Annotated in this window: 34 protein-coding genes and 1 rRNA gene; 29 read left to right on the forward strand and 6 right to left on the reverse strand. The window is 37.0% G+C overall.

Annotation, left to right across the window (positions count from 1 at the left end; translation table 11 throughout):
• The first annotated feature begins 18 nt into the window (after nt 1-18).
• A 5S ribosomal RNA gene (rrf, locus tag BN986_RS25410) occupies nt 19-134 on the forward strand.
• Nucleotides 135-678: 544 nt separating this feature from the next.
• On the opposite strand, the gene BN986_RS25415 is transcribed toward rrf, so the two are convergent.
• The 3 genes from BN986_RS25415 to BN986_RS25425 all read right to left on the reverse strand — a co-directional run bounded on the left by BN986_RS25415 (nt 679) and on the right by BN986_RS25425 (nt 3,623).
• Complete coding sequence (locus tag BN986_RS25415) at nt 679-1,848, reverse strand: dicarboxylate/amino acid:cation symporter (protein WP_040985591.1); 1,170 nt, start codon at nt 1,846-1,848, stop codon at nt 679-681.
• Nucleotides 1,849-2,039: 191 nt separating this feature from the next.
• Nucleotides 2,040-2,234, reverse strand: coding sequence for a hypothetical protein (locus BN986_RS25420; protein ID WP_040985593.1), 195 nt, complete (start codon nt 2,232-2,234; stop codon nt 2,040-2,042).
• 117 nt (nt 2,235-2,351) lie between these two features.
• Nucleotides 2,352-3,623: a BaiN/RdsA family NAD(P)/FAD-dependent oxidoreductase gene (locus tag BN986_RS25425; RefSeq protein WP_040985595.1), complete on the reverse strand. Its 1,272-nt coding sequence runs from the start codon at nt 3,621-3,623 to the stop codon at nt 2,352-2,354.
• Nucleotides 3,624-3,878: 255 nt separating this feature from the next.
• On the opposite strand from BN986_RS25425, the gene BN986_RS25430 reads away from it, so the two are divergent.
• From BN986_RS25430 to BN986_RS25450, 5 genes are all read left to right on the forward strand, one after another.
• On the forward strand, nt 3,879-5,498 hold the full coding sequence (locus BN986_RS25430; RefSeq protein WP_040985597.1) for a putative polysaccharide biosynthesis protein: 1,620 nt from the start codon (nt 3,879-3,881) through the stop codon (nt 5,496-5,498).
• 18 nt (nt 5,499-5,516) lie between these two features.
• Nucleotides 5,517-6,251, forward strand: a complete 735-nt coding sequence (locus BN986_RS25435; RefSeq protein ID WP_040985599.1) for a pseudouridine synthase — start codon at nt 5,517-5,519, stop codon at nt 6,249-6,251.
• A gap of 2 nt (nt 6,252-6,253) precedes the next feature.
• The gene (gene thpR, locus BN986_RS25440; RefSeq protein ID WP_040985601.1) at nt 6,254-6,829 is read left to right on the forward strand and encodes an RNA 2',3'-cyclic phosphodiesterase; all 576 of its coding nucleotides are present in this window, start codon (nt 6,254-6,256) and stop codon (nt 6,827-6,829) included.
• A 250-nt stretch (nt 6,830-7,079) separates the two neighbouring features.
• Complete coding sequence (locus BN986_RS25445; protein ID WP_040985603.1) at nt 7,080-8,021, forward strand: nuclease-related domain-containing protein; 942 nt, start codon at nt 7,080-7,082, stop codon at nt 8,019-8,021.
• A gap of 6 nt (nt 8,022-8,027) precedes the next feature.
• A complete protein-coding gene (locus BN986_RS25450; RefSeq protein ID WP_040985605.1) occupies nt 8,028-8,939 on the forward strand; it encodes a diacylglycerol/lipid kinase family protein in 912 nt (303 codons plus the stop codon).
• Between the two features lie 123 nt (nt 8,940-9,062).
• Here the strand turns inward: BN986_RS25450 and BN986_RS27285 are convergent, their stop codons facing one another.
• Nucleotides 9,063-9,320 carry a hypothetical protein gene (locus BN986_RS27285; protein ID WP_148417212.1) on the reverse strand — a complete coding sequence of 86 codons (258 nt, stop codon included), beginning with the start codon at nt 9,318-9,320 and terminating at the stop codon, nt 9,063-9,065.
• A gap of 33 nt (nt 9,321-9,353) precedes the next feature.
• On the opposite strand from BN986_RS27285, the gene BN986_RS25455 reads away from it, so the two are divergent.
• Nucleotides 9,354-10,172: a phosphotransferase family protein gene (locus tag BN986_RS25455; RefSeq protein ID WP_040985607.1), complete on the forward strand. Its 819-nt coding sequence runs from the start codon at nt 9,354-9,356 to the stop codon at nt 10,170-10,172.
• 41 nt (nt 10,173-10,213) lie between these two features.
• Here the strand turns inward: BN986_RS25455 and BN986_RS25460 are convergent, their stop codons facing one another.
• Complete coding sequence (locus BN986_RS25460) at nt 10,214-10,495, reverse strand: YtzH-like family protein (protein WP_040985609.1); 282 nt, start codon at nt 10,493-10,495, stop codon at nt 10,214-10,216.
• Nucleotides 10,496-10,586: 91 nt separating this feature from the next.
• Here BN986_RS25460 and trmB point away from each other — a divergent pair, with 91 nt between their 5' ends.
• The 19 genes from trmB (at nt 10,587) to BN986_RS25550 (ending at nt 34,699) form a co-directional block, all read left to right on the forward strand.
• On the forward strand, nt 10,587-11,222 hold the full coding sequence (gene trmB / locus BN986_RS25465; RefSeq protein ID WP_040985611.1) for a tRNA (guanosine(46)-N7)-methyltransferase TrmB: 636 nt from the start codon (nt 10,587-10,589) through the stop codon (nt 11,220-11,222).
• 405 nt (nt 11,223-11,627) lie between these two features.
• The gene (uraA, locus tag BN986_RS25470) at nt 11,628-12,893 is read left to right on the forward strand and encodes a uracil permease (RefSeq protein ID WP_040985613.1); all 1,266 of its coding nucleotides are present in this window, start codon (nt 11,628-11,630) and stop codon (nt 12,891-12,893) included.
• Between the two features lie 617 nt (nt 12,894-13,510).
• Nucleotides 13,511-14,698 (forward strand): hypothetical protein, encoded by a 1,188-nt coding sequence (locus tag BN986_RS25475; protein WP_040985615.1) that lies wholly within the window; start codon nt 13,511-13,513, stop codon nt 14,696-14,698.
• Between the two features lie 20 nt (nt 14,699-14,718).
• On the forward strand, nt 14,719-15,948 hold the full coding sequence (locus tag BN986_RS25480) for a Zn-dependent hydrolase (RefSeq protein ID WP_040985616.1): 1,230 nt from the start codon (nt 14,719-14,721) through the stop codon (nt 15,946-15,948).
• A gap of 233 nt (nt 15,949-16,181) precedes the next feature.
• Nucleotides 16,182-17,873 carry a PucR family transcriptional regulator gene (locus tag BN986_RS25485; RefSeq protein WP_040985618.1) on the forward strand — a complete coding sequence of 564 codons (1,692 nt, stop codon included), beginning with the start codon at nt 16,182-16,184 and terminating at the stop codon, nt 17,871-17,873.
• 570 nt (nt 17,874-18,443) lie between these two features.
• Nucleotides 18,444-18,932 (forward strand): M20 metallopeptidase family protein, encoded by a 489-nt coding sequence (locus tag BN986_RS27990; protein ID WP_262362503.1) that lies wholly within the window; start codon nt 18,444-18,446, stop codon nt 18,930-18,932.
• Nucleotides 18,933-18,940: 8 nt separating this feature from the next.
• Nucleotides 18,941-19,690 (forward strand): M20 metallopeptidase family protein, encoded by a 750-nt coding sequence (locus tag BN986_RS27995; protein ID WP_262362504.1) that lies wholly within the window; start codon nt 18,941-18,943, stop codon nt 19,688-19,690.
• A 4-nt stretch (nt 19,691-19,694) separates the two neighbouring features.
• The gene (locus BN986_RS25495) at nt 19,695-21,131 is read left to right on the forward strand and encodes an aldehyde dehydrogenase family protein (protein WP_392392319.1); all 1,437 of its coding nucleotides are present in this window, start codon (nt 19,695-19,697) and stop codon (nt 21,129-21,131) included.
• Nucleotides 21,132-21,342: 211 nt separating this feature from the next.
• Nucleotides 21,343-22,644, forward strand: a complete 1,302-nt coding sequence (locus BN986_RS25500; RefSeq protein ID WP_040985642.1) for an aminotransferase family protein — start codon at nt 21,343-21,345, stop codon at nt 22,642-22,644.
• 229 nt (nt 22,645-22,873) lie between these two features.
• Nucleotides 22,874-23,608: a maleate cis-trans isomerase family protein gene (locus BN986_RS25505; RefSeq protein WP_040985620.1), complete on the forward strand. Its 735-nt coding sequence runs from the start codon at nt 22,874-22,876 to the stop codon at nt 23,606-23,608.
• A gap of 47 nt (nt 23,609-23,655) precedes the next feature.
• A complete protein-coding gene (locus BN986_RS25510; RefSeq protein WP_052401171.1) occupies nt 23,656-24,150 on the forward strand; it encodes a TRAP transporter small permease in 495 nt (164 codons plus the stop codon).
• Nucleotides 24,151-24,213: 63 nt separating this feature from the next.
• Nucleotides 24,214-25,506, forward strand: coding sequence for a TRAP transporter large permease (locus BN986_RS25515; protein ID WP_040985622.1), 1,293 nt, complete (start codon nt 24,214-24,216; stop codon nt 25,504-25,506).
• Nucleotides 25,507-25,582: 76 nt separating this feature from the next.
• Complete coding sequence (gene dctP, locus BN986_RS25520; protein WP_052401172.1) at nt 25,583-26,644, forward strand: TRAP transporter substrate-binding protein DctP; 1,062 nt, start codon at nt 25,583-25,585, stop codon at nt 26,642-26,644.
• Nucleotides 26,645-26,828: 184 nt separating this feature from the next.
• Nucleotides 26,829-27,998, forward strand: a complete 1,170-nt coding sequence (locus BN986_RS25525; protein WP_187378627.1) for a M24 family metallopeptidase — start codon at nt 26,829-26,831, stop codon at nt 27,996-27,998.
• 398 nt (nt 27,999-28,396) lie between these two features.
• A complete protein-coding gene (gene helD, locus BN986_RS25530) occupies nt 28,397-30,706 on the forward strand; it encodes an RNA polymerase recycling motor HelD (RefSeq protein ID WP_040985624.1) in 2,310 nt (769 codons plus the stop codon).
• Between the two features lie 499 nt (nt 30,707-31,205).
• Nucleotides 31,206-31,952 carry a GntR family transcriptional regulator gene (locus BN986_RS25535; RefSeq protein WP_040985626.1) on the forward strand — a complete coding sequence of 249 codons (747 nt, stop codon included), beginning with the start codon at nt 31,206-31,208 and terminating at the stop codon, nt 31,950-31,952.
• A gap of 93 nt (nt 31,953-32,045) precedes the next feature.
• Nucleotides 32,046-32,822: an SDR family NAD(P)-dependent oxidoreductase gene (locus BN986_RS25540; RefSeq protein ID WP_040985628.1), complete on the forward strand. Its 777-nt coding sequence runs from the start codon at nt 32,046-32,048 to the stop codon at nt 32,820-32,822.
• A 25-nt stretch (nt 32,823-32,847) separates the two neighbouring features.
• Nucleotides 32,848-34,293, forward strand: coding sequence for a PTS mannitol transporter subunit IIBC (locus BN986_RS25545; protein WP_040985630.1), 1,446 nt, complete (start codon nt 32,848-32,850; stop codon nt 34,291-34,293).
• Entirely contained in the window at nt 34,280-34,699 is a 420-nt protein-coding gene (locus BN986_RS25550) for a PTS mannitol transporter subunit IIA (RefSeq protein ID WP_040985632.1), read from the forward strand. The genes BN986_RS25545 and BN986_RS25550 overlap by 14 nt, the downstream gene beginning before the upstream one ends.
• Before the next feature lie 210 nt (nt 34,700-34,909).
• Here BN986_RS25550 and BN986_RS25555 read toward each other — a convergent pair whose 3' ends face one another.
• Nucleotides 34,910-36,481: a peptide chain release factor 3 gene (locus BN986_RS25555; protein ID WP_040985634.1), complete on the reverse strand. Its 1,572-nt coding sequence runs from the start codon at nt 36,479-36,481 to the stop codon at nt 34,910-34,912.
• A gap of 524 nt (nt 36,482-37,005) precedes the next feature.
• On the opposite strand from BN986_RS25555, the gene BN986_RS25560 reads away from it, so the two are divergent.
• The 3 genes from BN986_RS25560 to BN986_RS25570 all read left to right on the forward strand — a co-directional run bounded on the left by BN986_RS25560 (nt 37,006) and on the right by BN986_RS25570 (nt 42,457).
• Nucleotides 37,006-40,143 (forward strand): DEAD/DEAH box helicase, encoded by a 3,138-nt coding sequence (locus BN986_RS25560; protein ID WP_244445105.1) that lies wholly within the window; start codon nt 37,006-37,008, stop codon nt 40,141-40,143.
• Nucleotides 40,144-40,644: 501 nt separating this feature from the next.
• On the forward strand, nt 40,645-41,844 hold the full coding sequence (locus BN986_RS25565) for an ornithine--oxo-acid transaminase (protein ID WP_148417213.1): 1,200 nt from the start codon (nt 40,645-40,647) through the stop codon (nt 41,842-41,844).
• Between the two features lie 325 nt (nt 41,845-42,169).
• Entirely contained in the window at nt 42,170-42,457 is a 288-nt protein-coding gene (locus tag BN986_RS25570) for a DUF378 domain-containing protein (RefSeq protein WP_040985638.1), read from the forward strand.
• Nucleotides 42,458-42,811 lie beyond the last annotated feature (354 nt).

Raw genomic sequence — 42,811 nt, forward strand, 5'->3', positions numbered from 1 at the left:
GGTGCAAAATCTTGTAAGTCTGGTAGCGACAGCGAAGAGGTCACACCTGTTCCCATGCCGAACACAGAAGTTAAGTTCTTCAGCGCCGATGGTAGTTGGGGGCTTCCCCCTGCGAGAGTAGGACGCCGCCAGGCACATTAAAAAGAGTTAAGCATTATGCTTAGCTCTTTTTTTATACTTAATTTTAAAATATGGAAGGAGGGATTATATCCAAGTAAGAGTAGAAGGTTCTTTAAAAGAAAGAACTGATCAGTTATTTAAAACATTAGGGACCAGTACAAATGAAGCAATAAAAATTTTTCTGTAAATGTCTATAGCATAGAGATTTTCCTTTTACTCTACAAATTAAAGGTTCCACTTACGTTAGAAGAACAGGTGGATGAAGAAATGTTAACGGTCAGTGAGGAAATTTTAATGGAAGCAAAATGTTTTATAGAAGGGCCTTTTGAAATTGTAGAAATTATACTTTGTTATTAGCAACTTAACATGATAACAACAAAGTTCCTTTTTAAATCACAAGGGAAATTTTCAACATTAACTTTATTGCTTTGTGTTACGAGTACTTTAATACATTTATTAATAAACGTTATTTGTTCTAATAAAAATCCCTTTTTGATAGAATAAATTACTATGCTCGTATTCCACCTATCAAAAAGGGATTTTCTCATTTCTATTTAATTATTTAGATATGTTCCACCGATTATTAATAGAATCAGTAATACTTGTAATCGCTCCATCTCCCGTAACATTACATGCAGTACCTAAGCTGTCTTGAGCAAGGTAAAGTGCAATCATTAGTGAAACCATTGTTGGACCAAAACCTAACATGGATTCAAGCAGGCCGATAGATGCCATCACTGCTCCGCCAGGAACCCCGGGTGCTGCGATCATCGTAACCCCTAACACAAGTAAGAAAGGAAAAACAGATCCAAATGTTATCGAATCTCCTTGCAAAAATAAAACGGCAGTTGCACAACTGAGCAGAGTAATCGTGCTTCCTGATAAATGAATATTTGCAAGTAAAGGAATCGTGAAATCAGCAATATTCCCTTTTACTTTTAATTTTTTTGTCTGTGCTAATGTAACAGGTATCGTTGCAGCAGAAGATTGGGTTCCAAGAGCTGTAAAATAAGCAGGCAGCATGGTTTTTAACATACGGAAAGGGTTCTGTTTATTTAATGCTCCAGCAACAGAATACTGAAAAATCAAGTATAAAATATGTAATAGAATAATCATTACAAAGACAACGGCAAATACTTGTAAAATAGAAGCAACCTGGCCAGCGTGTGTCATATTGGCAAAAATCCCAAATATATGGATAGGCAGTAATGGGATGATCGCTTTACTGATTACTAATTCTACAATAGAACGGAAATCAGTAAACACGTTTAATAATGTATCGTTTTTTAATGCTGCCATTCCAATTCCTAATATAAATGAAAGTATAAGTGCAGTAATTACTTCAAAAGGCGGATGCAGCTCAAAATCCAAAAAACCTTCCAGTAATGCACCACTAGGGTCATTAAACATCGTTAATGACTGTCCACTTAAAATAGAGGGATAAAGGTTGCTTGCAGCAGTATATGCTACAACGCCGGCAAAGATAGTGGATACATAAGCGACTAAAGCTGTAATCGATAGTAACTTTCCTGCTCCTTTTCCCATATAACCGATTCCGGGTGCGATAAATCCTAAGATGATAAGCGGAATGATAAAACTAAGGAAACTTCCGAATATATCATTAAACGTGGCGAACAATCGAATAAGCCAATCATTTGCAATTATTCCGACAATAATACCAAGAGCAATTGCTATAATAATTCGTAATAATAAACCAAAGCGTTGCATAAAAAACTCTCCAATCTGGTTTGTAAATAAAATGTAACGGACATAGTATAACTCAAATTTGAGACGATAGCTAGACTTTAATTAAAAAGGACAGAAAAAACAAAGTGAATTAGCAATGTACCTTATACTTATTTTTTACCCAACTATAGAAAACGGGAAGCATCACTAAGGATACTTCCCAGTCTGAGATATTAACTCATTCCAAATGGTCCTAATGTTTCCGTCTCCTTGTTTCCCGAGCCTGTTTTTTGTTTAGAGCTGAAAAAAGGAGCTGCTTGCTGCAGGGCCTGTCCTACATTTTGCTGCTGATTGGTCATAGAGTAGAACGTGGCTGCTCCAATACCAACAGAGGCAATTAATGGAAGCCAAATAGCGTTTTTTTCCATGCTAATCCTTCCCTTCAAGTAAGTGTGAAAAAGGCAGTTATTAGCTGTTGACCAATGGATAAATGGTCAATTCAGACAAGTTTATCATTTCCATTAGAAAATAAAATATGAAAGACATTAATTGTCAGCATTCCCTATGGTGTCTAAAGCTGCATTCATACCGGCAATTCTCCCGGTAACAAGTGCAGAGGTAATATTATATCCACCGGTATAGCCATGTATATCTAAAATTTCTCCACAAAAATATAAGCCATGCATGATTTTGGATTTCATCGTGTTAGGAATAATTTCTTTAATGGAAATACCTCCGCCAGTAACAAACGCTTTTTCCAGGGGAAGGCTGCCATGAACTTGGAAGGAAAAGTTTTTAATATCTTTCACAAATTGAAGTATCGTGTTATTTGAGATATTGGCGCATTTTTGTTCGGAGCCGATCTCATGCTTTTCCATTAAATAGTCCAGAAGACGTTCTGGAATCATTCCTTTGACTGCATTTTTAAATGCTTTTTTAGGATTAACTGCTAGGATATCCTTTATTTGTTTAAATAAATCGTCTTCTGTTATTTCCGGTAAAATATCTAGATGCATTTCGACGGCATCTCTGCCACGCATCAACTCTTTGACAACAAACTGGGAACAGCGTAGAACGGCAGGTCCAGAAATACCAAAATGCGTGAAGATCATATCCATCTGATGAGTAATGATTGGTTTTCCACGTTTGTTTAATACGGTTAAACGAATATCTCTTAAAGATAACCCCTGAAGTTTCTTCTGCTTTATAAAAGATTCTTTTGAGGTGAGAGCTACTTCTGTCGGATAAAGTGTTGTTACCGTATGACCGGCAGCTTTAGCCCATGGATAAGCATCACCTGTAGAACCAGTGTGAGGTACTGCTTTTCCACCGGCAGCCAGAACAATAGCGCCCGTTTCTATAGAAGGTTCCTCATCAAAGTGTACCTTATGCTGATACTCCCCATATTCTATTGCGGCAGCTTTTGTATTCATTTTTACGGTGACACCTTGTTCTTTTAATTGATCAATAAGTGCATTGACAACATCCATCGCTTTATTTGACTCTGGAAACATTCTGCCGTGATCTTCTTCCTTTAAAGCAATTCCAAGTCCTTCAAAATAATCAATAATGTCATAATTATTAAATACCGAAAAAGCACTATATAAAAATTTACCATTACCGGGAATATGTTTTATTACTTCTTCTTGTGGTAAACGATTGGTTACATTACAGCGCCCACCACCAGAAATTGCTAATTTCTTGCCGAGCTTTTTACCTTTTTCAATAAGCAGCGTTTTAGCGCCATGCTCAGCTGTGGATATAGCTGCCATTAATCCGGATGGGCCTCCGCCGATGACGATAACATCATAATTCAAGGTTTCTCAGTCCTTTCTATTCCTTCCGTATCGTAGCATTTTCTAAAAAAATGTACAATCTTGATAAAAAATTCTTCTATACTTAAGAAGAGAAAATGACAGACACTCTCAAATGTAATAGAATAAATAAAATTATTTGTCGGTTTTTAGCAAATTAAATCAAGCAAAGTAAACAAAAAGTATGCTAAAATTAATAGGAAGTGCTAAAATAAAGCAATCTATTTTATTAATCTAATTGTAGGTGAAAAAGTTACAATGTCAAATATGCTACGAGGAACGATGCTGTTATCCGGAGCATCGTTCCTGTCCAGGTTTTTAGGAATGATTTTTGTTATACCGTTTTTTGCAATTGTTGGTACGACAGGTAATGCGCTATTTGTATATGCGTATACACCTTACAGCATTTTTATTAGCTTATCCACTGTTGGTATCCCCGCAGCAGTATCGAAATTTGTATCTAAATATAATGCTTTAGGAGATTATCAAATTGGGATGCGGATGTTTCGGACAGGCGGAGTATTAATGCTTGCTACTGGAATAGTTGCTTTCCTTGTTATGTTTTTATCCGCGGATTTGATAGGGGCACAGCAAATTAAAGGGGAAGATGGACCGATTACTTCGGAAGATATCGCCTTTGTTATTCGGATGGTCAGCTTTGCGTTGATTGTTATTCCGGCCATGAGTATTGTCAGGGGATTTTTCCAAGGAAACCAATCGATGGGTCCAACAGCTATTTCGCAAACAATAGAACAGATTGTGCGCGTTATCGCTATTTTAGCTGGTTCCTATATTATTGTAAATTATTTTAATGGATCGATTACATTAGCAGTCGGCTTTGCTGCATTTGCTGCATTAATCGGTGCGCTTGCAGCTTGTCTTGTTTTATTTTGGTATTGGAGAAAGCGAAAACCATTTATAGATAAACAAATTGCAAAACAAACAACAACACATGATTTTCGCACAATAGATTTATTTAAGGAATTATTCCGTTATGCAGGTCCGTTTGTATTAGTCGGCTTAGCTATTCCGTTATATCAACTTGTCGATCAGTTTACATTTGAGCCTGCAATGGTTGCCAGCGGGAGAGAAGCTTTATGGACTACGGAAATTGCTGTTATTAATAATTTAGGGCATAAAATAATTATCATACCAATGACAATCGCTACAGGGCTATCTATGGCGATGTTGCCTGCATTAACGAATGCTTTTACACAGAATGATCAAACTACTTATACAAGGCTTATTAATCAAGCTTTACAGGTTATCATGGTTTTTGTCATTCCAGCAGCTGCAGGAATTGCTATTTTATCTGATGAAATTTTTGGTTCTTTATTTACATTAGAAGATATTGATATTACAGGGTCGTTAATGGCCTGGTATGCTCCAGTGGCATTGCTGTTTGGTCTGATAACCGTTACTGCGGGGATGCTGCAGGGAGTTGACCAACAAAATTATGCTGTTATCAGCCTATTGGGCGGATTGTTAGTGAAAATACTTTTTAACAGTCAGTTTATTCATTTATTTGGCGGCAAGGGTGCTATTTTAGGTACAGCACTTGCAGCAGGAATTGCTGTTTGCCTCAATTTGGCACGATTAAAAAGAAGCCTTGATTTCTCATTTAAACAAACAATGAAACGGACGATGTTAATATTGATTTTTACAGGAATGATGTGCTTTGTGATTGCTGTATTAAAATTTGCTTTTGGTTTCTTTTTGCCATTTGAAGAAGAACGCTGGGCAACGATTATTATGCTCTTGATTGGCGTATCCGGCGGAGGACTGTTCTATCTCTTTTTAGCGTATAAATCCACTTTGTTAAACCATATTTTTAATGGGAATATACCAGGTTTAAATCGGTTAAAACATAAGAAATGAAACGAATAAGGAGTTTCTATGCGATTAGATAAATTATTAGCAAATATGGGTATCGGAAGTCGAAAAGAAGTAAAACAATTGTTAAAGGCTAAAAAAGTGACTTTAAATGATAAAGTAATTAAAGATGGTTCTGTAAAAGTAAACCCGGATTCGGATAAGGTTTGTGTTGACGGAGATCCGGTTGTTTATCAGGAATTCATCTATTTAATGCTTCATAAACCAACTGGTGTTGTATCCGCAACAACAGATGCAAAAGATAAAACCGTAATTGATTTATTGTCAGAACAAGAGAAACATTTCCAGCCTTTTCCGGTAGGAAGGCTGGATAAAGATACAGAAGGATTATTATTGATTACAAATGATGGAGACTTAGCGCATCGGTTGACTTCTCCCCATAAAAATGTCTCCAAAATGTATGAGGCAAAGGTGAAAGGGGAGCTGCCTGCAGATGTTATTCAACAATTTGCAGAAGGTGTAACGCTGGATGACGGTTACGTAACAAAAGCGGCTAAGCTGAAGATAATATCTGCAGACGAGGAGACGAGAATATCCGTAGTACAAATAGAAATAACGGAAGGAAAATTTCATCAAGTTAAACGGATGTTTGAAGCATTTCATTGTAAGGTTACCTATTTAAAACGATATCGAATGGGTGACTTAATCTTAGACAGTCAATTGCCGCCAGGAGCTTACCGGTCGTTGACAGAAGAAGAATTAGCATATTGTTTTCGTTTAAAAAATAAGGAGTTTTGACCATGTCTCATTATTTTATAGGTATACAAGTAAAACCAGAGCTGGCGGAGCAATTATCAGAATGGCAGATAAATTTAGCACAGCATCTTCCTTATAAACAATGGACGGACAAATCAGATTTTCATATTACACTTGTTTTTTTAGGAGATGTGGATGAGAAATCAATAAAAATACTCCAAAGTGAGCTTCAGTCAATAGCAGCTTATGAAGCATTTGATTTAAAGAGATCAGCTCTAGGAACCTTTGGAAATAAACATCAGCCCAGGGTTTTATGGCTGGGTGTGGAGAGTCATTCGGTATTAACAGATATACAGAAACAAGTTGTTCAAATCTGTAAAACCATTGGTTATCATGAAGAGAAAAGAATGTATAAACCTCATATTACGATTGCTAAGAAATGGGCAGATCAAAAGAAACTAGTAACAGAAGATGCTTGGAATGAATTATTGTCTGACAGGCCTTCTTTTGTTGATGCATTCAACGTAGATGCGATTCATTTATATAAGATACATCCTGCTTCTCAACCTAAATATGAAATCATTCAAAGTATTCCATTGTGTAAAGATACTGGCAGCTAAATGTTGTTTTCATGTATGGTAAGAAGCTGATAACAGACACTTACGATGGCAAGCAGGCATTTAGTCGAAGTCAGCACAGCCATGTACTGATGAAGGGGGAGCGAATGCCTGCGTTTTCTATGGGCAAGTAAGCCCGATTGCCGTTAATGCATTCATTCAAATGCTTATGCTTCAAGATATATGGGCTTTTAAAGGACGTCTTCTAACGAATGCTAAGTTTTCTAACGAGAAAGAGGAGAGAATAGGGCAGATGGCACAATTAATCAAACTACAGGATTATATTTCCAGATATGAGTGGGACACGTATCGTTATCCTACGCAATATATTAGACAAAAGAAAGATCAGTGGGAACGTTTTTATTCAGAGTGGAGAAATCCTTCTTTACAAGAAGAGTCAGAAGAAAAAGAGCAAGCAGAAGCCGGGGAAGAGAAGGAAAAAAATTCTCTTTTTCAAAAATGGAGACAACGGTTCATAAAATCGCCGGTTATTGTTGAAGAGCTGACACCTGATGAGGAAGTAGTAAAACGGCAAAAACCATTATTAAAGCTTCCTGCTACAGAAGAAGAATTAAAACAAGTATTTCTGGACCGTTTATTGGAAATTCAGATGAAATGGGCGTCATCCACTGTTTCACAGGTTTCTGTAGTTGATTCCAGTTATTTTAAAGATCCATTATTACGGTTTTTATTGCAACGGCTTCCTGATACATATCTTGTCATGTACCGGCCTATATTTGAAGTAAAACAGGCAGCAGTTGAAACAGATATTATACTTATTACGCCAATAGGGGTAGAAATACTGTCATTTGTTGAATTAGAAACGGATGAAGTCATCATGGCGGGTGATGAACGCACATGGACAATTACTGCTCAAAAAAATGAAGTGCCGAATCGTATTATTAATCCGTTACTCTCCTTAAAAAGATCGGAAAAATGGATTAAGCGTTTTTTGAAGGAAGAAAGAATCGATATTCCGATTAAAAAAACCGTTATTTCCAGAACGAATCGTATTCTATATGCAACATCCCCATACCAGACGGAAATTATTGATCACCTCACTTTTCCGGAATGGTTTAAAGAAAAAAGGTCTGTGCATTTGCCGCTGAAAAAAAGACAGCTTAATGTAGCTGAATCACTATTAAGAAACAGCTTATCCTATTCTTTTCCAAGACCAGAATGGGAAGAAGAGTAAGAGGCGATGTACTTATTAATAGTTAATTCTAATGCTGGAGATGGGAATGCCGGAAAAGTGTTTGAACGTATTCAGAAAACAAATAGTTTTCATAATGTAAAACGAATAACCGTATTTACAAACAAATCGACTGACGCTGAAAAAATTGCTGAGAATTATTCAAAAAACACGAGTATAAAACACGTTATCGTTATTGGCGGGGACGGTACGCTGCATGAAGTGATGAATGGCTGGTCGAATGAAGCGGTTCCTGTTTCTTTTATTCCAGGGGGCTCTGGAAATGATTTTGCTAAAGGAATTGATCAACATCTGAAAGCAGAAAAGCAATGGGAGAAAATTATATCGAATCCAACGAAAGTGAACTATTGGAATGGAATATATCAGTTGGAAGAAAAGAACCGGGAAAAAAAATTTATCAATAGTATCGGAATGGGGATTGACGCCAAGACAACAGAAGTAGCTAACCAATCTCGTTTTAAAGCTTTATTTAACTATTTAGGATTAGGAAAACTGATCTATTTAACAGCATTTATCCAAGCTGTTTGGAGTTTTCAACCAATGACTATCCGTTTGCAATATGATGGAAAAAGAAGAACGATCCAAAACGCCTGGATGATTACAGCGGCTAATCATCCTTACAGTGGAGGAGGGTTAAAGTTAGTTCCCCATGCAACGATCAGTTCAGAGCAATTGTCCATATTAATTATTCATCAGATTTCCCGGAAAAAAGTTCTCATGCTGTTCCTCCTAGTTATTTTTGGCCAGCACCGCTTTTTGAAAGAAGTTGAATTATTGAAGGTAAAAGAGATAACTATTCAAGCTGATGCCTTGGTCAGCTATCAGGCAGACGGCGAAATCGGGCAGCTTAAAACATGCCGTATAAAAAAGGAAAAACAAGCAGTACATATATATAAATAGTAATAAACAGATTAATTGAAGTTTCCATTTATTTTAATATAATTGATAACTCACGTAGATATTGTAATTTTGATCATTTCTCGATACAATAAAGACTTAACACGTTAAAAAGAATCATATTATTTATCGCAGTTTAACTGGCAGGGAAACTCCTGCTTCAAGAATGAAGACATAAAATAACAATGATGAGTTGACATCAACTGTCAGTATAAGCCCGACCGGTGCAGCTATCAATGGTTTTAATGGAGGGAATAGTTCCACTGGATTGGAAATAGAGAAGGATTGCTTGTCTATCTGACAACAATGCGATTGGTAAGTAGATAAAAGCAAGAATGGTCTATTGATAAATAAAGGTTTTTCGGACGATCCTTGAACACGCACTTGAACGCTAATTTTGAAAGATGGGAAGACATTATGATTAACTGGCTCGAACATGCTTTAGGTACAGGTTGGCTTGTCAGGCCGGCCGGCGGTTTAACTGGCGAGGCATTTATAGCTGAAAAAAACGGGAAGCGGTTGTTTTTGAAACGAAACACATCGCCTTTCTTAGCTGTACTCTCAGCTGAAGGAATTGTGCCAAAGCTTATTTGGACAAAGCGAATAGAAAATGGTGATGTTATTACCGCTCAAGAATGGCTGGAAGGGCGTTCTTTGAATGAAGAAGAAATGAAACAGCAATCTGTGGCTGATTTATTATATAAAATACATCACTCCTCGGAATTAATGCATATGCTTCTGAAAATGGGGAAAAAACCGGCAACCTCCGATGAAAGTTTTACGCAGCTTTGTCTGCAATTAGAGGGTAATGGTCTAATGCATGAGATAGAAGAGGTGGAGGAAGCAGTCAGTTTGCTGGAAATGATGCTTCCTTATACGAGGAATCAAAAGCTCGCTGTATGTCATTGTGATATGAATCATAACAATTTAATTTTAACAAAAGAAAATACGATCTATTTAATTGATTGGGATAATGCAACCATTGCTGATCCTGCAACGGATATTGGTATGCTCTTAAAATGGTATATTCCAAAGGAAGATTGGAAAGAGTGGCTTATCAATTACGGAATAGAGCCGGGCAAACAATGGTTTATTCGCATGTATTTTTATCTTTTACAGGATAACTTGCAATTCTTATGCTGGCACTTTGACCGCAATGAGAATAGCAAAGTCCAGCAAAGATTAAAGGAATTACAGGAAATTAACCGGTCCATTAAAGATTTTATCGTATCTTGAAATGAATGGATAACCTTCTTTTAAAGCACGGGAAGGTTTGCTTATAGATTTTGCTGGACAGTGTCAATCCAATTACGAAATTGATCCTGATGATTATCGATATGCTTTGCCAAATCGGATGAGGCAGCTCCTTCTTTGCCATATAGATGGATACTTGTCAGGACGTTTTGGATATCCTGATCAGATAGCTCTTTTTGAGCTAAAATGGAGGCAGCCAGCCGTTCCAGCTGTGCATGTTCATTAGGTGATACGGAGGAATCGGTTTGATGTTCATCCAAAATATCACATAATAATTGCAGTTTGTTTTGTATAGATAGTTGCATCTAAATTCACCTCGTTCCTGAGAATAGTTTAAACGGATAATAAATTATTATTCACATCATAAATAAAGCAGTAAAAGTGAGGAAAGCATACATGAGACAAAGACATAAACCTTGGGCAGATGATTATTTAAAGGAAAAAAATCATATTGTATTAGAAAATGCCAGTGTACATAAAGGGGAATGGAGTAAAGTTTTTAACAATGAAAACCCGATTCATGTGGAGATCGGTTCAGGTAAGGGACAATTTATTACGGGCATGGCAAAACAGTATCCAGACGTTAATTTTATTGGCATCGAGGTTGCTAAAAGTATCATTGTCTCCACGGTTCAGAAAGTAGATGAAGAAGCTTTAGATAACGTTCGCCTTCTAAATGAAGATGCGAATAATTTACTTGCAATATTTGCAGAAAATGAAATCGAACAAATCTATTTGAATTTCTCTGATCCTTGGCCTAAAAATCGTCATGAGAAGCGTCGTTTAACCTATAAAAGCTTTTTAGAGCAATACCAGAATATTTTGCCAGACCAAGGTCAAATCGTTCTAAAGACGGACAATCGTGGTTTATTTGAATATTCGCTAGTCAGTTTTTCCGAATATGGGATGAAACTGGTTGAAGTGAACTTAGATCTACATGGAATAGAAGACGAAACAAATGTGAAGACAGAGTATGAAGAAAAATTCTCTTCGAAGGGACACGTCATCTATCGTTGTAAAGTAAAATTCTAATTTTTATTAAAACAAATTGACAAGCTATCGTGGAAGCAGTCTGCGCTTATTTATTAATCAGGCTCTTCAAAATCATTATGAATGAAAATTAATGATTGACAGTTCATGTATTTATTTGTCATAATATAAGACAATGTTATTGTATGTAATGAACCTTTAATTCAGTCCTGTGAGACTGGTAAGGTCAATCGGATAAAGCAAAATAAATATGTCCTATAAAGTGAACGTTTCAAAAGTTTAATAAAAATGATGCATTGATTTTTATGGTCCTTTTATCAATCTTTTTGAACATATAACTTAAAGGACAATGTTCCTTTGTAAATTCTGACACCTTACCTTCTGGACTGGTAAGGTGTTTTTATTTCATGATGAATAAGAAGAATTTACGCAGAAGGGACAGTTTCTATGAAATCAAGAGAAATACAAGTACACGAACGGCTACCGTTACTACAGAGTTTGCCTTTAAGCCTGCAGCATTTATTTGCGATGTTCGGCTCAACGGTTTTAGTACCGCTTCTATTTAATGTAGACCCGGCAACCATTTTAATGATGAATGGTTTTGGGACACTGCTTTATATTTTTATTACAAAGGGAAAAATTCCTGCCTACTTAGGTTCTAGTTTTGCTTTTATCGCTCCTGTTACAATGGTTCTGACAGAAGGAGGAGGCTACGGTGCTGCTTTAGGAGGCTTTTTCATAGTAGGTCTTGTTTTAACCTTGATCGGAGTTATTGTAAAATATGCAGGTACAAGCTGGATTGATGTTATTTTTCCACCTGCAGCGATGGGGGCAATTGTTGCTGTTATTGGGCTGGAGCTGGTTCCTACAGCAGCAGAGATGGCCGGTTTACTGCCGGCAGCAGATGCGCCAAGAGATATGACAGCAATAACTGTATCTTTGTTGACGTTAAGTGCTACGATTGTTTACTGGGTAACCCTCAGAGGATTTTTGAAAATTATCCCCATTCTGCTGGGAATTGTGACTGGTTATGTGATTGCTACTATGTTTGGAATTGTGGATTATACAGCAGTTCGTGAGGCTGCCTGGATTCAAATGCCAACATATTATCAAATTGAATTTAATTGGTCTGACATTCTTATTATTCTCCCTGCCGCACTTGTGCTTGTACCAGAACACATAGGGCATTTAGTGGTGACAGAGAATATTGTAAAGAAAAATATGATGAAAGATCCCGGCTTAGACCGTTCTTTGTTTGGTAATGGTATTTCTACGATGATTTCCAGCTTCTTCGGATCAACACCAAATACAACGTACGGTGAAAATATTGGTGTTCTAGCTATTACTAAAGTATATTCCACCTGGATTATCGGCGGTGCTGCGGTACTAGCAATTCTTTTATCCTTCTGTGGTAAGCTGGCTGCCTTAATTTCATCGATTCCAACTCCAGTTATGGGCGGTATTTCTTTATTATTATTTGGAATTATCGCAGTAAGTGGCTTACGTATGCTTGTAGAACAACAGATTGATTATAATAAATCGCAAAATCTGATTCTAACCTGTGTTGTATTGGCAATTGGTGTCAGCGGCGCCAGCATTGGGCTGGGTTCCGTAGAACTGACTGGAATGGGACTCGCGACTATTGTAGCTATTATTATCAGCTTATTTTTCAAGCTATTGGATACGTTAAATTTATCGAATGAGGAAAAATAAATAAGCCCAGAATAAAATATTTATAAATAAAAAGAACTGCGCTCAAATGAGATTCTTGGAAGAGAATTTTCGATAAAGAGCAGCAGTTCTTTTGTTTCTATAAATATTTCCAAAATATGAAAAAGTTACGAATGAAAATAGAAAGCGATACCATATTGGTGTAATAGCGGTTTTATTGAATAAAACAGGTTAAAAGTGCATCATACCAGGCTACGGGCCTGTTAAATTAGTATTGACGAGCTGTCTATTTGGTGATAATATTTCGATTATCTCCAAAATAATGCATTAGCGAAGGGCACGAGTTAGAAATAATTATTTATTGAATAGTTTAAAGGAGAAGCAGTGCTATATTTGAATGAACTGTTTTTACACTTTAAATTATTAATTTTTTTCAAAAATATATGTGAAATATGAAAAAAATGATTTTTGAGGGAAGTTAAGAGATGGAGAAATGGTATTAAATAATCAGAAAAATATGTGAATAAAATCTATTCTATTCACAAATGTTTAGAACATTTAATCTGATTTTGATGGTCTTTGGTAATAAAATGTTCATTACCTTTTAAGCGTACAGACATCAGGAAATAACACAACAATTTTTGAAAGGGTGGATGAACATGGCGCAGATGCTTGCATTGGTTCTTATTGTATTGATTTTATATATTGGAGATGTGGTTGCTGCTAGGACAAAAGCCTGGATACCGTCCATTTTTGTCTGTGCAGTGCTGTTTTTGGCGGGATATTGGACCTTTTTCCCGCAAGATATTGTTGAAATTGCAGGAATTCCTCCCGTAGTTGCTACAGCACTTATGTATTTACTAATTGTAAATATGGGGACGCTCTTATCATTGCAAGAATTAAAACAGCAGTGGCGCACAATTTTAATTGCGATTGGCGGAATTTTAGGTGTGGTAGTCTTTTTACTTAGTTTTGGTACATTGCTTTTTGGATTTCAATCGATGGTTGTAGCTGTTCCGCCATTAGTAGGCGGATTGGTATCTTCCCTGATTATGTCAGAAGGTGCTGCAAATGCTGGACTTGAAAGCTTATCTGTATTCGCAATTGTTATTTACGTGATGCAAGGTTTTGCTGGGTATCCATTGACTTCTATCATGCTGAAAAAAGAAGGAAAACAACTATTGGGTAAAATGCGCAGCGGCGAATTAAAAGTTGCGGAAACGCAAGTTCAAACAGAAGCTAAAGAATATGAGGGTGCGAAATTATTTAGAAATCTTCCGGAACAATATAACACCAGTTATTTCATCTTTTTCAGGTTGGCAGTAGCAGGTTTCCTTGCTTATCAGATTTCTGCTTGGCTCGAACCAATCGTATCTGTCAGTCCAATGGTACTTTGTCTTGTGTTTGGAGTAATCGGTAGAAGTGCTGGTTTTTTGGAAAAGCAGGCACTGCAAAAAGCGAATGGTTTTGGTTTTGCGATGTTAGGGTTAATGCTATATATTCTTGATGGACTGCGAAATGCAACACCAACGATGATGCTGGATATTGTATACTTGTTAATAGGGAGTATTCTGTTAGCTGTTGTCGGTATGTATATTTTCTCGTTTATTGTCGGAAAGCTGTTCAAAGTCAGCAAGACAATGGCATATGCAATATCATTAACTGCTTTTTACGGTTTCCCTGCAGACTATGTGATTACCAATGAGGTGATTAACTCCTTAACAAAGGATCAGGAGGAAAGAGAGGTATTAACGAGTCATATGCTTCCCCCGATGCTAGTCGGAGGGTTTGTCACGGTCACGATTGTATCGGTCGTACTGGCAGGCATATTCGTTAACTTACTATAAAAAAAAGGAGGTATGACAGGATGAAATCAAATCAGGAAAGAATTGAAAAACATATAAAAGCATTAAGTCAATATACAGCAACACCAAATGAAGGAACAACCCGATTAACTTACAGCGAACAAGATTTACAAGCCCGTGATTATATTAAATCCCAGATGAAAGCTTACGGATTAGAAGTACGGGAGGACGGTCTCGGTAATATTTTTGGAAAGTTGGAGGGCGAGAAAAAAGGTGCGCCAAGTGTGATTGTAGGCTCACATTTTGACAGTGTTCCGCACGGAGGAGATTATGATGGACCTGCCGGAGTAATAGCCGGTTTAGAAATTGCTGCCTTATTTCAGGAAAATCAGGTAAAACCGGCTTATCCATTAGAAATCATTGCGATGGTTGAGGAGGAAGGCTCCAGGTTTGGCGGCGGTTTGATGGGTTCCAGAGGAATTGCCGGCTACCTTCAGAAGGAGGATCTTGAGCAGCTGAAAGATAAGGACGGTATTTCTGTTCCAGAAGCGATGAAACAGATTGGTTTAGATCCTTCTCTAGAGGTGAAACGAGATCCGGAAACCATTAGAGCCTTTTTAGAAATGCATATTGAGCAGGGTCCTATTTTAGAAGAAAAGCAGCTATCTGTCGGCGTTGTGGAATCGATTGTCGGGCTGACACAGCTGGAAGTAACGATTAGCGGGAAAGCAGGACATGCTGGAACAACTCCAATGGACCGGCGCTCTGATGCTTTAGTAGCAGCGGCAAATATCATTGGAAAACTTCCGCAGATTGCCATAGAAGAAGGCGAAGGAACGGTGACGACAGTAGGTAGACATCAGGTATTTCCGAATGGAGCAAATGTTATCCCGGATAAAGTTGTTTTCTCCGTTGATATTCGTTCCAGTAAAGAAACACATATCAAAAATGTCGTACAAAAAGTAAAAGATGTCATCCGCACTTATGAATCGGAAGGGATTCAGGCTACAGTAGAGCAATCCTTGTACATGCAGCCTAAAGAGCTGAATCAAGACATTCGATCGCAGTTAAAAACGTCTGCTGAACAGCTTGGAATTTCTTATACAAATATGCATAGTGGAGCAGGTCATGATGCGATGGTTCTTTCTGACATCACGGATGTCGGTTTGATTTTTGTTCCCAGTAAAGATGGTCTCAGTCATTGTCCGGAAGAATGGACAGCTATTCATGAGCTCGCTGCCGGTATCGACGTATTATATGAGACGGCATTAAAATTAACCAGAAAATCCTAGTGCTATTTTAGCACTGGGATTTTTTTAATGAATTTAATAGGACAAGTATACGTGAACGCAGCAGGGGTCCCGAAAAGACTATTATGATGTGATTACTTCTTCACCATAACCTGTCATTCATTCCAATTCCATTACAGCTAGTATTTATTATTCACTACATGATAAAATAAATATAGTATAATAGCTAAAATCACATGGTGGCTGTATATCAATGATGAAATGGAGAGTGAAAAATGGCTTGTACTGTTAAAGAAATAGTGAATCTCCAAATTTTTAATATCGCTAAAGTAAAAGCGGGTACGGCGTTTTTGGACAAAAGACAAGTTGACTGGATGGCTGTCATAGAAAGTCCTGTAGAAAACTTTGTCCGTAAACAGGAGTTTGTCCTGACAACTGGTATGGGCTGTGCAGGTGATCCTCAACTACTTTTCCAATTTGTTAAAGATGTATATGAATCTGGAGCATCAGCATTAGCAATAGCTGTTGGTCGATACATTTTTGATATACCAGCAGAAATCATCCGGTATGCAGAGGAAAATGAATTTATTTTAATTGAACTGCCCTGGGAATTAAGGTTTGCTGATATTCAAAGGGAAACGATGAAAGAAATTAATTTGAGGCAGGAGCAGTTTTCTCAAAATGCAATACACATTCAAAAGATGTTGATTGATTTTGTGATTCAAGGCAAAGATTTAAAGGATATTCTCCTGTATGTAGAACGGGAACTGCATTGTGTCATTATTTTTGCAGATAGTAAAGGACGCCTGAAAGCTTCTAATGAAAAACCAGAGGAAATCATCCAATTATGGAACGATTTAGAGGTAAACGAAGAAATGAATATAGATGAATCCGTCTATCGTCAAGTTCAAATGATTCCTTATAAAAACGGTTATTTACTGAAGAAAGATATCGCTGCCCAATCGGATGATTTAGTGGAAGGTTATTTTATTATCCTGGTAGAGAATAATACGTTTTTGAATCATAACATGTTACAAGTGTTGGAAAGTCTTTCGGCAGCTGTTGCTTTATGGATTTCCCGAGAAGACGCAATTGTCAGGACAGAGATTCGATTGCGTAATGAATTTATTTGGGGATTAGCTAAAACCCCGGATAGAAGTTTGGATAAAAATATTCAATCTCGTGCGAAAGTGTTCGGATATAATTTAAATATTCCTTATATATGTATGGCTGGTTATTCGGAAAATTTGGACGATTTAACTAAAGAGCAATTTAGTGGAACAGACTTTGGTTTTAAAAGTATTATTTATTATATTGAAGAGGAAGTTCGGTATGCTGCATCAAAGGTAAATAAACAAGTTGCATTTACATTTGATAATAATCGGCTAATTATTTTTTTAGAAGCTCAAAGTGACACACAGAGTACCGTTCATCATTTTTTAAATCTAGTAGATAAACGGTTAAATATGTTAATACCCGGGATACTTTTTACTTGGGGGATTGGGATGCACAAGGATGGGATGATGCAATTTTATCAAAGTTATAAGAAGGCTCATTCTGCATTAGATATAGGTTTAAAACTAAACAGTCCAGGAGAAAGGATTAACTTTGAAGATACACAGCTGAACCGTTTATTATTGCATCTTGCCAACAATGCTGAAGTAAAGGACATTACGTTGTCAACAATAGCACCGTTGTTAGAATATCAAGAAAAACGAGAGATGAATTTAATCGATACGTTTATAGCGTATGATAATCAAAATGGAAATGTGAGCCAAGCTTCGCGAGTCTTGAATTTACACCGGCAGTCTTTATTATATCGATTACGAAAAATTGAAAGCCTGACCAATTTGTCTCTTGATAATCCGGATGATGTATTTTTGTTAAAAATTAGCATTAAAATATGGCTGACGGGTACATTAAAAAAAGATAGAGAAAAGAATTATTTACAAAACCTCAGTGAATAGCTGGGGTTTTTTGTATAAGCTAAAAGATTCAACGCTGTATGCAGTTAAAGAAAAAAAGAAATCTCCACACAAATTTGCGTGTTAATATCCTGATGATCTTTAAAAATGTTTTATCACGGAGAACCGCCCGTAAAACTCCCGCCACAAAATAAAGAGCGAAAATAAATTTATTTAGGTGGGAGATAACGGGCGCTAACTCCCTGAATCACTAAGGCTAATACAGTGGGAGAAGGGCGAAAAATCCCACTGAATGAAGTTTCTTTTTATATGTCATCCATTTTAGAGGAGTAAGATAGGGATTCATACAATTTGTATAGAAAGTTTACTGAAAAGTTCATACAATATTACAATTGTTTCCTTTGCAAAGGAAATCGTATAATGAGCTCAGAACCAAGTTAGAAGTTCTTATCATTGTTTATGGGAAAAATAAAAATAACTGTAACTATGAATTGAAATGTTTGCGCTTTCAAAATGAGTAAATATTTTACGAAAATCAATTGAATGGATACTTGTGCAAAATGTTAAAGCTTCACTTCATACAAATAAAGCGTTTGTGGAGGGGGATGTATCATGAAAATAGAAGCTGCATCTTTATTTGAAAAGTTAATTTTATGGCGTAGACACTTACACGAACATCCGGAATTGAGCTTCGAGGAAACGGAGACAGCAAAGTTTGTCGTTGATGAGCTATTGAAGATAGAAAATGTTTTGGTAGAAAGAAATATTGGAGGTAACGGTGTTGTAGCAACATTAACGACAGGCGAGGGACCGACGATTGCACTAAGAGCAGATATGGATGCATTGCCAATTCAAGAGCAGAATCATCATTCCTTTGTATCTAAGAAAGCTGGCATCATGCACGCATGTGGACACGATGCTCATACAGCGATGCTTTTAGGTGCTGTGCATGTATTAGCTGAACAATTTCGGGAAGGGGAATTAACCGGCACAGTGAAGTTTATCTTTCAGCCTGCAGAAGAGAGTACAGATATACATGGACTTTCAGGTGCACCTTATATGATTCAAGCCGGAGTAATCCAAGATGTGGATGCAGAGTAATCCAAGATGTGGATGCAATTATCGCGCTTCATGTTTGCCCATGGCATCCTGTTGGAACTGTTCAAATGAATAATGGCTTTAGTATGGCAAATGTAGATGTATTTGAAGCAACAATTCGAGGAACAGGAGGGCATGGCGGTTATCCGCATTTGGCTAGAGACCCATTATGGATGCTTAGTTTGGTTTTACAATCATTTTATGGAACGGTAGGAAGAAGGATGTCTCCTCTAGATATTGTTGCCGCAAGTATTGGAAAAATTGAGGCTGGTAGCGTAAGCAATGTCATTCCTTCTGAAGTTAATATAGAAGGGACGTTGCGATCTTACTCACCAGAAACAAGAGAAAAACTGGCGGCAGAAGTAAAAAATATTTTCAGGTTAGTGGAAACACTCGGTGGTTCTTTTGAAGTTGAATTAAAAAAGGGAGAGCCGGCTTTAAATAATCATATAGAAATAAATACAACGATTGAAGAATCAATACGTGAATTATATCCAAATATGCAAATTCATTGGGGACCATTTGGAATGGGTGGAGAAGACTTTGGCTATATGACGGAGCAAATACCAGGAGCAATGATTTTCCTCGGGTGTTCCTTAGAGGATGGCCTGCATCGAGATTTGCATACACCTATTTTTGATATTGATGAAAAGTGCTTACCGCTTGGAACAGAAATTTTTGTGGCAGCGGTTAATAAGTTCTTAAATCATGAAGCGTTACATCAACCTTTAAAAAGACATTCTATTGAGAAAGGTGCGTGAGAACATGATGGTGACGGAGAAAAGGAAAAAGATGTTTATCGGGGGGAAGTGGGTAGAAAAAGATGAAGTAATCCATGTGTATGATCCACAGGATAATTCAGTCATTACTACCGTACCAAAAGCATCTGAAGCGGATATGCTTGCAGCAATCGAAGCAGCGGAAGAAGGTGCGAAAATTGCTGGAAATATGCCTGTTCATGAACGCATAACAATTATTAATAAAGCAGCAGACTATATTGAAGACCATCGAGATATTTTTGCCGAAACAATTGCTAGCGAAGGAAGTAAAACAATCACAGAAGCAAGAGGAGAAGTAGTTCGATGTATCAATACCCTCAGACTGTCAGCGGAAGAAGCTAGAAGAATTATTGGAGAAACGATTCCATTTGACCAAATGCCGGGCCATGAGAATCGTGTCGGTTATTATTATCATTTTCCAATTGGCATTGTTGCCGCTATTACACCATTTAATGATCCACTTAATTTAGTGGCACATAAGGTGGGACCAGCGATTGCTTCTGGTAATGCAATCATTGTAAAACCTGCATCAATGACACCGTTAAGCGGACTTTTATTAGCTGAAGCATTTGAAGCTGCTGGTTTACCGGAGAAAGTACTTTCTGTCGTAACTGGCAGCGGTAGAGAGATCGGCGATATCCTCGTTACCCATCCTTCCATTCGCATGGTGTCTTTTACCGGCGGAGTAGAAACAGGAGAGAAAATTGCTAAAAAAGCTGGACTGAAAAAATTGAGTATGGAATTAGGATCTAATTCCCCCGCAATTGTTCTGCAAGATGCAAATATAGATGATGCAGTAAGCAGTTGTGTGGCAGGAGCTTTTGGAGCAGTTGGCCAAAATTGTATAGGGGTTCAAAGAATATTTGTTGAAACTTCAAAATTTGATGAATTTGTTCGCAAATTTGTGAAGGAGACCAAGAAATATAAAACAGGTAATAAAAAAGATGAAACGACAGATATGGGACCTTTGATTTCAGAGAAAGAAGCTATTCGGGTCGAAGAGTGGGTCAATGAGGCGCTGGAAGAAAACGCGATTTTACTTACTGGCGGAAAAAGGGACGGTGCATTTTATACCCCAACTGTATTAATGAATGTAGCAACGGATGCAAAAATAGCAACAGAAGAGATTTTTGGTCCGGTAGTGCTTCTTTTTGAAGTAGAAAATTTGACGGAAGCAATTGAAAAAGCAAATCAAGTAAATTATGGATTACAAGCAGGTATTTTTACAAACGATATTAATCTCGCTTTTCAAGCTATTCAACAATTGGAAGTGGGAGGGATCATGGTTAATGATAGCAGTGACTATCGAATAGATGGAATGCCTTTTGGCGGAGTAAAAGGATCTGGTTTGGGGCGTGAGGGGGTTAAATACACGATTCAAGAAATGACAGAACCTAAAGTAGTTCATTTTAAATTAGGATGAATATGTGTATTACACGAAAACATACTTTGTACAAGAAAAAACGATAAATTGGAATAAAGTTATTTCTAATTAATGATTTTAGCCGACACCCAAATCAATGGTTGAATTATGTATATCAATTTGGTTATAACAGCTTGCCGGCAAAATGTCTTTCTGTAGCGGCTGGTTAGTAAGAATAAGATTATCCAAGGAGGAATTTAAAATGAAACAAATGATAAAAGGTACTAAATTAAAAGAAGAATTGACGGAACTGGATAAAAAGCATTTTATCCATCCTACATCTAATATGAAACAGTTGCAGGAGGAAGGACCGGCCTTTATTTTTACGGAAGGGGACGGTATTTATTTAAAAGATATAGAAGGCCGAACACTAATGGACAGTTTATCATCCCTGTGGAATGTGAACATTGGACATGGCAGAAAAGAGCTTGGCGAGGCCGCGAAAGCACAGATGGAAAAATTGGCATTTACATCGACTTTCAGCAACTGGAGTCATGAGCCGGCAATACGGCTAGCAGCCGAGATTGCCAAATGGACGCCAGGTGACTTAAACGCAACGTTTTTTACATCCGGCGGGTCGGAAGCAAATGATACGGCCTTTAAAACAGTACGTCATTATTGGAAAATAAAAGGGCATCCTGATAAGAAAAAAATTATCTCTAGAAAGAAATCCTATCATGGAGTTGCAATGGGGTCTACGAGTGCTACTGGAATCCCAGAGTTTCATACATTTACAGAATCGATTGCTCCTGATTTTTACTATGTAGACAGTACAATCGAATCATTAAAAGACGTAATTGAAAAAGAAGGAGCAGATTCCATTGCTGCGTTTATTTCTGAACCAGTTCAAGGATCTGGAGGCGTAAATTTACCAAGCGATAGGTATTTTGAAGAAGTTCGTAAAATCTGTGATGAAAATAATATTTTGATTATTTCAGATGAAGTAATTTGTGGATTTGGCCGAACGGGAACACATTTCGGAATGGAAAATTTCGGTATAATCCCTGATATTATAACAATGGCTAAAGGAGTGACAAGCGGATATGCTCCACTTGGCGGAATGATTATTTCCGAGAAACTGCATCAAGAAATTTATGAAAAGGTAGAGGGTAACTTCTGGCATGGATACACTTACAGTGGTCATCCAACAGCTGCTGCGGTAGCTTTAAAAAACTTAGAGATTATTAAAAATGAAAACTTAATTGACAATGTAAATAGAATGGGAGAAGAAATGTTAAAAGGGTTCAAATGGATCCAGGAACAAAATGATAAGGTGAATGATGTTAGAGGAATTGGTTTACTAGGTGCTATTAGTATTGACAGAAAATCAGCGGATGTCGCTCCGGTTGGACCTAAAATCGTTGCAGAGGCATTAAAAAGAGGTTTAATTTGCCGTTCGGTCGTATATGATGGTCAAGATACGTTGGCGTTTGCTCCGCCATTTGTTATTAATAAAAAGCAGATGGATGAAATGATTACAATTGTTGATGAGTCTATCCGGGCTGTTATTTAGAATGAAAAAACAGGCGGGGAGTTACTTTATACTCCCCTGTTTTACTCATATAGAATAAGTTTCTAAACAAATTGTCTAATGATAATTTATTAAATTCATACATATTGCATATTGATTTTAAAGATGTCTATTTTTATAATGTAAGGTATAATTTTCCTTAATCATATTCTTTTAACACGCTATATCAAGTGTAGCATATCCAAAATAAAAGATGGGAGAGATCATATAATTGAAAGCTGCCCCTTATGGCTGGAGAGCCAAGATAGGATTAATTTACATTGCTTCAGCTTATGCTATGGAAGTAGAGTTTAATCAGATGGCACCGCCAGGAGTAACAACTCATACGACGAGAATAGCTCTATGCGAGCAACCGGACCAATTTACCGTAAGTGACTTGTCAACACTTGGAAAAGACGCTTTAGCTGCAACGAAATTGCTTGCACAAGCACCGCTAACCTCTATTGCATTTGGATGTACAAGTGGAAGTTTTGTAAACGGATTTGAGTATGATAAAGCATTTATTAAACGGATGGAAGCAGTTGCTAATATACCTTGTACAACTACAGCAAATGCAGCTGTAGAAGCGCTTCAATCGCTTAAAATAAAAAAAGTAGCCATTGCCACACCCTATGAAAAAGATGTAAATGAGCTGGCATATCAATATTTTACGGACGGAAATTTACAGATCACCAACATGACCGGCTTAGGTATAGCGAATGATTACCAAATCTCAAAATTAGATACCAATTCAATTTATCAGATGGCTATGAACGTAAATACGGAGGATGCAGAAGCAGTATTTCTTTCCTGTACCGGTCTTTCGGCAGCAAATATCATTCATGTGTTAGAAGAAGATCTTCAAAAACCTGTAATTACTTCAAATCAAGCGACCTTTTGGTATGCATTAAAACTAAGTAACGTAAATGCAAAGATAAAGAATTATGGGGAGCTGTTTGAAAGATAAATGATGAACACTTTCTTGTAAGCGTATTCAAAAGGAGGGGCATGTCGATGCGAACTTTACGAAAGATGGATGAAATTTGGGAGAAGGTAGAAGCTGGAATTTTAAGTATTACAATTATTTCCATTAGTTTGATGCTAGTAGGTAATACAATAAGCCGTTATTTTTTTAGTAAAAGTTGGCCGTTCACGGAAGAATTGGGGAAGGTCGGGATTATTATTCTTACATTTATGGGACTTGGGTATGCTGCACGAAAAGGGATGCATATAGAGATGTCTGGGTTTTATGATTTGATGTCTAAAAAAGCACAAAGAATTTTGGGAATATTCATTAACTTGATATCTGCGCTCGTACTGGTTTTTTGCACGTATTTAGCTATGAAATACATTCAACATTTATATACACTGGGTCAAGTGTCTACTATTTTAAGAATACCCCTGTATCTCACGATGATGTTTGTTCCGATAGGGTTCTTTTTAGCAAGTATCCGTTATTTTATAAATCTTGGTAAGCGAATAACAGAAAACGTTCCAGATCATTCATAAGGAAGAACAGCGCTGAAAAAATTGTGAAAGGAAAAAAACGGAGAACGGGAGGGATAGAAAACCATGTGGCTTATTCTCATAGTATTATTTATTATGTTATTTTTAAATTTCCCCATTATGATTGTACTGCTTGTGCCGGCTTTATTAATGATCCTGTTTTTTACACCGAATATAGATATGGCAATGTTTGGACAGGTAATGACAAGCAGTATTGAATCATATGTGTTATTAGCTATACCAATGTTTATATTTGCAGCAGATATTCTTGTTGAAGGCAAAACAGCAAATCGATTATTAGATTTTGTTAAAGATATGTTTGGGCATATCCGTGGGGGAACGGGCATTGTTGCAGCAGCAACAAGCACGATGTTCGGTTCCGTATCTGGATCTTCACAGGCAACGATTGCTGCAATTGGAAAGCCGATGAGAAAAAGAGCTTTAGAATATGGATATAAAGACTCGCATATTACAGGATTAATTATTAACTCTGCAGGAATTGCAATTTTAATACCTCCGAGTATCGTAATGATTTATTATGGAATGCTTACGGGAACCTCAGTAGGTGATTTATTTATCGCGGGGATTATTCCAGGCCTTATCATATTTTTAAGTTTTTCTCTATGGGAGTTCTTTATTGCTATTAAAAAAGATATTCCAGTTGAGCCTAAAGCTTCTTGGAGACAACGATGGTATTCCTTCAAAAATGCTATTTTAACGTTCGGGTTCCCAATCTTAATTTTGGGTGGAATCTATACTGGAATGTTTAGCCCGACAGAAGCGGCTGCGTTTTCCGTACTTTATGCAGCTCTTTTAGAACTAATCATTTTCCGGTCTATTAAAATAAAAGATATTTACCGAATTGCTATATCAACGGGAACAGTAACGAGTATTGTATTTATTTTATTAGCAGTTGGCGGTGTTTTTTCTTGGATTATTTCTTATTTAAGAGTCCCACAAATTTTAACAGAAACTGTATTAAGCTCCAATCCCTCACAACTGGAAATACTTTTCATTATGTCGTTATTTTTCTTAGTGTCTTGTATGTTTGTCGATTCATTGGTGGCGATTGCAATACTGACACCTATCTTTTTTCCGATCGCTGTGACAGCAGGGATTCATCCAGTAGCAATCGGAATCCTTATTACGATGCAAGCAACACTTGGCACCGTTACACCTCCATTTGGGGTTAATATATTTACCGCTTGTGCTATCTTTAAAAAACCTTATTTAGAAGTGGTAAAAGGCGTTATTCCATACATCATTATTTTTGTAGTGATAAATATATTACTGATTTGTTTTCCGGAAATTATTATGATTTATCAAAATATTTTAGGCTTATCTGAAGGAGGCTCATGATTACTTCTTTTACATATTGTGATGATTACTACTAGTAATCATTTAAAATTAATAAGCTAAAGGGAGGGGAAGTAATTTGTTTAGGAAAAAAAGATTCTATTTGTTTGTTTTCACAGTTGTTATCTCCGTTGTTTTGGCAGCATGCAGCAATGACAGAATCCGTAGTGAAGCTAGTACGGATGGAGAAGAAATTACCTTAAAGTTTGCTCATGAAGAAGGCCAAGGAGATGTTCAGGACTTATATGCAAATAAATTTAAAGAAGTCATCGAGGAAAAAACAAATGGAAGAATTAAAGTAGATGTTTATACAGGGGGAACACTCGGTACAAGTATAGATATATTACATTCCTTACAAACTGGGGCAATAGAGTTGGCAATTACGTCCCCGGGATTCTCTGGAGATGTGATACCTGAATCTCAAATTATGTCTATCCCGTTTTTATTTTCCGATAACCTAGAGGTTAATAAAAAAGTATTGCAAGAGAGCGAAGCATTGAACGGTTTATTAGCTGATAAATACGAAGAGATTGGTGTTATACCATTTCATTTTTGGCTGGAAGGATTTATGTATTGGACTGCTAATCAGGAAATTACTGCTCCTGAAGATATGAATGGAATTAAGATGAGAACCATGCCGACGAACTTAATAATAAGGTCATATGAACATTTAGGAGCGACACCGACGACGACGGATTCCGGTGAAATTTATACAATGCTGCAAACGAATGGTATCGATGGACAGGAGAATCCGCTGTTCTATATTGTAAACGGTAATTTTTTGGAAGTTCAAGATTATTTAATGGATACGAAACACCATATTTACACCACGGTAACCGTTACGAATCAAGAATTTTTTGAAGGATTAGCTAAAGAAGATCAACAGATTATCGAGGAGGCTATCGATGAAGTAAACGATTGGTCTTTTGATATGCAGGAAGAAGAAGCAGAAAAAGCCCTTAAAAAAGCGAAAGAAGATGATATAGAAATTATTGAGCTGACATCTGAACAAAGAGAAGCATTCGAAGAGCTTTCATTGCCGATTCGTGAGGTATACGGAGAAGAAAGTAATGATGCTAAAGCAATTATAGAAATGTTGGAAAAAGAGATTAAAGAAGCTGAGGCAGATTTGACAGAATAAAGTTATATCGGAGAACAGTACGCGAAATTGTATATTCTATTTAACACTTTGATAAGGAGTCTAATCTCATCTATTTAACCATTTGAATTGGGCTTCTTTTTTATGATTTAATTTTGCTTTTAGTAATGCTATAAATAGAAAATCATAAAAACTTTCATTTTGAGTATTAGAAGGGAATGATGATATGTTGAACTTTGCAAAAGCAGAATATCAGACAAGATTGAAAAAAACAAAACAAAGTATGGAGAAGCAAGGAATAAATGTTTTGTTAATTACAGATCCGGCAAATATAAGTTATTTGACGGGGTTTAATGCATGGTCATTCTATGTACATCAACTGTTAATTGTTATAGATCAGGAAGAAGAACCTATTTGGGCAGGGAGGAGAATTGACGCCAGTGCAGCTCAAATTACTACATGGTTAAGTAATGAAAATATTCTTCCTTATTCAGACGATCATGTTCAATCAACACGAAAACATCCAATGGATTTTGTAGCCGGTATTTTAAAAGAAAAGGGTCAATCCAATAAGACGATTGCAGCTGAATTTGATGCGTACTATTTTACTGCCAGAAATTATATTCAACTCACGCAACAACTTCCTGATGCGACCTTTGTTGATGGAACAACGCTTGTAAATTGGATCCGGATTATTAAGTCTGAACAGGAAATAGAGTATATTAAGCGGGCTGCGACCATTGTGACAGAAACAATGTACAAAGGAATTGATAGAATTCAAGCCGGAGTCAGAGAATGTGATGTAGTAGCAGATATTTTCCATAAGCAAATTTCGGGAACAGAAGAATTCGGCGGTGATTATACATCGATTGTTCCTTTATTACCGTCTGGTGAAAAAACATCTGCATGCCACTTAACTTGGACAGATGAAGTTTATAAAGAAGGGGATCCTGTTATTTTAGAACTTGCTGGATGTCATAAACGTTATCATTCACCACTTGCAAGAACTTTAGTAATAGGGAAACCAACTTCTGAAATGGAAGAATTAGCAGATGTAACGATAGAAGGTATTGAAGCAGCACTTGAAATTATTAAACCTGGAGTTACGTGTGAAGAAGTTGAACTGGCATGGAAAAGGTCGATTGAAAAAAGAGGATTTGAAAAAGAATCACGACTAGGATATTCAACTGGCTTAAATTATCCGCCTGATTGGGGAGAACATACAGCAAGCTTGAGATCTGGAGATCAAACTGTTTTACAACCAAACATGGTCTTTCATATGATCCCTGGAATTTGGATGGATACTTACGGGATAGAGATCAGTGAAACATTCCGCGTTACTGAAAGTGGAGTAGAAATTCTGGCTAATGTGGATCGTAAGTTATTTATTAAATAAACGGGAAGGTACTTTTTAGCACTTTAAGAAAGTTTAAAGAGATCAAGGAAAAGAGTATGAGTGCAGCGGTTTTGATGGGTCGATTAACCTGACAACATTGGTAACCGCAGTCCCAGCCCCAGTCCCAACTATAGCAATCCTTCGCTTTTTTACAGGTTTGGCCTGCCAAGTTTTCTTTTCATTTTTATATTTTCCTATAGGCGCAAAACTGTTAACTCACCAAAAAAAGCCTGCTAAAGATCTTTAGCAGGCTTTTACATATGTATTGATTAATTTATTCAACAATGATAAAATATAAAAGTTAAAGATATATTAACAAAAATATTTATATACATTATAATTCTACACTATAATAATAATATTGTCAACAGTTTTTTTGGAAATAAAGGAGGAAGTTGATGGATAAGCAAAATAATAACCATGAATTTGAATATCAGCGACTAGAGAAGGTATTAGATATTATTGATAAGAAACAACATGCTTTGAAGGAACAATCCTCCAAGGTGAAGGAAGATGTCGTTGAATTACGTAAAACATTCTGGGATGATATTACCGTTAATATGGATGAAATGGATGACATTATTGAAACACAGGAAAGTATAAAACAGCAATCCAATATTCTTGCACAAAAAGAGCGTCATTATGGAAAGAACTATCAGCGAATGAAGCAATTAGAACGGTTAAAAAACCAGCCTTATTTTGGAAGAGTTGATTTTCAGGAAGAAGGCAGTGAAGAGGTCGAGAAAATTTATATTGGTACTTCATCATTAATGGATGAAGAAGAAAAAGATTTTCTAATCTATGATTGGCGGGCCCCTATTTCTAGTATTTATTATGATTATGCTCCTGGACCGGTAGAATATCGAACGGAGGAAGAAACCGTTTATGGTGATATGAGCTTAAAACGTCAATATATGATCCGTAATGGGAAAATGAAGGGAATTTTTGATACCTCGGTAACCATTATAGATGAGATGCTTCAAGAAAGCTTAAGCCAAGCGGCGGATACACAAATGAAATCAATTGTATCCACGATTCAGCAAGAACAAAATGCTGTTATCCGTCATCGGGGCAGTAAAGTCCTTGTGGTGCAGGGGGCGGCCGGTAGTGGGAAAACATCTGCTGCATTACAGCGTATCGCCTATTTACTTTATCATCATCGGACTAATTTAACAGCGAATCAGGTATTACTATTATCTCCGAATGATTTATTTACAAGCTATGTGGCGAATGTATTGCCTGAATTAGGAGAAGAGCCTGTCAATCAGCAGACTTTCCATCAATTTGTTCTCAAGGGGACGGATAAAGCTTTACGAGTAGATACACCTTTTAACCAAATGGAAAAACTAATGAGTTTAAAAGAAGAGGAGCAGCAGCCACAGATAGAAGCAATCCAACATTTTTCCAGTGTTGCTTTTATGGAGGATATTAATCACTATTTAGAAAAATTAAACCAAACAAATCTTACTTTCAGATCCATCCGTTTTCGAAATGAGTTACTCATTGATAAGACAGAGATTGAAAATTATTTTGCATCGTTAGAGAAAGATATGCGTCTTCCAAATAAAATCGAACAGCTCAGGAATTGGTTATTGCAGCGTATTCGTGAAATTCAGAAAGAAGAAATCAAAAAAGATTGGGTACTGGATCAGATTCAGTTGTTAACCAAGGATGATTATATGAAAGCTTACCATGAAGTGGAAAGTGAACACGAAGATAGCAATATTCAGGACGAGGAAAAGGTTTTAAGAGAGAAAATTATTCGTAAGACATTTGCACCTCTAAAAAAGATGATACGTCAAAATCGTTTTATCAATACATTTAAAATGTATATGGATTTGATAGCGGAATTGAATGGAAATAACGCTATTCAGGAATATAAGGCAGAAGCAATTAGACTGCTCCGAAAAAAACAGCTTCCTTGGGAACTTGCTACAGCCTATAACTACTTTAAAGGGGAAATAATTGGTCATGAAGTTACCAGGCCAGTGCATTTAATTGTGATCGATGAAGCGCAGGACTATACGCCTTTTCAATTTGCGTATTTAAAACACCTTTATCCGTATGCTAGCTTTACGTTACTTGGTGATGTGAATCAAGCGATCTATTCTTATGCATCAGAGGAAAATCCAATTCAAGAAAATGCCTCGTTTAAGGAGAGCACAGAACGGATTGTATTAACAAAAAGCTACCGCTCAACGAAGCCGATTGTTGATTTTACATCTTATTTTTCCCCGAGCAATCAGCCGGTAGAGCCATTTGAGCGTAATGGTGCACTACCGGAAATCATACGTCTGACAAAGTCAATCTCTGAAAAAGATGCGTTGCTTCATAAAATAGAGGAGAAGCAAAAAGATGGACATGAGACAATTGCAATTATAGCGAAGACGGCTGATGCTTGTGAAAAAATATATCAGAAGCTGCATAAAGAGATACGGATAAAGCAAATTAATGAGGATACAAAAACGTATCAAAAAGGTGTTGTTGTTGTCCCTGTTTATTTAGCAAAGGGGATAGAGTTTGATTCAGTTATTCTCGCAGATGCTTCAAGTGAGGTGTATTCGCATGCAGCAGATAAATTTTTGCTTTATACAGCTTGTACCCGTGCGATGCATGATTTAACAGTGCTTTATACAGAGGAGATGTCGCCATTCTTAAGTGAAGTCCCTAAAGAAAAATATAGATATGCGACGATTGTGGAGAGGTAGGAAAATCAAAGTTTTTTTCTCCAGTCTGGATAATAACTAATATATTTAAAAGATAAAAAGCCTGAAAACCAATGAAAAGGAGCGTATACAGCTCCGAAATGGTTGTCAGGCTTTTTAACATGATAAGGAAAGAAAAACTGCGAATTTAAAGGAATTCAGGATAAGATCCTTACGAACTTATGAAATGTCAGTCAAAAGAACAGTTTTGTGTTTAATTTAAGTGATTGTATTATTACGTTACAAACGATAATATTTAAATTATTTTGAATCAGATTATATTTTCTTAATCCCTGGAAATAGAACACTCAACAGATTTGATCTTATTTTTACATAATGAAGAATGATTAAAATTTTTATTATTTGAGTGCGATGGCAAAGCTAAATTTACTAAATAAGAAATCATATTCATCTAAAATGGTTTCTTATTCTAAAGGAGAGACTTTTCATGTATAATGAGTACGACGACATGATGTTATGATACCGAAAGGAGTTCATAAAAATGAATAATTTTAAAGTAAACAAGGACATTCCAATGCCTTTGTATTATCAATTGCAGCAAACCATTATTGAAAAAATTAACTCAGGAATATTTGAGGAGAATGAGATTTTTCCAACGGAACAAGTGATTATAAAAGAGTCTGGATTAAGTAGAACAACGGTAAGACAAGCAATAGATAATTTAGTAAATGAAGGTTATTTAGAAAAAAGAAGAGGCGTAGGGACTTTTGTTACCTCTAGAAAAAGAAATTATTGGGAACTTGAAAAGTTAAGAAGCTTTAGAGAAGAAGTAGAAATGAGAGGGAGCGTCAGCTCAACTAAACTACTTTTTATAGAAAAAATAGATAGTAACGAAAAGCTGGGAAAAATATTTGGAGAGGACATAAAGAAATTTTATAAATTAGAAAGGTTACGTTATAGAGATGAGACACCGGTTATTTTAGTAACGACATATGTACCAATGAATTATGCTGATGGATTAGAAAAATACGATTTATCAAACAATTCACTTTTTGATATCTTAAAAAAAGATTATGGTGTAAAAATAGGCTACGCTGAAAAAGAATTCCGATCCAACATAGTTGATAAGAATGATGCAAACTATTTAGATATTGGTGAGGGCGCGCCAATTCAAAAGGTTGATACAATAACTTATGATGAAAAAGGAATACCAATTGAATACTCTATTTCGCGGGACCGCGGAGATATCAGTGTTTATAAAGTTAGGTTAAATTATAAAAGTGAGTGATACTCACTTTTTTATTGACATTTTTAAAAGTAATGATAGAATTATGTTACGACGTGGAGACGTCATGACCTATTTTGAGAAGGAGTTTTTTTGATGGATATGAAAGGAAAGATTGCAGTAGTTACTGGTGGGGGAAGCGGTATTGGAGCAGGTATTTGTGAAGAGCTTGCCAAGAATGGAGCACAAGTTGTTGTAACCGATATCAATAAGCAAAATGCTGAAAACGTTGTAGAATCTATTAAAGAAATTGGAGGGAAAGCAGAAGCGATAAAATTAAATGTTACAGATTTTGATGAGCTTCAAAATCTTGGTGAATATATTAAAAAAGAATACGGTTTAATAGATTTTTGGGTAAACAGTGCAGGTATATCAAAAATCACCCCATTTTTTGAACATAGTGAAGATATTTGGGATGACACATTAGATATTAACTTAAAAGGGCAATTTTTATGTTGTAAAATCGCTGTTGAACATATGGTTGAGAAAGGATCAGGAAGTATTATTAATCTTTCTTCACAATCTGGAAAAGTTGGTACAAGTAATTATCAAGCATATTGTTCAAGTAAATTTGGAGTCATCGGGCTGACTCAATCTTTAGCAGCAGAATTTGGACCTGGTGGAGTTCGCGTAAACAGCATTGCTCCAGGAGTTATTTATACATCGATGTGGGAGCAGCAGAAAAAAGATTATGCCAAAAAAAGAAACTTAGACCCGGATAACGTAATGGATTATTTTAAAGAAAAAAATCCATTAAGAAAACTTGGAACAGTAAAAGATGTAGCAAAATTAGCATGCTTTTTACTAAGTGATGATGCCGGTTACATTAGTGGACAAACGATTAACTTAAACGGCGGAGACATTATGTTTTAAATATTACAAATACAGGAGGAAAAAAATGAATTTAAAAATAAAAATTCAAAAATTTGGTGGATTCTTAGCTGGAATGGTAATTCCTAACATTGGTGCTTTTATTGCTTGGGGATTAATTACTGCACTTTTTTTAGATTCAGGTTGGTTACCAAATGAAGATTTAGCTACGATGATTTCACCAATGCTTCAATATCTGTTACCATTTTTGATTGCTTATACTGGCGGTAGAATGGTATATGATCAGCGTGGTGCTGTGGCAGGTGTTGTCGCAGCTTCAGGAGCTATATTTGGTTCTGAAATACCGATGTTTCTAGCTGCAATGATACTCGGTCCACTTGGTGGATGGGTAATGAAAAAAGTAGACAAGGTATTAGATGGGAAAATAAAATCAGGTTTTGAAATGTTGGTTAACAATTTTTCCATTGGTATTATTGGACTTATCTTAGCAGTCTTTTCATTTTATGTTATTGGACCTGTTATAACTGGTTTAACGAATGTAGCTACCGCGGGAATTAATTCTTTAATTGATGTAGGACTATATCCTTTATTAGCTGTAATTATTGAACCAGCAAAAGTTCTATTTTTAAATAACGCAATTGACCAAGGAATCTTTGTGCCACTTGGTTCCGCAGAAATTCTTGAACATGGCGGTAAAACATTATTCTATATGCTTGTATCAAGTCCTGCGCCAGGAGCAGGTATATTACTTGCATATTCTCTTTTTGGAAGAGGTACTAGTAAAAAATCAGCTCCATCCGCATTGATTATTCAATTCTTTGGTGGAATTCATGAAGTTTACTTTCCATACGTATTGATGAAACCTCTTATGTTTTTTGCAATAATTGGAGGAGGAATAGCTCAAATTGTTGTTTGGGTAATATTAAATGCTGGACTAGCGGGGTACCCTCATCCTGGAAGTATTATTTCATTTTTAATTATGTTGCCAAGAGGAGGAGCTATTCCTGTTTTGCTTGGAATATTAGCTGGTGTGGCTGTTACCATGCTAATAGCGGCTGCTATCATTAAATTAGATAGGTCCGTTGAAGAAGATGAGGATACCTCATTAAGTGATGATATTGGAGAAATGCTTGGAGTGAAGAATGATGTTAATGATGAGACAGCTGCTTCTGATGATAATAGGAATGATACAATGCGCTCATGGAAAACATCTGAAATCAATAAAATAATTTTTGCCTGTGATGCTGGTATTGGCTCAAGTGCAATGGGTAGCGGTATTTTAAAGAAAAAAGTTCAAGAAGCAGGATTAGATATTCAAGTTGAAAATTCAGCTATTGATAGTGTTAATAAAGATGTAAGAGTTGTTGTTACCCATACAAAATTATATAATCGCGCAAAACAAGCGGCTCCAAAGGCAGTAATTAGAACAGTTGATTCATTTTTGAATGATCCACAATATGACATTCTTGTAGAAGATTTAAAAGAAGGGGAAGTTAAAGATGAAAATAAATAAGGAACAGGTAGAATTTCAACAAGATAGCGAATTAAAAATGGAAGCTATCAAAAAAGTAGGCAGGAAGCTACTCGACAATGGATTTATTGAAGATCCTTACATTCCATCGATGCTTGAAAAAGAAAAAACAGATACAACATATATTGGTAATGGAATAGCTATTCCTCATGGATTAAATGAAGATAAGAAATATGTTAAAAAATCTGGTATTTCTGTAATTCATTATCCAGAAGGAATTCAATATGATGATGAAGTTGTTTATTTGTTAATTGGTATTGCCGGCACTGATAATGAACACTTAGAAATTCTTCAAAATTTAGCTATTAAACTTTCTGATGAAAATTATGTTAACAGTTTAGTGAAAGCAAAGAATATAGATGATTTTGTAAATATTTTTAACCAATAATAAAGTATGGAATGGATTGATTATCTCTATGATGATTAATCCATTTTATTTTTGCTAAGTAGACTTTTTGAGACCAATGGAATCAATAAGAATTATTATACAGATTACTCTTCAAAAGTTCAAAAAGTTTTTAATGTGATGTGTGGAGTGTATTAAAAATAGTCATTAAAACAGGAGGCTGGATCCACATGCAATCCAGCCTCCTGTCTTTTATTGATAATTATTCGTTTCAAAAAGGTCAATCAGCTCAACATCCGGATTCTTGTCTTTAAACCAGTTTAACGCAAATTCATTACGGAAGAGCACAAGCGGCTGATCGTAACGGTCGCGGGCCAGCAGGTTACCGGAATCAAACAAGGAGGGGTCTGCCTGTTCCGGTTTCAGCCATCTTGGTATACGTTCTCCGATAGGCTCCATGGTCACCTGAGCATTGTACTCATTCTCCATGCGGTACGTGAAAACCTGATATTGTAATTCGCCTACTGCACCTAAAATAAAGGAGTCTGTTAATTTATCCCGGAACAGCTGAATAGCTCCTTCCTGGACAAGCTGTTCAATCCCTTTACGAAATTGCTTTGACTTCAAGGCGTTTTTCGCCATCACTTTTTTGAAGATTTCCGGCGGGAACTGCGGCAGTTCATCAAAGTCATATTTTTCTTTGCCAGTAAGCAGCGTATCTCCAATTTGATACGCATTTGGATCATAAATTCCGATAATATCGCCTGCGTATGCTTCCTCAAGTGTTTCTCTGGAAGAGGCAATCATTTGTTGTGATTGAGCCAGCTTTAATTCTTTTCCGGTCCTGGCCAGCGTGACACTCATACCGCGGGTGAATTTACCGGAGCAAACACGTAAAAAGGCAATCCGGTCACGATGGGCAGGATTCATATTAGCTTGAATTTTAAAGATAAAACCGGAAAAAACCTCCTCCTCAGGCTTCACTGCACCTTTGGTTGACTTGCGCGGTGTTGGGCTTGGTGCTAAGCGGATAAAGGAATCAAAAAATGTTTGAACGCCAAATGGAGAGAGCGCACTTCCAAAGAAAACAGGAGTTAATTCTCCATTTAAAATAGCTTCTTCGGAATACGTATTTCCAGCTTCCGTAACTAAATCAAGTTCATTTACCGCATCCTGATAAGTTGCATTTTCAGTTAATTCCGGGTGATTCTCTAAATCCGTATAAGGAATATAACTTTCTTCTTCACCTGGGTGATGCTGCACAAACTGCTCGTTTTCCCGATCGAAAATGCCAAGAAAGCCTTTGCCCATGCCAGCTGGCCAGTTCATTGGATAGGTATCAATTTCTAATACTTCTTCCAGCTCTTCCAGTAAAGCGAGCGGCTCTTTCCCTTCTCGGTCCAATTTATTCATAAACGTAAAGATGGGGATGCCACGCATACGACAAACTTTAAACAGCTTTATTGTTTGTGCTTCAATCCCTTTTGTGGAATCAATAATCATCACGACACTGTCGACAGCAGTTAGTGTCCGATACGTATCCTCACTGAAATCTTCGTGTCCCGGTGTATCTAAAATATTGATATGAAAACCTTCATATGCAAAGTTCATAACGCTGGATGTAACCGAAATACCACGTTGTTTCTCGATTTCCATCCAGTCGGAGGTAGCGAATTTGCCAGATTTTTTTCCTTTAACGGTTCCAGCTGAACGAATAAGATTGCCATATAGCAGTAATTTTTCTGTCATCGTTGTTTTTCCGGCATCGGGATGTGAGATAATCGCAAATGTTTTTCTTTTCTGTACTTCATCTTGAATTGACATAGTGAAATCCTTTCTATCATAGACTGATCCTTTTTACAGCTTTACACGCAATTGTTTATAGAGCAGCAGCTGTGTTTAAAAAGCATCATTTGTTTATTAGATGTTTGCGTATTGTTGCTTTATAATATGCAATAGATATATCATACTACAATTTAACCTCTTTCGTGAAATAGAAATCAGGTAATATATATATTGAAGTAAGAATTTACACTTTTGTTTTCTTATTAAAACGAAACTTCATTTCAGTGGGAGTTTTTCGACGCACAACTCTTTACGATGGGACGAGTAATCGCAGTCCCAGTCCCAGGACGTCGCGAACTTAGTCTGTTTCCTTCATTCTCCCACTGAATTAGCCTGAGTGATTCAGGGAGTTAGCGCCCATTATCTCCCGCCTAAATTAATTTATTTTCGCTCTTTATTTTGAGGCGGGAGTTTTACGGGCGGTTCTCCGTGATAAAAATGGCGAAATGAAAAAAAAATCAATCAGATATTTATTCTGACAGTATGAAATTAAAGTATGAGAAATGAATGAAAAGGTCGTGCAGGAAATGGTATGGATATCCAAACAGGAAATAAAAGAACGATGCGGAGAGTTGTCTTATAAATATGGAGAACGTCTGTGGAAGAAGGGAAACGTGCAATTAACCTTTTTGGAGCAGCAGATGATCGGAAGCGTCAGAACCACGGATGATTTTCATATTACAATCACGTATCGAAATAATAAAATAGAAAATACGGAGTGCAGCTGTCCGAAACTCGGTTCTTATACATTGGATTGCCAGCATATTGCGGCGGTCTTAATTGGCATCCATGAAACTGGAGAGCCGGAAGCAGCCAGCCCGTCACTGACAGGAAAGCCGGAAAAGGAATTTCGTCAGCGCGGCTATTTTGAAACAAGACAGGTTATTCCAGTTCATTTTTATGTGCAGATACCAATAGAATCAGAACGGGCCGCATTGCAAATGGCCGTTCAAATTGACGGGAAAATTGTTCAAGATATTATTACATTTTTAGAAGCGTTGAAAAGTGGAATGCATTTTTCAATTGCTGGTAATCAATCATTTGATGCAGCGAAATTTTATTTTGAGGATGACAGTAATCAAATTTTAGAACAGCTTATTCATGTTTATGAGGATCAGCAGATGATTGGAAAGACCTTTGAAGAGAAAACAAGCTGGATTTCCATTCCGGCTACAGCTTGGGAACACATCGAAAAATTACTTTCTGCAAGTTCGCTCGTATCACTTTATATGGAAGCGAATGAATATCATAAACAGCCATTACATTTTTATGATGCCCTGCCGCCGCTTTCATTTCGAGTCTCTGAGAAAGGCTCAAATTATTCCATCGAATTTCTGGAAAGAAAAAATACAATTTTTTTGCTTGCTTATCAACTTATTTATCAGGATGGTTCGCTTTATTTATTAACGGAAGAAGAGAAGCAGCTGATTATTTTATGTGAACAGCTATGGAAGAAGCAGGCACAAACAATTGCAGTCAGCAGAGAGCAAATTGTTTCGATTTCAGCGCTTTTAGAACGGATTGGTGAAGTAGAAGACAGGACAGGAACATTAAAAAATCTCTTTTCGCCGTTGAAAGCAAGTATATACATTGACCGCGTCCATCATCGCCTGTTGGCGGGTGTGGAATTTCAATATGGTGATAAAAAAATAACGCCTTTTGAAAAAACAACTATGGTGCGGCGGGATAAAGACAAAGAAGCAGAAATCATTGCTTTTCTGGAAAGAAGCGGTTTTGCGAATTCAGATGGAAGCTTTATTCTCCAGAATGAGCAGCTGGAATACGCTTTTTTGTATCATTACCTGCCAGAACTTTATAAACTTGCCGATGTTTTTGTAACAAATGCTGTACGTAACCAAATTAGCAAAAAGCGATTCCAGCCAATTGTGCGTGTGAAACATAAACGTGACAGAACCAACTGGCTATCCTTCTCTTTTCAAGTACAGGGGTTTTGGGAGCAGGAGGTCCGTCAGATATTGGAAGCGATAGAAGAAAAACGTCCCTATTACCGTTTAAAGGACGGTTCCTTTCTGACATTAGAGACAGAGGAAATAAAGGAATTGGAAAAATATATGCTCTCTGTTTCGATGACGCCATCAGAAATTTTAGAGGAAATTGAACTCTCACTGAAGGATGGGTTGTCGTTTGCACATCGAATGGAGGATAACGGTTATTTAGCTGATGGAGCAGCTGTAAAGGAAATGATTCAAGCTATTCAAATGCCTGCAAACGAGAAATATCCACTCGCAAACGAAATGGAGCCCATTTTAAAGCCTTACCAGCAGGACGGGGTCCGTTGGATGCTCGCAGTAGCTGAAGCAGGGCTTGGCGGTGTCCTGGCGGATGAAATGGGCTTAGGAAAAACGGTTCAGGCTATTGCTTTTTGTGTCACGAAATTTCAGCAGCAGATGAAGGATAAAGCGCCGATTCTGATTGTCTGTCCAACGTCGTTATGCTATCAATGGAAGCAAGAATGGGAGTTATTTGCCCCCTCTTTTTCTGTTGATATGCTGGAAGGAACAATCAGGGAAAGAAACGAAAAAAAGAAATCATTTAAAGAACGTGATGTATGGATTGTTTCCTATGGTGTTTTGAAAAATGAAATCGATTGGCTGAAGAAAAATGTTGTTTTTCAAACGCTTATTTTTGACGAGGCGCAAACATTTAAAAATCCTGCTACACAAGTATTTCGTACGGTAAAAAAATTAAAAGCAGATTACCGATTTGCGTTAACAGGAACGCCGTTAGAAAATAAAATTGAGGATTTATGGTCTATTTTCCATATTATATTTCCCGAGTTACTCGGCGGCTTAAAAAACTTTTCCCAGCTAACCAATGACCAGGTGCTAAGAAGAGTTCACCCGTTTATGCTGCGGAGAGAAAAACAAGATGTGCTGCAGGATTTGCCGACAAAGACGGAGTATATTGAACGTATTCCATTGACAGAAGAACAAAAACAAATCTATATTTCCTATTTATCTAAATTAAGACATCCGAAATTGAAACATTTGGACCGTGAGACGATTCGTAAAAACCGGATTCGTATTTTGGCAGGACTGACCCGATTAAGACAAATTTGCTGCGACCCGGCATTATTTGTACGCGATTATCAGGGAGCGTCAGCCAAGCTTAAGCGATTAATGGAAATTGTGAAAGATGCAAAACGTTCCGGAAAGCGTCTGTTGATTTTTTCTCAATTCACACAAATGTTGCAGCGGATTGGTGATTTATTACGAGCAGAGGAAATTTCCTACTTTTATTTAGATGGACAAACACCCGCAGAAGAGCGGCTGCAAATCTGCCGCTCATTTAATCAGGGCAAAAATGATATTTGTCTGATTTCCCTAAAAGCGGGTGGAACAGGATTAAATTTAGTAGGTGCAGATACGGTTATTTTATACGATACATGGTGGAATCCGGCAGTGGAAGATCAAGCAATCGACCGTGCGCACCGAATCGGGCAAACAGATGATGTCACCGTGATTCGTATGCTGACCGAGGGGACTATTGAAGATAAAATGTTTGAGCTCCAACAGAAAAAAAGAAAACTGATTGAGCAGATGATAAAGACCAAGGACTTGTGGAACAATCAACTGACGGATGAAGACGTAGAGAACTTACTTCAAGGAACGCTGGAATAAAAAATGGATTCAGGAGGGGGAGGATGTAAAATTCTCTTCCTTTCTATATCCGTGAAAAGAGTTTAAATACATGTTCAAAAAGTCCGATAAATAGGACCAAGTCGACTAAGTTCGCGACGTCCTGGGGTTGCGATTACTCACCCCACCGAAAAGCGTTGTCGCAACGCCGACACTAGCACGTCCTGGGACTGCGATTACTCGCCCCACCAAAAACATTTGTGCGTCGAAAGTTCAAGGTGGCGTAGCTTTGAGGAACGGACTTTCACAGGATGTGATGACTTCTGTGTTGTCCACAGGACGTGGACGGTCTTAACAGAAGTTCCTTTAACTTATTAGATACGTGAGTACCGGAAAAGCAAGCCAACGCAGAAATTCGAAGTGTCATTTTTATTGGTCTTTTTGAACTTCCTCTATAAATATTTACTTGACGTTTTGTTAAAAAAATGATTATGCTTAAGAAGAAGGATTACATTTCGAATGAAATTAAGGGAGGCTCTTATTATGGTGACATCAAAAGAAATTATGGAACTTACTTCTACCTATGGTGCAAATAACTATCATCCATTGCCGGTAGTTATTGCAGAAGCGGAAGGAGTTTGGGTGAAAGATCCTGAAGGAAATAAATATATGGATATGCTGAGTGCATACTCAGCTGTTAATCAGGGACATCGTCATCCAAAAATAATTCAAGCGTTAAAAGATCAAGCGGATAAAGTCACACTTACCTCAAGAGCTTTTCATAATGAACTATTAGGCCCCTGGACAGAGCGTGTTGCCCAATTAACAAATAAAGATAAAGTATTGCCAATGAATACGGGAGTAGAAGCAGTAGAAACGGCTATAAAAGCGGCTCGCAGATGGGCGTATGAAAAAAAGGATGTGGATGATAACCAAGCAGAGATTATTGCTGCTAAAGGTAATTTTCATGGTCGAACAATGAATGCGATTTCATTATCAGATGATCCGAGTGCAACAACAAATTACGGTCCATTTGTTCCCTGTATCTATAAAATAAATTATGGAGATATTCAAGCATTAAAAGAAACCATTACGCCGAATACAGCAGGAATTATTATAGAACCAATTCAAGGAGAAGCAGGTATTCTTCTTCCACCGGAAGGCTATTTGCAGGAAGTTCGAAAAATTTGTGATGAAGAAAATATATTGTTCATTGCAGATGAAGTGCAGACAGGTTTTGCCCGTACAGGTAAGATGTTTGCTTGTGAATGGGAGAATGTAGAACCTGATATCTATGTGATGGGAAAAGCATTAGGCGGAGGTGTCATGCCTATTTCTGCGATCGCTGCGAATAAAGACATTATGGATGTATTTACACCAGGTTCACATGGTTCGACATTTGGAGGGAATCCATTAGCTTGTGCTGTTTCCATGGCTGCATTAGACGTAATTGAAGAAGAAGGGCTTATAGACAAATCGCTGGAACTGGGAGAGTACTTTGCGATTGAATTATCCGCCATTAACCACCCGGATTTGAAAGAAGTCCGTTCTAAAGGTTTATTTATCGGAGTAGAATTTAACAAACCTGTTCGCCCCATTTGTGAAGCATTGAAGAAAAGTGGCATTTTATGTAAGGAAACACATGAAACCACTATTCGTTTTGCCCCGCCATTAGTTATTACAAAGGAAGAACTTGATTGGGCATTGGATAGAATAAGGCAAGTGTTACAAGTTAACGAATAAAGATATCGATTTAGGGGCTCCAATGAAATTTCGTTGGAGCTTTTTTTCTTGGTGTCGATTAACCTGACAATATTGGTAACTGCAGTCCTGAATTTTTTTTCGGCAGTAGAGTAGTCATAGCCTGTAAAAAGCGGCATTAGCTTAACTCCATTTTTAAATCCTATGGTATACCTATAATTTTGCCTTCTTGTATTTTTTAATCCTTACCAGGTTTTCTCTACATGTTGCAAACCTTCTCTAACACGGTATACATTGAATTCCCAAACAGTGCCAGTATGGAATTACATAATTACGCAAAAGATAACCTGTGAGGAGGTGAGAAGCAATGAAAACACTACATGCAATTGCAGTCACTTTATTGATTATTGGTGCTATCAACTGGGGACTAATTGGGTTTTTTCAATTTGATCTAGTGTCAGCTATTTTTGGCGGACAGACAGCAATTCTTTCTCGAATTATTTATGGACTTGTCGGGATCAGTGCTATTTATTATCTTACAACTTTATTCTCTGGAGTTGGAGAATCCGTTCAAGATTCGGATAACCTGCAAACAAGCTTCCGCACTGAATTTAGTGAGGATTATGGCATTGAAGAAGAACTGGAAGATAAATAATTAAACAAAAACCTTCGAATAAATAAAATAGGGTTTCACCTTATCGAATTACTGTCAGTTAAGCTTTATTTTGCTTTTGCAGTAATTGGTAAGAAGAATTATCATTTCTAAGGGGAGGGGAAGCCTCTTAGAAATGATATTTTTATTTCACTTTATGAAGTATAAAGAATTCAAGGAATAGAGTATAAGTACAACGGTATTGATGGAGCGAGTAATCGCAAAAGCTCTTCGATGGGGCGAGTAACCGCAGCAACGGTTTTAATAGACCGAGTAATCGCAGGTCTCAATGTTGTCAGGTTAATACGACCGCTGCGACGGGTTATGGTGGGGTGAGTAATCGCAACCCCAGAAAAA

The sequence above is a fragment of the Oceanobacillus jeddahensis genome (genome assembly GCF_000750635.1).
Lineage (GTDB): Bacteria > Bacillota > Bacilli > Bacillales > Amphibacillaceae > Oceanobacillus > Oceanobacillus jeddahense.

Excerpts from the sequence above, each read along its gene's own strand:
- BN986_RS27990 (WP_262362503.1), top strand. The coding sequence starts at position 18,444 with ATGAAAATAGAAGCTGCATCTTTATTTGAAAAGTTAATTTTATGGCGT.
- BN986_RS25430 (WP_040985597.1), top strand. The coding sequence starts at position 3,879 with ATGTCAAATATGCTACGAGGAACGATGCTGTTATCCGGAGCATCGTTC.
- BN986_RS25495 (WP_392392319.1), top strand. The coding sequence starts at position 19,695 with ATGATGGTGACGGAGAAAAGGAAAAAGATGTTTATCGGGGGGAAGTGG.
- BN986_RS25550 (WP_040985632.1), top strand. The coding sequence starts at position 34,280 with ATGAAAATAAATAAGGAACAGGTAGAATTTCAACAAGATAGCGAATTA.
- BN986_RS25570 (WP_040985638.1), top strand. The coding sequence starts at position 42,170 with ATGAAAACACTACATGCAATTGCAGTCACTTTATTGATTATTGGTGCT.
- BN986_RS25445 (WP_040985603.1), top strand. The coding sequence starts at position 7,080 with ATGGCACAATTAATCAAACTACAGGATTATATTTCCAGATATGAGTGG.
- trmB (WP_040985611.1), top strand. The coding sequence starts at position 10,587 with ATGAGACAAAGACATAAACCTTGGGCAGATGATTATTTAAAGGAAAAA.
- BN986_RS25515 (WP_040985622.1), top strand. The coding sequence starts at position 24,214 with ATGTGGCTTATTCTCATAGTATTATTTATTATGTTATTTTTAAATTTC.
- BN986_RS25415 (WP_040985591.1), bottom strand. The coding sequence starts at position 1,848 with ATGCAACGCTTTGGTTTATTATTACGAATTATTATAGCAATTGCTCTT.
- BN986_RS25480 (WP_040985616.1), top strand. The coding sequence starts at position 14,719 with ATGAAATCAAATCAGGAAAGAATTGAAAAACATATAAAAGCATTAAGT.
- thpR (WP_040985601.1), top strand. The coding sequence starts at position 6,254 with ATGTCTCATTATTTTATAGGTATACAAGTAAAACCAGAGCTGGCGGAG.
- BN986_RS25420 (WP_040985593.1), bottom strand. The coding sequence starts at position 2,234 with ATGGAAAAAAACGCTATTTGGCTTCCATTAATTGCCTCTGTTGGTATT.
- BN986_RS25545 (WP_040985630.1), top strand. The coding sequence starts at position 32,848 with ATGAATTTAAAAATAAAAATTCAAAAATTTGGTGGATTCTTAGCTGGA.
- BN986_RS25565 (WP_148417213.1), top strand. The coding sequence starts at position 40,645 with ATGGTGACATCAAAAGAAATTATGGAACTTACTTCTACCTATGGTGCA.
- BN986_RS25455 (WP_040985607.1), top strand. The coding sequence starts at position 9,354 with ATGATTAACTGGCTCGAACATGCTTTAGGTACAGGTTGGCTTGTCAGG.
- BN986_RS25560 (WP_244445105.1), top strand. The coding sequence starts at position 37,006 with ATGAATGAAAAGGTCGTGCAGGAAATGGTATGGATATCCAAACAGGAA.
- BN986_RS25460 (WP_040985609.1), bottom strand. The coding sequence starts at position 10,495 with ATGCAACTATCTATACAAAACAAACTGCAATTATTATGTGATATTTTG.
- BN986_RS25540 (WP_040985628.1), top strand. The coding sequence starts at position 32,046 with ATGGATATGAAAGGAAAGATTGCAGTAGTTACTGGTGGGGGAAGCGGT.
- BN986_RS25500 (WP_040985642.1), top strand. The coding sequence starts at position 21,343 with ATGATAAAAGGTACTAAATTAAAAGAAGAATTGACGGAACTGGATAAA.
- BN986_RS25450 (WP_040985605.1), top strand. The coding sequence starts at position 8,028 with ATGTACTTATTAATAGTTAATTCTAATGCTGGAGATGGGAATGCCGGA.
- BN986_RS25525 (WP_187378627.1), top strand. The coding sequence starts at position 26,829 with ATGTTGAACTTTGCAAAAGCAGAATATCAGACAAGATTGAAAAAAACA.
- BN986_RS25510 (WP_052401171.1), top strand. The coding sequence starts at position 23,656 with ATGCGAACTTTACGAAAGATGGATGAAATTTGGGAGAAGGTAGAAGCT.
- BN986_RS25485 (WP_040985618.1), top strand. The coding sequence starts at position 16,182 with ATGGCTTGTACTGTTAAAGAAATAGTGAATCTCCAAATTTTTAATATC.
- BN986_RS25535 (WP_040985626.1), top strand. The coding sequence starts at position 31,206 with ATGAATAATTTTAAAGTAAACAAGGACATTCCAATGCCTTTGTATTAT.
- BN986_RS25435 (WP_040985599.1), top strand. The coding sequence starts at position 5,517 with ATGCGATTAGATAAATTATTAGCAAATATGGGTATCGGAAGTCGAAAA.
- uraA (WP_040985613.1), top strand. The coding sequence starts at position 11,628 with ATGAAATCAAGAGAAATACAAGTACACGAACGGCTACCGTTACTACAG.
- BN986_RS25475 (WP_040985615.1), top strand. The coding sequence starts at position 13,511 with ATGGCGCAGATGCTTGCATTGGTTCTTATTGTATTGATTTTATATATT.
- BN986_RS25555 (WP_040985634.1), bottom strand. The coding sequence starts at position 36,481 with ATGTCAATTCAAGATGAAGTACAGAAAAGAAAAACATTTGCGATTATC.
- helD (WP_040985624.1), top strand. The coding sequence starts at position 28,397 with ATGGATAAGCAAAATAATAACCATGAATTTGAATATCAGCGACTAGAG.